The following is a 57,671-nucleotide window of genomic DNA, read 5'->3' as shown; positions in this document are numbered from 1 at the left end:
AGATCCACGACACCAGAATGTCGGTCCCACCCGCATTCGACCCGACAACCGCCGGCCCGCCGTTGTTAAACAGATAGATAATGTTGAAGTTATTGAAGTTGAAGGTGTATTGCGTGATAAGGATCGGCGCAATCGAGTACAGCACCAGCGGCAGCGTAATGGTGCGCAGCTTGGTCGCACTGCTGGCGCCGTCCATGGTGGCCGCTTCATACAGATCTTCAGGGATCGCCTGCAACACACCGGTGGTCATGGCGAACACGAACGGGAAACCGAGCCAGGTCTGCATCATAATCAGCGCCGTTTTGGTCCAGAACGGGTCGGTCATCCAGGCTTTCGGCGCAATGCCAAAGAAGGCCAGAATCGCATTGTTAATCACCCCGAAGGAGTCGTTGAACATCCCGGCAAATACCAGAATGGTGACAAAGCCCGGCACCGCCCACGGCAGAATAAAGATGGTGCGGATAAGCGGCTTAAAGCGCAGATCTTTCTGGTTCACCAGGATGGCCAGCAGCACGCCCACCGAGCATTGCAGCGTGGTTGCGAGCAACGTCCAGACCACCGTCCACTGGAGGACGTCAAAGAAGGTCGAGCGCCAGATGGAGAGCGTGAAAATATTGATAAAGTTCTTAAAACCAACCCAGTCCACCAGCTTCGCCGGCGGCGTGTGGTAGAGGTTGTAGTTGGTAAAGGCGATGGCAAAGCCGAACAGAATGGGGAAAACCACCACAAACACCAGCAGGATAAAACCCGGGGTGATCATCAGATACGGGAAGCCGTCGCTCAGCAACATCTGGTACTGTTTGCGCACGCTGTTAAGCGGCAGGCCTTCATCGCGTTTACGGCCGTTAACCCACGCATCACGCATCGACAAATACCAGACCATCACGCCAAACGCGGCGATTAAGACGCTGATGATCCCTTCGGCCAGCAGGAAGATGGAGTTGTCACGCGGCACTTCTTCGCCCAGCGTCACCAGCCCCCACAGCCCTTCACGCAGAAAATCAGCAAATACGCCAATAAAGCTGGCAAGCAGCACCAGGAAGATAACCCCTTTCAGCCACTGGCGATGATAGAACTGACCGAAGCCGGGTACGACAGCCATCAGCAGGCCGGTCCAGGCGTGACGCCCGGCAGCGCGCGGTTTGGCAAAATTTTCCGGGATGATACTCACAGACAACTCCTTTCAAAAAGAACGGGAGCCTGTACTCCCGTTCTGCGACAACAGAAAATTACTGGTTGCTGGCCTGCATGGCTTCGATCTGCATCTGAACCTGTTTTTCTGCGCTATCCAGCGCGGCTTTTGGATCTTGTTTACCGGTCAGGCTCAGCTCCAGCGCGGCGTTGGCCGGCCCCCAGACTTCGCCCATTTCAGGAATGCCCGGCATGGCGGTGGCGCGCGCAGCCTGCACCGCCACGGCGCTGGCTTTCTCGTCATTCTTGATAACCGGATCGTCAATCATCGCCGTCAGCGGTGGGATCTCACGCGTCGCGATGTAGCGCGTTTTCACGTACTGAGGCTGATTGATAAATTCGATGAATTTCTGCGCCAGCGCTTTGTCTTTGCTCCAGGTCGAGACGACATAGCCTTTCACCCCGAGGAACGAACTCATAGGCTTACCGTCCGGCAGCGTTGGCAGCGGCGCCACGCCGTAGTTGATCCCTGCCGCTTCATACGGCTGGAACGCCCACGGGCCGTTGATCACGGCGGCCGCTTTTTTCTCGGTAAACAGGGAGTCGATGGCATTCAGGCCGTTATCGCCGACGATCCCCGCCGGGAAGACATCGTCTGCATAGAATTTTTTCAGGTACGTGACGGCCTCTACCGCGCCCGGTTTGTTCAGGCCCACGTCGCTGGCGTTATAGCCGCCTTTGTCGTTTTGCCCAAAGATGTAGCCGCCCATCGGGGAGATCGCTCCCCAGCTGTAATAAATCTGGTCAAATTTGGCGAGCAGCCCGTACTGGTTTTTCGCGCGCTGCTGTTTGGAAAAGTCATACCAGTCCTGAAGCGAGTTCAGCGGTTTATCAATCAAATCCTTGTTGTAGATAAGCACCAGCGTTTCGACCGCTTTTGGCACACCGTACAGGGCGTTATCCATTTTGAAGGCGTTGATGGAGGCCGGGGTGTACTGTTCGGTCTGCTTAGCCTCCAGATTTAGGGGGGTCAATAACCCTTGCACAACGGCGCCGCCTAGCTGATCGTTAGGGATGACCAGCACATCCGGGCCAATCCCTGCCGGGCCGTCCAGACGCAGCTTTTCCAGCTGCTGAGCGTAAGGTGTTTCCTGAACGTTAACCTTCACGTCGTACTGTTTTTCAAAATCGGCGACCGCATCTTTAATACCGGACGACTTCTTGATGTCTTCCCAGACGTTAAGCTGCGTGGTGGCGTGGACCTGCACCGCGAGCGTAGAGAGGATCAGAGCAGCGAGTATGTTCTTTTTCATTATCAACCTCATGTGAAGGTATAACAATTTATGGTTTTTATCGCATTCAAACATCACTCACCTTCGCCGGACAACCTGTAAAAACCGATGGTGTACGTATGACGTCAAATGCATTTGGTTTGTTATACGCTACCCTTCACATCATGATAACTCTACAAAAAACTGTAAGTTGTGTGATCGTCATAACATTAATGGAATATCTATATAGGGCGCGTGAATACTGGAAGTTATAGTCAGTGCAGACAAATTGCGCCGTCCAGCCATGTTAAACATAATTGTTATACGTAAAACATAACTGGCGACTTACTCGGGGAACACTGATGTCGAACATACAATTGAGGAATGTCACCAAACGCTTTGGCGACACCGTTACCTTGCACAACGTGAATCTTGACATTGAGGACGGCGAGTTCGCCGTTTTTGTTGGCCCTTCCGGCTGCGGTAAATCGACCATGCTGCGTATGATTGCCGGTCTGGAGGAGATCAGCGACGGGGAAGTATTAATTGGTAACGAAGTGATGAATGATGTCGCCCCGTCGCACCGCGGCGTGGCGATGGTGTTCCAGTCCTATGCGCTTTATCCGCACATGACGGTAGCGGAAAACATGGGCTACGGGCTGAAAGTGAATAAGGTGCCGAAGGATCAGATCCGCCATCAGGTGGAGATGGTGGCTAAAACGCTACAACTTTCCCACTTGCTGGACCGTAAACCGAAGCAGCTCTCCGGCGGCCAGCGGCAGCGTGTGGCGATCGGCCGGGCCATCGTGCGCAACCCGCGCGTGTTTATGTTCGATGAACCGCTCTCAAACCTGGATGCTGAACTGCGCGTTGAGATGCGCCTGCATCTGGCCCGCCTGCACCAGGAACTCAAAACCACCATGGTGTATGTCACCCACGATCAGATTGAAGCCATGACCCTGGCCGATAAAATCGTGGTGATGAACTACGGCAAGGTTGAGCAGATGGGTGCGCCAATGGATCTCTACTACAAGCCGGTTAACAAGTTTGTGGCCGGGTTTATTGGCTCACCGAAGATGAACTTCCTGCCCGCCACGGTAGAGGCCTGGCAACCGGGCAAGCTGACCGTGCGGCTGTCGCAGCAGAAATCGCTGACGCTGGCCCTGACCACCACCCCGCTGACGCCAGGAAGCCAGGTGACGCTGGGCATTCGCCCGGAACATTTGACCACCGACACTCGCCAGGGTACGGGGCTGGAATTTAACTGTGAAGTGGTGGAGCGCCTCGGGAACAACACCTACCTGTTTGGTCAGTGCTACGGCCACGACAACGTTAAAATCTTGCTGCCAGGAGACGTGAAGTTCGCCCCGTGGCAGAAGATTGATGTGGCCTTCGACGATCGTCACTGCATGGTCTTTGACGAACAGGATGTCCGCGTCAGTGCCGATATCGAAGATGCGGTGCGTTCGGTGGCCTAACCCGCCAGCCTCTCAACCGCCCTCTTAAACCCCTCAAACGCCAGCGCGACATCTTCAGCCATCACCGACTCCGCCGGATGATGGCTGACACCGCCTTTACAGCGTACAAACAACATACCCACGGGCCAGCGCTCCGCCATGGCGATGGCGTCATGCCCGGCACCGCTGGGCAGTGACAGCGTGCGCCCCTGGACCGATTCAACGGCCTCTCCCAGCAACGCCTGTAAACGGGCATCGCACGGCGTAGCGGCGATGCGGTAAAACTCCTCGGCGCTGAAATCCAGCCCACGACGGGTCGCGATTGATTGCGCCTGCGCCAGTAATTCGTTGAGCAGCATATCCAGCGGAGCATCCTGCGGGCCACGAATATCCAGAGACAGCGCGACCTCACCGGGGATCACATTCACCGCGCCGGGCAAGCAGCGCAACTCCCCAACCGTCGCTACCAGATTACCGCCGTGGCGCTGCGTGGTGCCTTCGGTCATGACCATCCATTCGGCGGCGGCGGCCAGAGCGTCTTTACGATGGCTCATGGGTACGGTACCGGCGTGCCCTGCCTCACCGGTAAAGCGGCAGTTCAGGCGGCGCGCGCCGTTAATGGCTTCCACCACGCCCAGCGCCAGCTGTGCCTGCTCCAGACACGGCCCCTGCTCAATATGCAGCTCCAGATAGGCGCTGAAATCGTCTTGATTTCTGGCGGCAAGGGCTACACGGGCGGGATCAAGCCCCACCTGCACCATTGCCTGCGCCACGCTGATACCGCTGGCATCGCATTTTTCGAGCCAGCTCTCAGGCCAGGTGCCCGTCAGGCCACGGCTGCCCAGCAGAGTAATGCCGAAACGGGTGCCTTCTTCATCGCAAAAGCCGACAATCTCAATGGCCTGCGCCAGGTGCCGTCCCTGCTGATGCAGGCTATCCACCACTTCAATGGCGGTGAGCACGCCGAGCATCCCGTCGTATCGCCCGGCGTTGCGCACGGTATCCAGATGCGAGCCAAGTAATACCGCCGGTGCGCCTTCCTGTATGCCCTCATAGCGCCCGCAAATATTGCCCACGCTGTCCTGCCAGACGGTCATGCCCGCCTGGCTCATCCACTGCCCGACCAGCTGGTTGGCCTGTAAATGCTGCGTGGAGAGATACACCCGTGTCAGGGCATCCGGGGTTTCGCTGACGGCGGCCAGCGCATCGGCGCGCGCCATCACACGGTCTGCCGCCTGCTGGCGTGTCGCTTGACTCATAGCGCCGTCTCGCTGCGGTAGTGATCCCACGCAGCCTGCATCGCCGCCCCCTGAGTGGTGATAAATTTCAGGTAATTCAGTACCGACTCCAGCGCGCTCAGGGTCGTCATCACGCAGTCTTTGCGGGCGTTGTAGCCCATAGTGCCAATGCGCCACACCTTACCGTGCAGCGGGCCAAACGAAGTGCCAATTTCGATACCGAAATCTTCCAGCATCAGCTTACGCACCTGATCGCCGTTCACGCCCTGCGGGATCACCACGCCCAGCACGTTGTTCATCTTGTGTTTCAGGTCGCCGAAGGTTTCCAGCCCCATCGCCTGAATGCCTTTCAGCAGTGCATCGCCGTGCAGTTTGTGGCGGGCAATGCCGTTATCCAGCCCTTCCTGGAGGATAAGCCGGGCGCATTCGCGCGCGCCGAACAGCGCGGTGGTCGCTTCCGTGTGGTGGTTCAGGCGCTCCGGGCCCCAGTAGTCCATCACCATGCCAAGATCGAAATAGTTGGAGTAGACCATCTCATCCACGCCGTGCTGATGGGCATCGGTACGGATGCCCTCTTCCACGCATTTACGGCGGCGGATCGCCTCTTCCATCCGTGCGCTCAGGGTAATGGGCGATGTACCGGACGGGCCACCGAGACACTTCTGCATCCCTGCCGATACCGCATCCAGCTCCCAGGCATCGGTTTCCAGCGGGTTACCGCCAAGCGATGCGGTGGCATCAGTGTAAAACAGCACGTCGTAACGGCGGCAAATAGCACCGAGTTCCGCGAGCGGTTGCAGCATGGTGGTTGAGGTATCGCCCTGCACGGTCAGCAGCAGACGTGGGCGTACGCGTTTGATGGCATCTTCAACCTGATCCGGCGTGAACACCTCCCCCCACGGCACCTCGATGGTGTGCACTTCGGCGCGGCAACGACGGGCAATTTCACACAGCAGATGGCCAAAGCGGCCAAACACCGGCACCAGCACTTTGTCCCCCGGACGGATCGCCGACACCAGAATCGCTTCAATCCCCGCGCGGGAGGTGCCATCCACCAGCATCGTCCAGCGGTTTTCGGTGCGGAACACTCCGCGATAAAGCGCCATCACCTCATTCATGTAGTGGGTCATGGCCGGATCGTACTGGCCAATCAGCTGGCTCGACATGGCACGCAGCACGCGCGGATCGGCGTTGATCGGCCCCGGCCCCATCAGCAGACGCTGGGGTGGATTGATTTGCGGAAATTGGGCGATGTCCATCTTTGTGTCCTTAGGTTAATTGAGGCCGCGCACGGAGGAGATAAACTGTTTCAGTTCAGTGGTCTGCGGGTTAGCAAACAGTGTTTTGCTGTCGCCCTGCTCCCACACTTTCCCCTGATGCATAAACACCACGCGGTCGCCCACTTCGCGGGCAAAATTCATTTCATGGGTGACGAGGATCAGCGTCATCCCCTCTGCCGCCAGCTGCTCCAGCACCCTGAGCACTTCGCCCACCAGTTCCGGATCAAGTGCCGAGGTTATCTCGTCACAGAGTAAAACTTTTGGCGTCATCGCCAGGGCGCGGGCAATGGCCACGCGCTGCTGCTGGCCGCCGGAGAGGCTCGACGGGTAATAGTCCAGCCGATCGCCTAATCCGACTTTCTCCAGCATCTGCTGCGCCAGCGCCCGACATTCGGCGGCGCTTTTCTTCAGCACCCGGCGCGGCGCGAGCATCACATTTTCCAGTGCGGTCATGTGCGGGAACAGGTTGAAGTTCTGGAACACCATCCCGACCGAACGGCTGATTTCACGCGCCTGGGAATCCCGGTCGGTAATGGTCATGCCACCAAGCTTAATGCTGCCGTCCTGATACCCTTCCAGACCGTTGATGCAGCGCAGCAGCGTACTTTTGCCGGACCCGCTGCGCCCGATAATCGAAATCACCTGGCCCATGTCAATATCCAGATCCACACCCTTGAGCACGTGGTTATCGCCGTAAAACTTCTGCACCTGATTAATGGTGATGAGAGGCATTGAATTTAGTCTCCAGATAACGGCTGTAGCGCGACAGCGGGTAACACAGAATGAAATAGCCCAGCGCCACCAGCGCAAAGACTTTAAACGGCTGATACGTGACGTTGGTCAGCATCGTCCCGGCTTTGGTCAGCTCGATAAAACCGATAATCGACGCCAGCGCTGTGCCTTTAATCACCTGCACGGCAAAACCCACCGTGGGGGCAATTGCAATGCGTAACGCCTGCGGGGCGACCACGCGAAACAGGGTCTGACCAAAGCTTAATCCCAGGCAGCGCGAGGCTTCCCACTGCCCTTTTGGCAGCGCACAAATACTGCCAAACCAGATATCGAGCAAAAAGGCGCTGGTGTAGAACGTCAGCGCCAGCGACGCCGCAGTCCAGGGTGAAACGTCGATACCAAACAACGCCACGCCAAAAAAGGCCAGGAACAGCTGCATCAGCAGCGGCGTGCCCTGGAACAGCTCAATATAGCCGCGGATCAGGTGTTTTACCGTGCGACCGCCCGTCATGCGCAGCAGTAACAGCGGCAGTGTCACCACCGCTCCGCCGACAAACGCCACCAGCGACAGCAATACCGTCCAGCGCCCGGCGAGCAGCAAATTGCGAATAATGTCCCAGTCGGTAAAGGTGGTCATCATGCCTGTACCCCCAGCCATTTCCGCCCTGCTGCCATCATCAACTGGCGCAGGGTAATCGACAGCACTAAGTAAATTCCGGTTGTCACCAGATAGACCTCGAAGCTCAGAAAGGTTCTGGACTGGATCAGGTTGGCGGCAAAGGTCAGCTCTTCATAAGAAACCTGTGACACCACCGACGAGCCCAGCATCACGATGATGCACTGGCTCACCAGCGCCGGATAAATACGTTGCAGCGAGGGCGGTAACACCACCCGGATAAAGGTCTGCAAACGCGTTAGCCCCAGCACCCGCCCGGCTTCCCACTGCCCTTTTGGCGTCACCTGAATACCTGCGCGGATGATCTCGGTGCTGTACGCCCCCAGATTCACCACCATCGCCAGCAGCGCCGCTTCCCCGGCGGTCATTTTCAGCCCCATATTCGGCAGGCCGAAAACGATAAAAAACAGCTGAACCACAAACGGCGTATTACGGATAATTTCCACGTACCCGCCCCAGATCCGGCTATACCATGTCGCCCGCCCGCTGCGAATGGCCGCCCCGAAAATACCGATTGCCAGGCCGCCGAGGGTCGCCATCACGGTCAGTTGAATGGTGACCCACAGCCCTGCCAGCAGCTCCGGCCAGTGCGGCCAGAGCTCAGAAAAATGCAGTTGCTCAGACATGCCTTATACGCCAAGGCTTGCCGGCAGCGGAGCTTTCAGCCATTGCTCAGACAGCCCATTCAGCGTGCCGTCTTTGATCCCTTGCTCAATCAGGGCGTCCACTTTTGCTTTCAGGGCCGGTTCGTTTTTCTTCAGGCCGATAAAGCACGGTGAGTCTTTCAGCATAAAGCTCGGCACCGGCGCTTTATCCGCGTTCTGGCGTGAAATCGCCGCCACCACGAGGTTGCCGGTTGCCACATATTGCACCTGGCCGGAAAGGTAGGCCGACAGCGTAGTGTTGTTGTCTTCATAGCGTTTCACCTCGGCATCTTTCGGTGCCAGGCTGGTCAGCACCATGTCTTCCACCGCACCACGCGTCACGCCGATGGTTTTTCCGCTCAGCGCGGCGGCATCTTTCAGCTCAGCCCCTTTCGGGCCAAATACGCCGAGGAAGAAAGGCGCATAGGCACGGCTAAAGTCGATCACCTTTTCACGTTCGGCGTTTTTGCCCAGGCTTGAGATAACCAGATCGACCTTATCGGTTTGCAGGTATGGCACGCGGTTGGCGCTGGTTACTGGCACCAGTTGCAGCTTGAGCTTCATCTGTTTTGCCAGATAGCGCGCCATATCAATGTCGTAACCCTGCGGCTGGAGGTCGGTTCCAACCGAGCCGAACGGTGGGAAGTCCTGCGGGACGGCGATGCGCAGCGTACCGCGCTTTTCAATATCCTGAAGCTGGTCAGCTTTTGCTGGCAGTTGTGTGAACAGACAAGCGGCCCCGGCCAGTGCAATCAACAGTTTTTTCATGGTGTTTACCCGTTACGTTAGCATGAAACAAAAGATTCTTTGAATTAACTTTTGCAACTAATGTGCCAGACAAGGTGAAACGGGAAATTTTGTTAGAAATTCATAAACCATGCGGAATAAATGAAAACAGGGCGGAAAAACATGTCTTTTCCGCCCTGCCAAATTGCACCAAATTAATGCAAAGCACCAGCCTGATGCCCCATTATCGTTGCTCCAGCTCGTCCAGCTGATGATAAAGGGAGGCTATTTCGTGAATACGCGGGCGGCCTTTGTCGAGGATCTCATGCAGGAAGGCGTTAGCCAGCAGGTTAATCAGGCTGTTCACCGAAGCGTAACTGTCATAAGCCGATACGCTGTCCAGCGGGGCGCAGAGCTGCCAGCTCGCCAGCGGGAACAGGCTGTGGGCCTGCGGTTCGCACATCAGCAACACCGGAACCCCGCGGGTCTGTAGCTGCTGCATCAGCGGGCGGATAATGCGCGGGCGGCGGCGAAACGCCATCATCACCACCAGATCGTCGGCGGTGAGATCCACCAGCTCTTCACTCAGGCTCTGCCCAGGCTGGGGCAAAACCAGCACCTGCCCGCGCGCCTGTAACAGCTGCTGGCGCAGGTGCAACGCCGCCGGATAGGCATTGCGCATCCCGATAATCACCACCCGCCGCGCCTTCACCATGCAGGCCATGGCCTCGGCAAACTGTTGGGCATCGAGCGCATTTACCCACTGGGTCAGGTTCGCCATCTCCTGCTTATAATGACGTGCCAGCAGCGTGTTGCCCTGCACCGCATCACGGTTGTCGGTTAACGGCATCCCGCTCTGGCGCAGCGTGCGCAGTTCATCGCGCATGTCTTTATATTTCTCATAGCCCAGGCGCTTAAACAGCCGACTCACCGTGGCTTTCGACACCCCGCTAAGCTGCGCCAGCTCGGCGCTGTTATAGCTAATCAGGTCGTCAAAGTGATCGAAGATAAAATCCGCCACCCGCTGCTCCTGCGGCGACAATGACGGGTATTGTGCTTTCAGACGTTCATCCAACTGTTCCATAGCGCCCCTGTAACTTTTGTTTCATCACATTTTGCCTTTTATTATACGTTTCATTATCCGTGCCAGTTTACTGAAACTTTTCTTTCAGAACTGGAACAGCTTTTGCAGCACCTTGTGACTTTCAGGGTCATGAGGACTCCCCATGCACAGTAATGTCTCCACACACGGAATGGCCGTCGCCCCCCATCATCTTGCCAGCCAGAGCGCGCTGGCAATTCTGCGCGACGGCGGCAGCGCCATTGAAGCGATGGTGGCCGCCGCAGCCACCATCGCGGTGGTTTACCCCCATATGAATGGCCTCGGCGGCGATGGTTTCTGGCTTATCGTCCCGCCCGGCGGTGAGCCCATTGCCATTGATGCCAGCGGCGCGGCAGGTTCGCTGGCGACACTTACGGCCTATGATGGCCTGATGCAAATCCCCCATCGCGGCCCGCGTGCGGCGCTGACCGTGGCCGGAACGGTCAGCGGATGGGACGAAGCCCTTAAGGTGTCGCACGAAATGCGTGGCACTGCGCTGCCGCTGGCTCGCCTGCTGGCAGATGCCATTGACTACGCACAAAACGGTACGCCGGTCACCGCATCGCAGGCCAGCGCCACGGCCAGTAAATTCGACGAGCTTAAAGACCTGCCCGGTTTTGCGGAAACCTGGCTTATCGACGGTAAACCGCCCCGGGTCGGGAGCCGTTTTTACCAACCGGCGATGGCCGCCACCCTGAAACGCCTGGCGGACGACGGTCTGGACAGCTTTTATCGTGGCCCGCTGGCGGAATGTCTGGCGCGTGGAATGGAGAAACTTGGCCTGCCCGTGACCCTTGCAGACCTGAATGCACACGTCGCCCGACGTACCACGCCGCTCAAATTGCAGCACCAGCAGGGTGAGGTCTGGAATCTGGCGCCGCCGACGCAGGGACTGGTGTCGCTGGCGATACTCGGGATCACCGACCGCCTCGGAATGGCCGATGCCGACGAAGCCACCACCATTCACCGCATCGTCGAAGCCACCAAACTGGCCTTTGGGCTGCGGGATACGCACATTACCGATCCACGGGAACTGAAAACCGATATCCAGCGCCTGCTGGCACCCGCCAAACTGGACGCGCTCGCTGACCGGGTTAACGACAGCCAGGCCGCCCACTGGGGCACCGGCAAAGGCCCAGGCGATACGGTCTGGATGGGGGTGATGGATAACAGCGGGCTTGCCGTCTCGTTTATCCAGAGTATTTATCACGAGTTCGGCAGCGGCGTGGTCCTGCCGGATACCGGGATCGTCTGGCAAAACCGCGGGGCGTCCTTTAGCCTCAACCCGGATCATCTTCTGGCGCTGGCTCCGGGAAAGCAGCCTTTCCATACCCTGAACCCGGCGGCCGCACGCCTGCACGATGGGCGCGTGATGGTCTATGGCTCGATGGGGGGCGACGGGCAGCCGCAAACTCAGGCGGCGCTGTTCACCCGCTATGTGGTACAGGGCGTGCCGCTTCAGGAGAGCATCAGCCTGCCGCGCTGGCTGCTGGGGCGCACCTGGGGACAAACCTCTGACACCTTAAAACTGGAAGGGCGCGTCTCACCGCAGACGCTCGCCCGCTTACAGGCGCTGGGTCACGAAACAGAAGTGTTCCCGGACTTTAGCGAAGCCATGGGGCATGCAGGGGCGATTGTTCGCCATCCCAACGGCCTGTTTGAAGGGGCATTCGACCCACGCAGCAACGGCTCCGCCGCCGGATACTAAGGAGATAGCCATGAACACCACATCACCCGACTGGAGCGCATACCTTGCGCAGATGGAATCCGTACTGGGCGTTGAACTGGATGATGCCCGCCGGGCCGAGCTTCAGTTGCAGTTCAGCCGCATAGCCAGCATGGCCGCACCGCTGATGGCGTTACCGCTCGATGACCGCCAGGAGATCGCAGGAGTGTACAAAGCATGACGCTACACGAGATGAGTATCAGCGCTATCCAGAAGGCCCTGGGCACCGGCGAACTGAGCGCTGGTGAAATCGCCCGTCAGACGCTGGATGCCATTACCCGCATCAACCCGCAGCTCAACGCGTGGACGGCGATCACCGCCGAGCGAATGCTGGCCGAAGCCGAGAATATCGACACCCTGCGCCGGGAAAAACGCCCTCTGCCGCCGCTGGCGGGCATTCCTTATGCAGTCAAAAACCTGTTTGATGTCGCCGGGCACACTACCCTTGCCGGGGCTGAGCTGTTCAGCCAGCGCCCCGCCGCCGACAGTTTTGCGGTGCGCCAGCTGCGTAGTGCGGGCGGGCTGCTTTCCGGGATGGTCAATATGGATGCTTACGCCTACGGGTTTACCACCGAAAACAGTCACTACGGCGCAACGCACAACCCACACGATCTGAAGCGTATTGCGGGGGGCTCCTCCGGGGGATCAGCTGCGGCCGTCGCCGCAGGGCTGGTCCATTTTTCGCTCGGCACTGACACCAACGGCTCGATTCGCGTACCGGCCTCCTTGTGCGGGATATATGGCCTGAAACCGACCTTTGGTCGCTTGTCACGTTCCGGCAGCCATCCGTTTGTTGCAAGCCTGGATCATATCGGGCCGTTTGCCCGCCGCGTCAGCGATCTGGCATCGGTATATGATGCGCTGCAAGGGCGCGACAGCAGCGACAGTTTCCAGGCCGACAGTTCGAGAGAGCAAACCCGCCCGCTGCTGGATCGCGGGCTGGATGGCCTGCGCTGCGCGGTACTGGGCGGTTATTTCAGTACCTGGTGTGACGCCGATGCCCGGGCCGCCGTTGCGCGGGTGGCGAAAGCACTGGATGCTCACGATGAACTGCTGTTCCCCGATGCAGAGCTTGCCCGCTCAGCGGCGTTTATCATCAGCGCATCTGAAGGGGGAAATCAGTACCTGCCTGCGCTTCGAAGTCAGCCCGCGCGATTTGAGCCTCATTCTCGCGAACGACTGTTGGCAGGGGCGATGATCCCCTCCGCCTGGTATATTCAGGCCCAGCGTTTCCGCGCCCACGCCCGGCAGGCGTTCAAAACGTTATTCTCCCAGGCCGATGTGTTAATTGCCCCGGCGACACCCCGCAGCGCCACGCTGATTGGCGAGCAGACCATGGAAATTAACGGCCAGTCGCTGCCGGTTCGCGCCAGTATGGGCATGTTGACTCAGCCGATTTCGTTTTTGGGTTTACCCGTCACCACGGTGCCACTGCGCACGGCGCACGGTGCCCCCATTGGCCTGCAACTGATTGCGGCGCCTTTTAATGAACAGGCCTGCCTGCGTGTGGCGCGGGTACTGGAAGCGTGCGGGATAACCGATGCCCGCCCTGCGGAGATAGCACAATGATGAATCACGATGACGTAAACCTCCCGTGGGTGGTTGCTGAGGTCACGGCCGCGTTTTACCGCTACGAAGATGCGCTGGTGAGCAACAACATTGCGGTGCTGGATGAACTGTTCTGGCACGATAAAAACACGGTGCGGCTGGGCGCGGGTGAAAACCTGTACGGGATCGATGAAATCCGCGCCTTTCGTGCGGCGCGCCCTTCCGCCGGGTTGCAGCGAACCCTGCGCCATACGGTTATCACCACCTTCGGGGACGATCATGCGGTGTGCAGCACCGAATTTACCCGCGAAGGGACTGAGCGGATTGGTCGTCAGCAACAAACGTGGGTGCGTTTTCCGTACGGCTGGCGCATCGTGGCGGCGCAGGTGAGTTTGATGGCGTGATGTGTTGAGTTGTAGGCCGGGTAAGGCACAGCCGCCACCCGGCAAAACATGGCACAATTACTTCTGAAACGGATGCACTTCCCGCCAGTGGTCGGCAATTTGCTGGCGGGTACAGACCCATACCTTGTCGTGCTGCTGGATATAATCGAGGAACCGTTGCAGCGCGCGAAAACGTCCCGGACGACCCAGCAGGCGGCAGTGCATTCCGATGGACATCATCTTCGGCGCACTTTCCCCCTCTTCATACAGCACATCAAAACTGTCTTTCAGGTAGGTATAAAACTGCTCGGCGGTATTAAATCCCTGCGCGGTCGCAAAGCGCATGTCGTTGGTATCCAGCGTATAAGGCACAATCAGGTGCGGTTTGCGGGTGCCATCGCTGCACGCCACTTCGGTCCAGAAGGGTAAATCGTCGCCATAGTAGTCGCTGTCGTAGTCAAAGCCACCGTGCTCCGCCACCAGTTGACGGGTATTGGGGCTGTCCCGCCCGGTATACCAGCCCGTAGGCGGCTTGCCGAACAGATCGGTCATCACATGCACCGCCTTTTGCAAATGCTCCCGCTCCTGGTTGATGTCCATATTCTGATAGTGGATCCAGCGCCAGCCGTGGCTGACCACGTCGTAATTTGCCGCTTTAATGGCGTCGACAATATCGGGATGACGCGCCAGCGCCATCGCCACGCCAAAGACCGTCAGCGGCAGGCCGCGCTGGCTGAAGGCATTGTGGATCCGCCAGAACCCGGCACGGCTGCCGTATTCGTAGAGGGAGTCCATCGACATATGTTTGTCCGGGTAGCTGGCTGCGCCGATGATATCTGACAGGAACTGTTCCGATCCGGCGTCACCGTGTAATACGTGGTTTTCGGCTCCTTCTTCGTAATTAAGCACAAACTGCACGGCGATACGCGCCTGCTGCGGCCACTGCGCGTGCGGCGGCTTGCCTGCGTAGCCACGCAGATCCCGCGGGTAATCCTGTTCAAAAAGCGCCATTGCGACCCCCTCAAAATTAAAATGGATTCAGTGCCTGAAATTTACCGCTTAACGCTTTGTTTTCCGGGAACGCCAGATCGCCGTGTTTACTGGTGGATAGCCCAAGTGCTACCAGCGATTCGACCATCTTCACCGCCGCGCTCACGCCGTCGATCACCGGAACATGCAGCTCACGCGTGAGCTCCTGGGCAAGCGTTGCCATGCCGCCACACCCCAGCACAATTGCGCCGCAACCATCCTCTTTCAGCGCCTGAATACAGCGTGCGCGGACCTTTTCCTGTGCCAGACCGCTGCCGTCTTCCAGTGCCAGCACCGGGAGATCGATCGCGTGCAGGGCTGCGCAGTGATCATGAAAGCCATACTGGTGCAGCAGGTGCCGGGCGATGATCAGCGTGCGCGGCAGCGTGGTAACAATCGAAAATCGTGTCGCCACCAGCGTCGCCATATGCATGGCGGCTTCTGCGATACCAATCACCGGCCCCTGCGCCAGCTCACGCGCAGCCAGCAACCCCGGATCGCCAAAGCAGGCGATAACGTGGCCATCCACGCCCTGCTGCCTGCCTTTCTTGATTTGTTCGAGCACCCCTACGGCCGCAATGGCTTCATCAAAGTGTCCTTCAATCGACGGCACGCCTTCATCCGGGCACACCGCGAGGATCTCCGTGCCCGGCGCTGCCACCGCGCGTGCTGCCGCGCCGATGGTTTCCGTCATTCCACGGCTGGTGTTGGGATTGATCACTTGTATACAAACAGACGACATTACGACTCCTTGTGGCCGGCAAACAGCCGGGCAAAATCAGGAAGGCACTCGCCCGCCCGTTCAAAACAGAGGCTGGCGACGATATGTTCAAAATGGTGCATTAAGGCATCGCTGAGCGGCTGGAGCGCTTTCTGGCGCAGTAGCTCAACAAGCTGTTCGTGATCGTTGCAACGGCAACCCTGGCGCCACGGCGCACCCCATGTGGCTATCACCAGTGAGGAACGCTGGCTAAGGCTTGTCACCATCTCCGTCAGTACCTGGTTGCCGGAAATGGCCTGAAGCTGGATATGGAAATTGGCAGAGTGGCGGATCGCCGCCGGGCCGTCGTAAGCCTCGTGTGCCTGCTGCTCCTGGCCAATAATAGCTTCCAGCGCAGCAAGGTGCGGCGGCTGGCAGTGGGCCAGCACGTCCGGCAGATTGGTGACCTCCAGCAGAGCGCGCGTACGAAAGATGTGCTGTGCCTCTTCCACCGTCGGGCTGGCGACATGTGCACCACGTTTGGGCGTTAACGTGACCATTTGCACAGTCGCGAGTCGTTGCAGCACCTTGCGGATACCCGTACGGCTCACGCCGAAGACCTCGGCCAGCGCCTCTTCCGGCAATTTACTTCCAGGCAGCAACTGATGTTCGACAATCGCGGTCATCAGCGCCTGAAAGATGGATTCGTCTTTGTCTTGCAGGTCTGGCGCGGCGTGCAGACTGTTTACGTTGTTCATTACCCACTCCACTTTTTACTTTTCGCTATCGAATCGTATACATAAAAATAAAATATTGCATACAAGATTTATTATTTTGGCCTGGATCCTGCAACACCGTTTGCACTCCCACTTAACGGGTTTTCATTCACAGGAGCAGGTTTCATGCCAAATACACAAAACGCGCAGCAAGGTTCGGCCGCTGATTCCGGTGCGGTATACAGCCCACGGCTTTGCAATGAGGATCTGGCACCAACGCGTGACCAGAACTGGAGCTGGTACAACATCTTTTCTTTCTGGATGTCCGACGTGCACAGCATGGGGGGGTATGTGGTTGCCGCGAGCTTCTTTACGCTCGGGCTGGCAAGCTGGCAGGTACTGCTTTGCCTGCTGGTGGGGATTTGTATTGTGCAGTTGTGCGCCAACCTGGTGGCTAAACCGAGCCAGATGGCCGGCGTGCCTTACGCGGTGATCAGCCGTCAGGCATTTGGCGTTTTTGGGGCGAACATTCCGGCGGTGATCCGCGGGCTAATCGCCTTTGCGTGGTACGGCATTCAGACCTACCTGGCCGCCAACGCCCTGATGCTGGTGGCGCTGAAATTCTGGCCTTCTCTGGCGGCACTGACCACCGGTTCGTTCCTTGGCCTGTCGCATCTTGGCTGGATCTGCTTTTCCATTATGTGGGTGTTGCAGGCGATGGTCTTCTGGCACGGTATGAGCGCCATTAAGCGTTTTATCGATATTGCCGGCCCGGCGGTCTATGTGGTGATGCTGGCGCTTGCAGGCTGGATTGTATACAAGACCGGCTTTGACGGGATCTCCTTTACCCTCGCCAGCAAATCCCTGAGCGCGGGCGAGCAAACCTGGCAGATGATCACCGCCACGGCGCTGGTGGTGTCCTATTTCTCCGGGCCGTTGCTCAACTTTGGTGACTTCTCGCGCTACGGCAAAAGCATGGGCGAAATTCGCCGTGGAAACCGCTGGGGCCTGCCGTTTAACTTCCTGCTGTTCTCCATCGTTACCGTGGTGATTGTCTCCGGCACGCAGTCGCTGTTTGGCCGCATGATCACCGATCCGATTGAAACCGTCAGCCGCGTGGGCAACGATCTGGCCGTGGCCATTGGCCTGCTGACCATGATCACCGCCACCATCGGGATCAACATCGTGGCGAACTTTGTCTCCCCGGCATTCGACTTCTCTAACTGCTCGCCGCAGAAGATCAGCTTCCGCACCGGGGGGATGATTGCGGCTGTCGGCTCGATCCTGTTAACCCCGTGGAACCTGTTCAACTCGCCTGAGCTTATCCACTACACCCTGGACGTGCTCGGCGCCTTTATCGGCCCGCTGTTCGGCATCCTGATTGCCGACTTCTACCTGATTAAGCGCGGGAAAGTCTCTGTAGATGACCTGTTCGATGACACGCCAAAAGGGAAATACTGGTATCGCAACGGCTTTAACCCGAAAGCCATCGGCGCGCTGGTTCCGTCCGTTGCCGTAGGCCTGGTGATTAGCTTTATCCCGGCCCTGCATGAAGTGGCGAACTTTAGCTGGTTTATCGGCGTCTTCCTGGGCGGTGTGACCTACCGCTGGCTGGCGCGTGAAGACCGCGAAGCGGCTACCGCCCCGCAATTTAACTCCCGCGTGGCGACGCAAAAAGAGTAATCCTTTCACCTGGCCGCAGACCTTCTGCGGCCTTTCTCAAGCTGGCACCCTTTTTGCTCGTACTCATGACCCCGCTACGCAAACAATAAGGCAGGAACCATGATGGATTACCAGACAGCGATCCGCGGTGCATTTTTCGATGTTTCCCAGGTCTGTGACAGCGCAGAGGCTATCCCCCGCCACGCCCGCTATCTTGACGATGGGCTGCTGTTTATTCACAACGGTAAAATTCTGGCGCAGATGAGCTGGCAGGAGGGCGAGCAATTCCTTGCCCCGTACAAAGGTTACACTGACCTGCGAGGCAAGCTGCTGCTGCCCGGCTTTATCGATACCCACGTCCATTATCCCCAGACGGAGATGATTGGCGCATTTGGCGAGCAGCTGCTGGAGTGGCTGACGACCTACACCTTCCCGGTGGAGAGCCTGTTTGCCGATGAGGCTTACGCGAAGGAGATCGCGGAATTTTTTATTAACCAGCTGATAAGCCACGGCACAACCACGGCGCTGGTGTTTTGCACCCTGCATCCCGAATCTGTCGATGCACTGTTTACCGAGGCATTGCGCCTCAACATGCGGCTGATTGCCGGGAAAGTGATGATGGACAGGCACGCGCCTGACTACCTGACTGAAACCGCCAAACAGAGCTACCGGCAAACGCGGGAGCTTATCCAGCGCTGGCACCACCGCGGACGCTTAGGCTATGCCATTACGCCACGCTTTGCGCCAACCTCTTCCCCGGAACTGCTCGCGGCGGTGAGCCTGCTCAGAGAGGAGTTTCCCGATACGTGGATGCAGACCCATCTGAGCGAAAACCCCAACGAAGTAGCGTGGGTGAGCGATCTGTGGCCGGAGCACGAACGTTATCTGGATGTGTATCACCACTACGGCCTGACCGGCGAGCGCAGCGTGTTTGCTCACGGCATTCACCTGCACCACAGCGAGTGGCAGTGCCTGCACGACACCGGTTCCGCCGTGGCGTTTTGCCCAACCTCCAACCTGTTTCTTGGCAGCGGGCTGTTTCGTTTACCCGCCTGCTGGCAGCACAAGGTGCGGATGGGCATTGGCACCGACGTCGGGGCCGGCACCACTTTCAGCATGTTGCGTACGCTGGGTGAAGCCTACAAAGTGGGCCAGTTGCAGAGCTACCGCCTGCAAGCCTGCGAAGCGTTTTATCACGCCACCCTGGGGGGCGCGCACGCCCTGCGACTGGACGATAAAATTGGCAATTTTGCGCCGGGCAAAGAGGCCGACTTTATCGTTATCGACCCGGCCGTGACGCCGCTTCAGCGCCTGCGCAACGGCCGCTGCAAAGATATTTACGAGCAGCTCTTTGTGCTGATGACGCTCGGCGATGAGCGCAATATCAGCGAAACCTGGGTCAACGGCGAGCAGGTGTGGTCAACTGCCGCGGTAGGTTGACCACCCGCCTGGCGCAATCACAAACGGCAGATGATAGTGCTCATCTGCCGCCTCTTTAGTCACAAAATCAATCTGCGCACAGGGGTAAATCGTCTCGCGCCCGGTCTGAGTAAACCAGGCACCAATGTCGGCCACCAGCCGGTAACGGCCTGCAGGCAGGTGCGCCATGAATTCCGTAATGCGCCCGGCGCTATTGGTCGTCCCGGTGGCAATCACCAGCCCGTCCCGTTCCAGACGCACCGTCACGCCCTGGGCGGGTTTTCCTGTCGAAATATCCAGAATATGGGTGCTTAAGGTGCTCATTCGCCAATCACTCCTTCCAGCCGTAATAAGGTAATTTCCCGCAGTTGTTCCAGTGCGGCCTGCACTTCCTGCGCGTTGGTGTTTTTCAGCCGCCCTTCCAGCGCCTGTAAAATGTCTTCACCGCTGCGCCCCTTCGCGCGGATCAGAAACACGCGCCCAAAGCGCGCCTCGTAGCGGGCATTGCCTTCCCGCAATGCCCGGGCGAGCGCCGCGTCGTTCTCATTAACGGCCCCCTGCTCCTGGCGCGAAAGCGCTGCCTCAGCTTGCGTACCCGCGGGTTTCTCGCCGATACGCGGATGCGCGCTCAGGGCAAGCGTCAGGGCATTTTCATCCCACTGCTGTGCTAATGCACTGGCGGCATCGAACAGCGCATCCCGGCTGGGGTAAGGACGCCCGCGCACCAGTGCCTCGGCCCAGGCGGGGATCGCCACGCAGGGAAGTAGGTGTGCCAGCGCGTCTTCATACCGCTGTTGATTAAAGTCATGCAGTGCCGTCATGGTCGCTCCGTTGAAATTATCCTTTCGCCATGTTGCACAAAACACGCCACTCTTATGCCGGGTGTGAAACAGTTGATTCCGTAGCGCAAAACTGGAAATTATTGATTCATAAACAGGCACTCTCACCATCGTAACGCACCTTAACAGTGCATAACGGCCCGTCACAACGCCCTTTTCTCCACTCTGCATCCTGGTACGCAAATTGCTCACTCTCATGACACCCTGCAAAAGGAGATAAGCATGAAAGCGATTGTCATTGGGGCGGGAATTGGTGGTCTGAGCGCGGCCGTGGCGTTAAAGAAAGCCGGGATTGACTGTACCGTCTTTGAGGCCGTGAAAGAGATCAAACCCGTTGGCGCGGCCATCTCCATCTGGCCCAATGGGGTGAAATGTATGAAGCATCTTGGTATGGGGGAGATGATCGAAACCTACGGCGGGCCAATGCGTTTTATGGCGTATAAGGATCACCTGCGCGGCGATACCCTGACCCGTTTCAGCCTTGCTCCGCTGGTGGCACGCACCGGCGGTCGCCCTTGCCCTGTCTCGCGGGCTGAATTGCAGCGCGAAATGCTCAATTTCTGGGGGCGAGACGCGGTGCAGTTTGGTAAGCGTGTTGAACGCGTCCGCGAAGATGACGCGGGCGTGACCGTCACCTTTACCGATGGCACCACGGCAACGGGTGATTTTCTGATTGCCGCTGACGGTAGCCACTCGGCGGTGCGCCCGTATGTGCTGGGGTATACCCCGGAACGCCGCTACGCCGGATACGTTAACTGGAATGGTCTGGTGAAGATCGACGAGGACATTGCTCCTGCTCATCAGTGGACCACGTTTGTCGGAGAAGGCAAGCGCGTCTCGCTGATGCCGGTCTCTGGCGGGCGTTTCTATTTCTTTTTCGATGTCCCGCTCCCCGCGGGTCTGGCGGAAGATCGTCTTACCCTTAAAGCCGATCTCAGCGGCTATTTCCGCGGCTGGGCACCGCCGGTGCAGAAGCTTATCGCCGCGCTGGATCCTGAGACGACCAACCGCATCGAAATCCACGATATTGAACCATTCGACAGCCTGGTGCGCGGCAACGTGGCGCTGCTGGGCGATGCGGGACACAGCACCACGCCGGATATCGGCCAGGGCGGTTGTGCCGCCATGGAGGATGCCGTGGTGCTGGGCGACTGCGTGCGCGACAACCACAACATTGCCCTGGCGCTGCGCCAGTACGAAGCGTTGCGCTGCGACCGGGTTCGCGACCTGGTGCTGAAAGCCCGCAAACGTTGCGATATCACCCACGGTAAAGATATGGCGCTGACCCGGGCCTGGTATCAGGAGCTTCGCGAGGAGACCGGCGAGCGCATTATTAACGGTCTGTGCGACACCATTCAGGGCGGCCCATTAGGCTGAACACAGGAGTGACAACCATGATAAAACACCCAACGCCACCAGCCCATTGCACGTTTGAGCCAGAGGACTGGCTGCGTCTGGCAAAATGCTGGCACCCGGTTGCCCGGGCGTGCGACATCGGCCCGGCTCCGGTTAAAGCCACTCTGCTGGATGAACAGCTGGTTATCTACCGGATTAACGACCAGGTGGTGGTCGCCCGGGACGTTTGTCCCCACCGCGGCGTGCCGCTGACGCTGGGCTTTCACGATGAACACGGGATTATCTGCCCCTATCATGGCTTACGCTTTGGGGAAGATGGCCGCTGTAACCGTATACCCTCCAGCCCCGACCAGCCCGTACCGGCGAAACTAAATCTGATTAACTACGCCGTTGAAGAGCGCTTTGGCCTGATCTGGACCTGTCTGGCGTTTGACCCGGAAAACCCGGTGCCGCTGCCTACCATGCCGCACTGGGATGACGACGGTTTTCAGCAGATCAACTGCCCGGCGTTTGAGGTAAACGGCTTTGCCGGTCGCCAGGTCGAGGGGTTTCTCGATGTCGCCCATTTCGCGTGGATCCACACCTCCACCTTTGCCGACCCGGATAACCAGCAGGTGCCCGCCTATCAGCCGCAGGAGACCGGCTTTGGCTTTGTCGCCGATTACTGGAGTTCGGTGAGTAACTACCCCGCCAGTTCGGATGTGCAGGCACCAGAAGGTTTCGAATGGCTGCGTCATTTTGAGATGCATCTGCCATTTACCGCCACGCTGACCATCCATTTTCCCGGCGATGCCCGACTGGTGATCATGAATGCCGCCTCGCCCGTGTCATCACGCGTAACGCGGATGTTCGCTCCTATTGCGCGTAACTTTGACCTGCATATTCCGGTGGAAGATGTTCATGCCTTTAATCTGCGCATCTTTGAGGAAGATCGCCTGATGGTGGAAACCCAGCGCCCGGAAAGCCTGCCGCTGGATTTAACCCTCGAAGCCCATATTCCTGCGGACAGAAGCTCTATCGCCTACCGCCGTGGGTTGAAAAAGATGGGCTTTGGCGAATTTTTCCTGGTATGACGGAGGGACAAGATGAGCGAGATGCTGAGCGTTATTGTTGACGGGCTGTGGCGCCAGGGCGACAAGAGCCTGGCCGTCAGGCTGGTGGCAGACAACGGCGGAACCCTGCCTGGCTGGCAGCCCGGGGCGCACATTGACGTGCATCTGCCCTGCGGGATTATTCGCCAGTATTCTCTGACCGGGGCGTGTGGGGATGAAAGCTATCTTATCTGCGTCGGGCGAGAAACGGCGTCACGCGGGGGTTCGCGTTATATCCACGAGACGCTGCGACCGGGGCAGAAGCTCGTTATCTCCTCTCCGCGCAATCTGTTTCCGCTTCATCAGGCAGACCGGGTTGTGCTGCTGGCGGCGGGGATTGGCATTACGCCGCTGTATGCAATGGCCCTTCAGCTTGAGGCTTCTGGCACGCCATTTACCCTGCACTATTACGTTAAAAAACGTGAAAACGCGGCGTTTGTCCGTGAAGTGTCGGATGGGTGGCGTAACGGCGAGTGCATCATTCACGCCTCCTGCGAGGGAGAAAGCCCACGCGCGCGGCTTAGCCAGGATCTGCCCGCAGCGCATGACGGGTTACATGTATACACCTGCGGCCCACTCGAATTTATGGCCAAAGTCCGTGACGTAGCGGCCGGGAAAGGCTGGGCAGCAACGCATATCCACAGTGAGGCATTCCAGCCCGTAGCCCCCACTGCTAACGCACACACTGGCGATGTGTTTACCGTCACCCTGGCATCAACCGGAGAACGCTGGCCCGTGCCTGCGGATAAAACGATTGCTCAGGTTTTGCTGGAAAATGGCGTGGCGGTCCCGCTGTCCTGCGAGATGGGGATTTGTGGCGCATGTCTGACGCCGGTTATCGACGGCGTGGTGGACCATCGGGATACCGTGCAATCGGCAGAGGAGAAAAGCGCACGGGATCAGCAGGTGGCGCTGTGCTGCTCGCGGAGCCATTCGGGGGAGCTGGTGATTGGATTGTGAGGTGTTGGCGGGAGCAAAGGTTGATATAAATGACTTGCTCCCCCGTTGATTAATACACCCTGATGTTAGTAGCGTCTGGTACGAAGCGGACAATCTTCTGGAACTGAAGGTCTGCTTTGAGCGAAAAGCGGACATTAAAAATCTGGTAGATGAGGGACAGTTTAATAACTTGACCTGAAGTGTACTTAAGGTTTTAGAGTAAAAGCTATTGGCTCCGGATAGGTAAATCATAAATATGAAAGAGATAGATGTTGGTTTTACGCACGTCGCTTTTGTCGTAAGAGAATTAGATAAAAGTATTGCGTTTTATGAGCGCTATGCCGGTATGTCTGTTGTCCACCGGCGCGAACCTGATGTTCCGGATGCACGTAAAGTGGCATGGCTAAGCGATCACACTCGCCCATTTGCGCTTGTTTTAGTTCAGGCGGACAACGTGACTGACACCCCGTTGGGTCATTTCGGCCATCTGGGCATTGCCTGTGCCGACCGCGAAGAAATTGACAGGAAAATAGGTATGGCTCGAGTTGAGGGCGTGTTACGAAAAGAGCCTGAAGATGCTGGAGAACCTGTGGGTTATTACGTTTTCTTCGCGGACCCTGACGGTAATACTCTGGAGCTTTCTTATGGACAACAAGTTGGGCTCGAAGTAATTCGAGATCTTACATCTTACTAATCAGTATGTTAGAAGATTATTTATACTCTGAATTCTTTTCCAGGTAGGGAGTAACCTGTATGGAAGAATGGTTAATACCCGACATGAGCGAAGAACGGAAGTTCTGAATGCTACTAACATTGAGATGCCTTGAGTCATAACAAGCAAGTCACTATAGTTGGCTTAAGGATAATGACCAATTTCAGTTGATAACTAATAATTAGCTACTAAGTTACACCATAACGAATAATGGAAATGTTTTACTATAATAAAAATGTGGTTTTGAGGGGTTAGGGATTAAACTTATATGAAATTTTATAGCATAGATTATCTACAAATGCAGTCTAATATCAATGACTATTTAAAATACATAGTTATATTTAGTACTTTATTTATCTTGATCGTTGTTTTTAGCCTGTATATGCGTCATCGCCTGCAAACCAAATATCGTGACTTAACAATCATAGTTTTCTTGTTTTTGCTCTTCATTTCGGGTGTTCAATATGCTGATTATACTGATAGTCAAAATATACATTCCCAATCCTCACAAATGGTTAATTTTGTTAGGCTCCTATCACAAAAAAAAGATGTGAATGTAAATGCTATATTTTCCAGTTCCGTACAACTCTCTGATGGCATTATCGTTAAAATTAGTGATGTTTTTTATCGCGTCAATTTGAGCCCAGATCAAAAAACATACAATTTAGTAGAGGTTTCGTTAGTAAACCCAGAAATAGAAATCATAACAAACTGAGGTGTGGAAATGATAATTTATTTACCTATCATTATCAAGTTGGGACTGGGGATATTGTGTTTAATTGTTCAAATAAATCTTATGGGGAAAGGAAATCTGGCCCCCTCATCTGCAATGGACCAGGTTCAAAACTATGTGCTGGGGGGAATTATAGGAGGCGTAATTTACAACGAATCTATAACGGTCCTTCAATTCATTCTGGTCCTAATCATATGGACCCTCTTGGTCTTTGCTCTTAAATTCCTAAAGGAAAACAACCGATTAATTAAAAGGATAATTGATGGCAAACCGATTACCTTAGTACACAATGGCAGTGTTAATGTTAAGGAGTGTTTACGGAATGGCGTTTCTGCAAATGACCTGATGTTCAAATTAAGAGCAAATGGAATTTATGAGATAGAACAACTAAAACGCGTCGTTCTCGAACAAAATGGGCAATTAACCATCATACAAAGTGGCGATGAAAATATACGCTACCCAATTATAGTGGACGGTTTGGCCAACCATGACCTGTTAGAAATCCTTAATAAAGACAGCGAATGGTTAGAAACTGAAGTTACAAAGAAAGGCTTCAGTAAAATCAGTGAAGTATATTTAGGCGAGTACTTGTCGGGTAGGATTAATTTATACGGATATGAAAAATAACATCCAAAAATCAACACCATTTTATCAGGAGGCAGCCATTTCTGGTGTGCCTCTGCCTGAGAACACTGACATTAACGTCCGCTCCTGGCACAAAGCTGACATTTGAGTTTTGCCCACCCCGGATGTCTAAACTTAGTTTTGGCACTCATAGTAGCAGTTTGATCCAGAGGTCGAATTTTAGATTGGGTCATATTTGGGTTATTGCCTTATCATTATGACCACTGACAGATTCGCCACCGCAAGTTCTCTTCGGGCTTTTTAGCTCCGTGCAATAACCATCTTCCAGATACAAAACCCGGTCCGCAGATGCAATAGTTTCCGGGCGATGGGCAATGAGCAGGACAGGTAGTCCCAGCTTTCGTAGCGTCTGACTTATTTGAATTTCACTCTCAACATCAAGGTGGCTGGTTGCTTCATCGAGCAACAAGAACCCCGGTGTCTTATACAGTGCTCTCGCCAGAAGAATACGTTGCTTTTGTCCTCCGGAAAGACCTCCACCGGTTTCCCCGATTAATGTCTGATACCCCATCGGCATTGCCATTATATCTCTGTCAATAAGTGCAAGACGGGCACACTGATTCATGCGTTCGGGATCGCGGTCATCACTGAAAAAGATGATGTTATCTGCTATCGAACCCCGGAACAGATGGTCATCCTGCAAAACAGTACCAATGCGTCGGCGTACCCGGAAATAATCAGGGTGGGTATGCGGGATGCCAAATGTTGTGATCGTTCCTTCATCCGGGATATGAATCCCCAGAATGAGTTTAACCAGCGTCGATTTACCGCATCCGGATTTACCCGTAATAGCGACCACTTCGCCTGGCTTCAACGTCAGCGATACGCCGCGGAGAATTGGCTTATTGCTACCCTTATGGCTGAAAATTATATCTGCCAGCGATAACGAAACATCGGTATTTACGGACTCTTTTCCCCGGAATACAAAGGGTAAGGTAGATACCCTGCCATCCTCCTGAACAGGTTGCTGCTGGCCTTCTGTCGGGGTGAGCACAATGTCAGCCAGACGCTCGTTATAAACATCAAGCATACGCCAGGCAAAAAACTTATCCGTCAGGCTGCTGATACTCGAAGAAAAACGCATCTGGTAAGACAAATAAGCCACCAGCATCCCAACGGTAAAGGTACCGTTCAGTACCTCGTCAGCACCTATCCATAAAATAGCCGCCGATACCATACTGCCGGTCAAGGTATGCGCAATGTCATAACACATCAGCAGGCGACTCTGGCGTAAATGTGTATTTCTGCGGGTTACGTTTAAATTTAGCCATGCGGCTTCGCGGTGGGCGGTCACACCGTTTATTCTCAGGCTCAGTATCCCGTTGAGTGTTTCAAGGAAATGCCCGGACTCTCTTGCACCAGCATCCCAGGCATCTTCCGCCGACTGCCGCAGGGAAGGATACCAAAGCGCTCTGAGTACACCGTAAATGATGGCTGCCAGTACCGCGATCAGCGTCATTTCAGGGCTGTATAGCAACATCATGCAGAGGGCTGTCACGACAAGCAGTACATCAAGAATACCTTCCAGTACCTGTGAGGTCAGCGCCTGCTGGATAGTATTTACCGCATCAAACCGGGCATTAATACTTCCCTTACTACGCGCATCGAACCAGGACAGAGGGAGGCGCACCAGATGATGAAACACCCTGGCCGTCCACTGCATATTAAAATTCACGGAGAGGGTGATACTTGCCCACTGACGGGCCAGTGACAGCAGCATCTGAGTCAGCGACAACAGCACCAGGGCAATGATAATGACGGTTAATAGGCCTCGATCGGCGGCCACAAGGACCTCATCGATTACCAATTGGTTGAGAAGAGGACTTCCCAGCGTCAGGAGCTCCAGTGCCAGGGCAAAAATGATAATTCGCGACATTGCAGGGAGCAGACCGGTCGTCTTACCTATCAACTGGCGGAGACGTATTTTTTTTCTTTCATCCCTGACGGTGAAATCGCTGGCTGGCATCAACTCCAGCGCAACGCCGGTGAAGTGCTTACCAGCCTCCTGAAGAGAGAGGGTAACTTTCCCTTTGTCGGGATCATATATAATCAACTGGCTCCCGCGAACCTTATGAAGCACGACAAAATGATTCATATTCCAGTGGAGAATACACGGCAGTGATAAGGATTTCAGATCTTCCGGTTCTAACCTGACCGCACGGGAGGACATTCGGATACCGGCTGCACACTCAATCAACCTTTGAAGGGTCATCCCATGAGTACTGATGCTGAAGCGTTCACGGAGTGTAGGTAAATCCGTCTGCAGGCCATGCCAGCAGGCCATCATTGCCAGGCACGCCAGACCACACTCCGCTGACTCTGTCTGACGAATCAGGTGAAACCGTTTTTTCCCTGTCCAGTTTAGTGATTCCATTACAGTTTTCCTTTCAGGCTCCAGAGCGGTTCTGTCAGCCACTCCCATAAATGACGTGTATCCAGACTGACATCACCCTCAAGCGTCATACCGGGGCGCAGGGTTTCTTTTTTTCCATAAGCCAGGATAAAGGACTTATCCGGTACGACTATGACGCGGTAATGCCCTTCATTCTCCTTCCATGTAACAGGGGATACAGAGAGTAAGTCCGATGGAGTCAGCGTTGTACGGCTGATTTCACGTATAGTGCCGTATTGAACGCCAAACTTCTGATAAGGAAAAGCAGCGAACCGCAGAGCCACACGCTGCCCCGGCTGAATGAACCCGGCATGTTGACTGGTGGCGTAGAGTTCAATCTGCAGGCGTGCGTTGTCAGGCACTACGGTCATTACAGGCTCCGAGGCTCTGACAGACTGCCCCTGTCTGACCAGCACTGCTGCAACGGTACCGGATACGGGCGACGTCAGGGTGAAATTCTCCTGTCCTGCCAGTTCGTCCTGCTGTTGTCTGATCCCCTGAAGCTGTCTGTCCAGTTCGGCTCTACGGCTTTCCCCCTGGACGATGAGGTGATTAAGATCGTCTTCAGCGGCTGTTCTTGTGGTGCTCAACTGAAGAAGTCCCTGACGCTGGTCCTCAACGTTTTGCTGTGTCGCAGAGACATCAATTTGTTTCTGCTGGAACTCTATATCCGAAACGTAATGTGTGCCGGCCAGTATTTTATAGCGCTCCATGACGGAGGTGGCTAGCTGGACCTGACGTTCAGCCAGCATCAGCCGTTGCTCAGCACTTTTAATCTGTGGTTGCAGGGAGGCAATTCGCTGTCGCACTGCTTCCTGCTGCTGACGGTTATCCCGTGATTCCAGGGTCTGCTGAGAGGCCAGCATAGTATATTGTGTCTTCAGGGATTGGCTCATAGCCGCCAGTGTACCGTCCCCCTGTCCGTTGTAATGCTCGCCGCTAATGTGGTAGAGAGATTCCCCGGCGGCGACATGCTGGCCTTCACATGCCGCCAGCCTTGTGACGTACCCGGCATACTGCGGGATTATTTTTATTAATCCGGATGAGGGCATTACAATGCCAGAGAGATGTGCCTTGCGGCTATAGCTCCCATAATAAACAAACGATGCAACACTCAAGGATAAAAAAAATGTTGCAACTGCTATGAAGGACGTACCTGAAGATGATGGAATGATTATATCGCCGTGTGAGGTTTCATTCTGATATTCTAAAGATTCCTTTCTGAACACAACCATATTTGTAATAACCTGCGCATTAAAAAATAAACATCCTCATTTCTGAATACTGGAGGATAGTGAAAGACAAAACCTTTTTAGTTCTGCTGTAAATAATAAAATAGCGAATAGAACTACCTTATATAAAAAACATTGCGCATGCATTATAAAAAATATCAGCAAAGTAATAACCTAGGGAAGTAGTAAGTATTTCTTATACACTATACAGATAAAACCATACATGCACCCCTAATGCCAGATATGTTTTTATCGCTGTAACTCCCACCAGTCCATCATTTGAAGAACTCTCCTCTCTTAGCCTCGCTCCCCAAAGAGGAGCGAGTTATCTTAATATGGACGAAACCAGGCAGAGAGTCTGTAGCGTCCCAAATGAGTAACTATCTTTTCCTAAGCCAGAAATAAACGCCAGAAACCAAAGCAACTATAATTGCCTGGAGTGAGTACAGATAAATATCACTAATATTTAAAGAATTTAATATCAATCTAGATGAGAATAAAATTATAAACAATAAAAAACAAAATACGATTGGTGCCATAATAATTCTGACTACATCAGTAAAATTGGCTTTACTCATCATTTTCTCATTAACTTTATATCATCAATTATTATTGATGATGTTATATAAGGAAAAAATCAATAACTACAACTATTATTACCAGCGATTGCAAGTTCCGATACCGACAGGGGTGTGAGATACACTTGGTGCATCATGAACACGATCTGCGATATTTCCGCCAATATTTGCGCCAATGCCTGAACCAATAGCCGCACACATAGGTCCTCCAACTTCGGTCCCAATAGCAGCACCTAGAGCCCCTCCGATAGCAGAACCAATGTCGTGCCCTATTCCACTAGACCCCTTAGAGGAACCACTGGAGGATCTTCCTGAGTTAGAGCAGTCGTGATCACCTGCATTACCACCACCACTGACCTGAGCTATTTCATCAAAACTTAATTCTCTTATGCCTGACATAAAATCCCTCTTTTATCTTGTTTTACATTTCGTGCGAGATGACTATTGCACGCACAAAAAGTGTGTGAAAAGTGAATACTTGTAAAAATATGTAAAATTATAATTTTTTCACAACATATTTGGCTTAAGGTGTAGAGAGGTCAATTCAAGTGTTTTTACAACTACTTATCTTTGTAGGCGGACAACTCAATGTATACCTACATTACTTTTCCTGTCATATTTCGGAGAGTCAACAGAGCCTAAACTCAATAGTCCCAAGGCTAATCAACGGGGAGCAGGTCATCGCGAGTTGTATCGCCGAAATTTGATAAACAATCATCTGCTAGATGATTGTTTATTTAAAATGTGGAGGAAATGCTTTGTTTACATTGGATAATCACCAACGACACTCTCCTGCCATACCACCAGGATCAGTATCATGCCAGCCACCACCTCGTTCACTACCTCCAGGTTTCAGACAGTTTTGCATGTAAGACTTGATACCATCGACAGCCGCACCTCTTATTGCCCCACGTACAAAACCAGTTGTGGCTCCTCCGACAATACCTGGAACTCCCCAGCTATCCCTGAGATACCCCCAGCTATCAAACCGGCGTAACCAGAAGCTATGGCACCATGCATTGCATCGTTCTTAACAGAATTCCAGCAGTGGTCATGGTCACCCGAATTACCACCACCACTTACCATTAAAATATCATCAGCGCTTAACTCTATAATATTATTCATTTTTTCTTTCCCTTTGAGATAAAATCTACAGCTACTATAGATATCCCTACATATAATAAAATGATTTCTGTAGAGTACTCTTCCAGGCTACTGAATCTATCTATGAGAAAAGCTAGCGGTATACAAAGTAAAACTGCTATCGCCTCTAGAATTATAAATAGCTTTATGTTTCGCTTACGTTCTTTCGCGGGCATCAAGGATGACATTTTTCACCTTTAATCTTCGAGAAGTATTAACTTCAGACTTCCATGCTCTTTGATAAAAATACAATCAATGATTGAGCCACCTGTATTTCGCAACCCATATTGGACTAATACACCAACATAATAACAATGCGTATATAAAAAAGAATGTTTTCCTTCCAGGAAAATATTGCACCCCGGTCAAAAGGTGCAATATTTTTAATTAAATGGCTTTGTGTTTGATTGGCCTTTCAATATCAGACCAATAAATACTTTCACCACAGAAAACACTCTCAGCAATGAGTAAGGAATTACCTTCCCGCATGTATATATAATACTGAAAATAATAAATACCTTCAGTATCTTTTGAATTGAAGTGGTGACATCAATCTGATTTAACATTATGACAGCATAGTAAGTGATAAAAATAATGATAATAACACTCAGAGCTGTGCTAATACATTTCTCTATAGACATATATATACCATTAGCGAAATGGAGGGCCACTTTTTGAGTCAGAATCTGAAGATGGACGACAGCCAGCAATCATGCCTGTGATAGATGAGATTGCGCCAGTTATGCTTCTGCTGGCTACAGCGCCAGCAAGTCCAGCTGTACCACCAAGTAGTGCAAGCCCACAATTACTAGTTACGTCATTGACCAAGTTGGCACCAGCCATACCGGCTGCTATGTTCGGTTGGAAGCCATTAGCTTATCCGCCATAGTTGGTGCTGGCAGCACGGCCAGAATTACGCTCGTGATCTCCAGCATTGCCACCACCACTGACCTGAGCTATTTCATCAAAACTTAATTCTCTTATGCTTGACATAAAATCCCTTTATTATCTTGTTTTACATTTCGTGCGAGATGACTATTGCACGCACAAAAAGTGTGTGAAAAGTGAATACTTGTAAAAATATGTAAACTTATGATTTTTTCACAACATATTTGGCTTAGAGCAAAGAGAGGTCAATTCAAGTGTTTTTACAACTACTTATCTTTGTAGGTGGACGACTCAATGTGTACCTACATTACTTTTCCTGATCATATCTCGGAGAGTCAACAGAGCCTGAAACTCATTAGTCTCAAGGCTGTTCAGAACAACGACAGTATAGTCATGATGATTTTCTAAATGGATATGATATGAAATGCAGGTGTAATTCAGTTAGCTACGCCTCACTGGCACTAAGTTAAACTGAGTCAGCGTATGAGACGCTGACTCAAGAGTAATTAAGATATTTTATCTAGACTTACCTGAAATTATATACAAATTCCATAGAGCGATAACTGAAACTGCAATATATAGCAGAGTATTAAGCTGATTACTTTGTTTGAACGGTTCTGGCACGATGCTCATCATCCTGAATGCACCAATGTTAGCAATATAAGTGAGGATTGTCAGACATATCGGGTATTTTATCCCCAGATCCCTCATTCTTTTCGTCATAATCAACATGCAACAGTATACCGATATCAGAAGAAATACAGCCAGTAACAGAAGTATACTTAATACCAACCAGGCTGGTATTACCTCTGTAACAGAGGTACTAGTTATTTTCACCGTTAAGGCCGTAACGACCAACTGAAATAAAACAATCAGAAACTGATAACAAAGAGCACTAACACGGGAAAGCTTTTCTGTTTTCCAACCAGAGAAAAAAGCCGTCCGTATAGACCTTAACATTATTCTTCCTCTTCTCTTTTAAATGAACACTTATCCCTTATAAGAGCATATACATTTCAGAGGTCTTACGCATCTATTTAGCGGATGCGAGTGCTATTATTATAAAGATGACTCTGTGCATAGAAGCATCAATTCACCACCTTGTTATCGCTTTGCTACAAGGCGCGGACCAGGTCAGCTTATCGTTTAAACAACAGAAACGAAAAAACCCTGCGATATTGCTATCGCAGGGTTTTCGAATTTGGCGGAAGCGTAGAGATTCGAACTCTAGAACCCTTTCGGGTCGCCGGTTTTCAAGACCGGTGCCTTCAACCGCTCGGCCACGCTTCCAAAGTGAGGCGCACTATAAACATCTCTGCACGCTATGTAAAGCGGGAATTGAAGATTTTGAAAGTGTTCCTGTTTTTCTTGTCCCGGACATTTTTGCACATATGTGCAAAAAATTAGCAAAACTGTAACATTGCCCCGATATATTCCCGACTGTCTTTCACAGTCAGGGGTAAACGCGTGTCTTACCAATCCGATATCAACCCACGCCACAGCACGTGGCGCAAGGTCCGCCATACGCTGTCAATTGTCAGCCATGAGCCCGCCAATCTTCTGGGTGCGCTGCTGCTGATGCTGTTCAGCTGGATAATCCTCGCACCGGTGATGTCGGTGTTGCTGAATGCCGTTCTGGTACAGAGCGGTGATGAAGGCCGCACCGGGGCAACAGAAGGAACATTTACCGCCTGGTATCTGCTGCGTACGTTAACATCACGCATGTCAGAGCTGCTGCTCTGGACGCCACTTCTCAATACCCTGGCGGTGGCGCTGAGCACTGTCGCCATGGCGTTAATCGTCGGTGTCGCGCTGGCGTGGCTGATTAATCGTACCGATATCGCTGGCCGAAAATGGTTTGCCACCCTGCTTATCGTGCCGTTTATGCTGCCTTCGTGGACCTTTGCGCTGGCGTGGAGCACCATTTTCAAAAACCACGCCATCGGCGGCCAGCCGGGCTGGCTGGAGGCCATGGGCATCCAGACCCCGAACTGGATGGCCTACGGCTATTTTCCAATAGTCACCATTATGGTGCTGCACTACGCGCCGCTGGTGATCCTGATTGTCGGCAACGCCCTGAAGCGCATGGACAGCCAGATGGAAGAGTGCGCCCGGGTACTCGGCGCCTCTCGCGGGATAATCGCCTTTAAAATTATTATCCCGCTGGTACGCCCGGCGCTGCTTTCAAGCGCACTGCTGATTTTCGCGGACTGTATCGGCGAATTCGCCCTGCCCTACATTCTTGGCCTGCCGGTGCATTTCGATACCCTCTCCACAGGGCTGTACCGGGCGATAAGTACGCGCCAGTCTGGCGTGGCAGCGGTAATTGCAACGGTCATTATGCTGATGGGGATGTTGACCCTGATGCTGGACATGAAAATGCTGCGCGAAGCGAAACGCTTTGTGACCCTGGGCGGTAAAGGCGTGATGGAACGCCGCCGCACTCTGGGTCGCTGGCGTACCGCCGCTGCCGCACTGCCGCTGCTGTTCGTGCTGCTGGGTGTGGCAATCCCCCTGCTGACCCTGTTCCTGTCGACGGTGATGATCCTGCCCGGCCGATTTACTGCCGAAAACTTTACCTTCGATTACTGGATTGGCCACAACCTCGATACCGTGGCCCTGCACAACGGCATTCTGCTGACGCCGGAATTCTGGCACATGGTGTGGAACACGCTGGTGATTGTCGGCTCGGCCTCCATCGCCTGTGGCGTGCTGGGCCTGCTGGTGGGTTACGCGGTGATGCGCTGTCACTTCCGCTGGGTTGCCGCTTTTCTGCGTCAGCTGACCTTCCTGCCGTATCTGGTGCCCGGCATTGCCTTTGCCACCGCCTTTCTTTCGCTGTTTGCCGTGGCCCGTGGGCCGGTTCCGGCGCTGTACGGTACACCGCTTATCCTGATACTGGCGCTGATTGCCGAAAAAATGCCTTACGCCAGCCGCTCGGGGATCGCGGCGATGACCCAGCTCGGGAAAGAGGCCGAAGAGGCGGCGCGGATCGCCGGAGCTGGCTGGTTCGCCCGCATCCGCCGCATCCTTATCCCGATTCAGGCGGCGCCGCTGGCCACCGGGATCCTGCTGCCGTTTATCTCAGGAATTAAAGGGGTCAGCCTGTTTGTGATCCTTGCCACCCCGGCAACGGATGTGATGACCACCTGGTCCCTGCGACTGATTGACTACAACTACCAGCAAGCGGCCAACGCCGTGGTGCTGATGATTGCGCTGATTTCATGGGCTGGCACGGTGATTATTCAGAAAATCACCGGCACCGGTCTGGCTGATGGACTGGAGAAATAAGATGCCTGATATCCAATTAACGAACCTCACCAAAACCTACCCCGGCAGCGATACCCCGGCGGTAAACGGTATCAACCTGACGGTGAAAGACGGTGAGTTTATGTGCCTGCTGGGGCCGTCCGGCTGCGGGAAAACCACGATCCTGCGGATGATTGCCGGCATCGAACACGCCAGCGGTGGCGAGATCCGTATCGGCGACAAGGTGGTCGATTCCGTGGCCCGGGGTACGTACGTTCCACCGGAAAAACGCGGGATTGGCCTGGTGTTCCAGAGCTACGCGCTGTGGCCGCACATGACCGTGGAACAGAACGTGGATTTTGGTCTGCGTTTACAAAAAGTGCCTGCCAAAGAGCGTATCGCCCGCTGCCAGGACGTGATGGAAAAATTGCGCATTGCTGATTACGCCAAACGTTTTCCGGCGCAGCTTTCCGGTGGACAGCAGCAGCGCGTGGCCCTGGCGCGAATGCTGGCGGTGAATCCCGGCGTACTACTGCTGGACGAACCGCTCTCTAACCTCGACGCCACGCTGCGTCTGGAAATGCGCGCCGAACTGCGCCGTCTGCATGAAACCTTTGGCACCACAATTGTTTTCGTCAGCCACGATCAGTGGGAAGCCATGACCTTAGCCACCACCATTGCCGTGATGAGCGCCGGGCATATGCAGCAGGTGGGCACGCCGGATGAAATTTACGCGACCCCGGCCAATCGCTTTGTGGCGGAATTTATTGGCACGCCGCGCCTGAACATGATCATGCTGCATCAGCCTTTGAGCAGCCTTGCACAACATCTGCAACAACGCTTCACCCTGCACGACCAGACCCGGCTCTGCGGCATCCGCCCGGAGGAGATCGTGCTGAGTGACGAATCGAGTCTCAACGCCATTCCGATGACCATCGATAACATTATGCCCACCGGCGGAAGCTGGGTGATTGAACTGGTTGCCGGAGAAGACAGGCTGTTCCATTCCACACAGTTAAGGCCGCGCTGGCAGGCGCGCCAGCAGGTGCATTGTCAGCTTCCGACATCCTCCCTGCACTTTTTCAACAGCAACGGACTGCGTCACGACGTTACCGCGAATTAACTCCCATTGACTCTTAAGGAACCACAATGAAGCGCAATTTGTCCGCCGTACTTATCGCCAGTGCCCTGCTGAGCAGCACCGTCGCACAGGCTGAGACGTTCGACCTGCAAAAATTGATTGCGGCTGCAAAGCAGGAGCAGCCGATCACCGTTTACGCCTCTACCGGAAAAATCGTGCAGCAGGCGAAAGCCTTCAGCGAGCAGTACGGTTTGCAGGCGGTGGGCGTAAAGGCCGATGCACCGCAGATTATTGAAATCATGAGCCGGGAAGCTCAGGCCAAAAATGTGCGTGCCGATGTGGCGATTGTTGAGGATGCCCCTGCCGGGATGACGCAGCTGCTGGATAAAGGTTATGTGCAGAGCTGGGTTCCGGACGACCTGAAAGGTAATATTGCCGCCCGCTATCAGACCCCGTTAACCGTCGTGCTGGCGCCAAACGTGTTTGCCTACAATACCGATCACCACACCACCTGCCCGGTGACGAATCTCTGGCAACTGACCGAGCCAAAATGGCGTGGCCGCGTCGCGATGCAGGACCCCACCAGCAAACCGGCCTATACCGACTGGTTCAGCCAGATGGAAACGCACTACGACCAGCAGGTGCGGGATGCCTATCGGCAGGAATTTGGCAAGCCGCTGCAAACCGACGAGAAATCCGCCACCGCAGCCTTTGTGAAGGCGCTGGCGGGGAACGGCGTGCTGCTGACCCACTCCGATAATGATGCCGCGTCCGCCATCGGCGCGCCGGACAGCAAAACTGACTTTGTGGGGCTGGTGTCTACCGCAAAATTCCGCGACAACAAGCAGGGCATGAAGCTGGGCCTGTGCAGCGGCCTGAAGCCGTTTATTGGCTGGAATTACCCGAGCCTGGGCGTCGTGGCTACGGGGAGCAAAAGCCCTAACACCGCGAAGCTGTTTATTCACTATCTGCTGAGCGCCGAAGGTATTGCACCGCAGGGTGTTGACGGCAAAATGTCCACCAACCAGACGGTGAAACTGCCCACCGATGAAGCCTCCGGTATTGAGCAGCATCGCAGCGAACTGATGGAATATCTGACCGCCACCGTACAGGGCGACTGGGCAAGCCGACAGGACTGGCAGGATATCTGGAGCCTGAACTACAAAAAGTAGTTTTCAGCAAAAATTGTTTAATCTGAACAGGCAGCACACTTTGATGACTCACGATATTGAACAACGTGAAACGGCGCTCAGGCGCATTATCGTCGATGCGGGCGATACCGCCCTGCGCTTCTTCCGCTCGCGTAAAGCAGGCGAATATGAACTCAAGGGGCATCAGGATATCCTGACCGAGGCCGATACCTTCGTTGAGAAGCTGGTGTCAGAAGCTATTTCAGCCGCCTTCCCAGACGATCTGATCCTCGGTGAGGAAACCGCCAGTCAGCCCGCCAGTGCGCAGAGCCTGTGGGTGGTGGATCCGATTGATGGCACCGCCAACTTCGCCCGCGGTATTCCTCATTTTTGTGTGTGCATGGCCTGGGTTTGCCACGGCGTCACCGAACTGGGGGCGATTTATAACCCGGTCAGCCAGGAGCTTTATCTGGCGCGCCGCGGCCATTATGCGCTGAAAAACGACCAGCCCCTGCGCTGTACCGCCATTACCGATACCCGGCGGGCGGCCGTGGAGCTGGGCTGGTCTTCACGTCACAGCCAGCACCACTATCTTCAGGTCATGGCGTCCTTGCTCGGTCTGGGCGCCAGCGTGCGTCGGGGTGGCTCCGGCGCCCTGGCGCTGGCCTGGGTGGCGGAAGGCCGTACCGACGGGTATATCGAAATCCATATGAATGCCTGGGACTGCCTGGCAGGACTGCTGCTGGTGCGTGAGGCGGGCGGCAAGACGGGGAGCATTCCTGACAGTGCCGAAGGGATCTTCAATGGCCTGCCGGTGCTGGCCGTTGCGCCCGGTATTGCGGATGAGCTTGCCCGCGCCGCAGGTATTCCGCTGGCAGGGTCACTGCCAGTGATACCAGAAACCGTGCGCTACCCGCGCCCGCCGATGAGCCTGATTGTGGAAGATTTCCCCGGCTGGGGGATGGATATTTACATTGGCGGTTCAGGCGGGGTGAGCGACGTTACCCTGCTGGCGGAACATGATATCGGCGTGGTCATCAATTGTGCGGTCAACCTGGATATCGACTGGGTATCCACGCCTGAAACGGGCGCCGCGCCACATCTGCTGTCTCATGGCGCAGGCCCGGTACGCTATTACAAGCTGGGGCTGATCGACGGCGAAGGGAACGCCCCGGAGATGCTGCACGCCGGGTATCAGCTGATGCGCTCGGCACTGTTACAGCAGATCCCGGATAAAGCCTCTTACCGCAACCGCAAGCGCGGCAACATCCTCGTCAACTGCCGCGGCGGGCGCAGCCGCTCTGTGGCGCTGGTGGCGTTGTTTATGCATCTGGAATGCCCTGAACGCTTCCCTACTCTGGATGACGCGATCGCCCTGATCCGCGACCGGCGTGAGCTTCACCCGGATGAGTGGTTTGAAACGCCGAAGCCGTCGCTGATCCGCCTGGCTGAACATGCCATTATCCGTGAACGGGCAATTGCCGCAGTGGAAACTTGTCATGAGCAGTAACAGCCAGAAAAAAAATCCCGGTTTTGCCAGCGCCACGGAGGTGGCGCGCCTTGCCGGCGTGTCCCGCTCTGCGGTGTCACGTACTTTTACACCCGGCCGCAGCGTGTCTGACGATACCCGGCGTAAGGTGCTGGCCGCCGCCGGGGCGCTGAATTATCACGTCAACCATCTGGCGCGGGGGCTTTCCCGGGAGGAGAGCCGCCCGGTCTGTATTCTGGGCGGTAATCTTGCGTTTCCCTGGCAGTCCAGCCTGCTGGAACATCTGACCCGCCGCCTGCATCAGGCCGGACGTGCGGTAATGGTGATTAACACCGACGACGACGAGGCGAGCGCCAGAGAAGCCGTGCAGCAAACGCTGAATTACCGTTCAACGGCCACCATTGTGTTGTCTGGCAAGCCGCCAGGTTCACTGATTGAACTGTGCCTGCAAAGCGGGCAACAGGTGATTTTGATTAACCGCATGGGCCAGTTCCCCAGCGCAGACAATATAGACATTGATTACAGTTCGACGATGAAAGAGGCATTTGACCACCTGATTGCCGCAAAATGTCAGCGTCTGGCGATTGTTTCGTCCTCGTCCCGCTCCCCGAGCATGGTGACCCGTGAAACGCGTTTTCTGGAGGCGGCGGCTGAAACCGGAACCGACGTGGCGATCACCCGCCCAGGCAGCACCTGCTACCATACGGGAGTCCTTGCTGCACGTGAATTGCTCAGCCAGGCGACGCGCCCGGATGGGGTGTTCTGCGTGACGGATCTTATCGCCTGCGGTTTTATTGATGCCGCGCGCCACGAGTTTGGCCTGCGCGTACCAGAAGATATCAGTGTCATAGGTTTTGATGATATCGAGCAGGCCAGCTGGCTTGGCTATCAGTTGACGACATTCTCGCAGCCGCTGGCAGAAATGGCGCAGGCGGTCTGTGAAATGTTGCAGGCCCCGGAGGACAGTCAACCCACCAGCCGATTGTTTACTGCGCGTCTGGTGAAGCGGAAAACGCTCGGTTCGGCGGATTAGCCAACCTTGCCTACTGCGGGCAAGTTTTTGCGTCAGAAATGAAAAAACCCTGCGATATTGCTATCGCAGGGTTTTCGAATTTGGCGGAAGCGTAGAGATTCGAACTCTAGAACCCTTTCGGGTCGCCGGTTTTCAAGACCGGTGCCTTCAACCGCTCGGCCACGCTTCCTAAGTGAGGCGAACTATAAACACCTCACTGCACTCTGTAAAGTGTGATTGCTTCCGTTCGCTTCAAAAATAGCCAAAACGTGTTTAATCGGTTGAATTGACAACGCATTGACCATTTTATCAGCACAACGTGTCCGCTCACGCTTAGTGTTTTTTGATGTACATATCTTTGGTGTAGTAATAGCCCAGCTTGTCTGGCGTAAATCCACCCACCCACGGCTTGACCAGGTGCGTGCGCACATAGTGATAAACCGGGATCGCCGGTACATCACGGCCTAACAGATCTTCCGCCTGCTGGTAGAACTGTCCGCGCTCTTGCGTGGTTTTCGCTTTCGCCGCGTTCACCAGCGCCTGATCGTAATCCGGATTGCTGTACTGGCTGGTGTTTTCGCTGTCGCCGGTACGGAAGTTATTCAGGAAGGTTGCAGCATCGTCGTAATCGGCAATCCATGCGTAGCGCACCGCATCAAAGTTGTGGGTGTGCATGGTATCCAGCATGGTTTTCCACTCCTGGTTTTGCAGCTTCGCTTCCACGCCGAGGTTTTTCTTCCACATGGAACTGGCAGCAATCGCAATACGCTGGTGCGATTCAGAGGTGTTATAGAGCAGGTTAAAGCTCAGCGGGTGGCTGGCATTGAACCCGGCCTCTTCCAGCAGTTTTTTCGCTTCGGCAATACGTTTGTCCATTGGCCAGCTGGCGTAATCCGGGGTTTTCAGCGTGACGCCGCCGATATCTGGCTGGCTGATCAGCCACGCCGGGCGTTGCCCCTGCCCTAACACTTTGTCGGCAATGATGTCTTTATCCAGCGCCATGTTCAGCGCTTTACGCACGCGCACATCGTTAAACGGCGGCCGGGTGGTGTTGAATTCGTAGTAATAGGTTGCCAGCTGCGGAGAGACATCCAGCTGCGTACCCATGGTCTTTTTCAGCTGGGCAAACTGGTTGATTGGCACCGTGTACACGATGTCGATCTCACCGGCTTTATAACGGTTCACATCGGCAGCTTCAGAGGTGATTGGCAGGTAGGTGACCTTATTGATAACGGTATGCGCGTTATCCCAATAGCGCGGGTTACGCTCGGCCACAATCCGCTCATTGACCACCCACTGAGACAACTTGTAGGCCCCGCTGGTGACCAGGTGCTCTGGCTTGGTCCATTTCTCGCCAAAGCGATTAATCAGAACCTTATCCACCGGTACCATCGACGGGTGCGCCAGCATCGCCAGGAAGGCGGCGTTCGGCTGGGTGAGCGTCACTTCCAGAGTGGTATCGTTAAGGGCTTTCACCCCAAGCGTGTCGGGCGCCTGTTTGCCCTGGGCGATGGCAGCACCATTTACGATATGCATGTTGCCCGGGTAGCTGGCGTACGGTGAGGCAGTCTTGGGATCAACCAGACGCTGCCAGCTCCATACCACATCCTGCGCGGTAATGGCGGTGCCATCGCTCCACGTAATGCCCGGGCGCAAGTGGAATGTCCAGACGGTATTGTCTTTGTTTTCCCACTTTTCTGCCAGCCGCGGCTGGATTTCACCCGTCGGGGAGACATTCACCAGCCCTTCGAATAAATCGCTGAGAATATTGAATTCGACATCGCTTTCGACTTTGTGCGGATCGAGTGATGCCGGTTCGTTACCATTGTTCCTGACCAGTTCCTGTTTCTCTGCCAGTTGAGTTCCTGCCGGCACGTTAGCCGCCTGGCTCGCTGCACTTGCGCACAGGATGCCTGCGGTTAACAAAGAAAGTGTAAAGTTAGTGCGTGATTGTGATTTCATGTCCTTCGCCTTATTGTCTGTTTTATGACGATCCGGGAATAACTCTTAGCGCTCAGGCTGTAATAACGCAATATTTTTCAGTAACCTATAAGAGGTTGATCTGAATAAATTCGCCATACCGTTCTTCATGCTGAAGAAACGAATTTTTGCGGTATAAACAACCGGCACTGACGCTAACGCGTTGAGTAAAGATGGGTAAAACCACTTTGTAACTGGCGTCCTGTTTCCTATTCTTGCCGTTAATTACATCTGTCATAAGAGAGTGACTCATGGATCGTATCATTAGTTCTTCACGCGACCGCACATCGCTACTCAGCACCCACAAGGTGCTGCGCAATACCTATTTCATGCTCAGCCTGACGCTGGCGTTTTCTGCGATCACCGCTACGGCCAGCACGGTTCTGATGCTGCCGTCTCCGGGCCTGATCCTGACGCTGGTCGGGATGTATGGTCTGATGTTCCTGACCTACAAAACCGCGGATAAACCGGTAGGTATTCTGTCTGCGTTCGCCTTTACCGGCTTCCTGGGCTACATCCTGGGGCCAATGCTGAATGCCTATCTGTCTGCGGGCATGGGTGACCTTATCGGTCTGGCGCTGGGCGGTACTGCGCTGGTGTTCTTCTGCTGCTCGGCTTACGTTCTGACCACGCGCAAGGACATGTCCTTCCTCGGCGGGATGTTAATGGCGGGTATCGTGGTAGTACTGGTGGGTATGGTAGCTAACATCTTCCTGCAACTGCCTGCCCTGCACCTGGCTATCAGCGCGGTGTTTATCCTGATTTCCTCTGGCGCGATCCTGATGGAAACCAGCAACATCATTCGCGGCGGTGAGACGAACTACATCCGCGCCACCGTGAGCCTGTATGTGTCGCTGTACAACATCTTCGTCAGCCTGTTGAGCATCCTGGGCTTCGCCAGCCGCGATTAACCCACAGTGCGTTGAACCGAGCCCCGCTTATGCGGGGCTTTGCTTTTTTTGGTACACTGCACAGGTTTTTGACTGACGTGTGAATGACTATGTTGAGCTTTGAAGGTAAAGAGATAGAAACCGACGCCGACGGTTATCTGAAAGAGAGCAGCCAGTGGAGTGAAGCGCTGGCAGAAGTGATTGCGGAGAAAGAAGCCATCACTCTGTCGCCAGAACACTGGGAAGTGGTGCGTTTTGTGCGCGAATTCTACCTTGAATTCAACACCTCTCCGGCTATCCGGATGCTGGTTAAGGCGATGGCCAACAAATTCGGCGAAGAGAAAGGCAACAGCCGTTACCTGTATCGTCTCTTCCCGAAAGGCCCGGCAAAACAGGCGACAAAAATCGCCGGTCTGCCCAAACCCGTGAAATGTATTTAATAGCGAATACCAAAATTAACGTATTCCCGGCCGGGTTGATGCGGCTCCGACAACACCTTATCAACCCGTGCACTGCGTGGCCCGCCTGCTTTTAACCACGCCACCAGTCGCTCTACCTGTTCCGCCTCGCCGCAGGCCACCACCTCGACGCTGCCGTCATCCATATTGCGTGCATATCCGGTAAGCCCTAACTGGACTGCCTCCCGCTGGGTGCTGTAGCGGAAGCCCACGCCCTGAACGATGCCGTGAACCCAGGCAATAGTGCAGACTTTTGACATCTTCCTTCCCCTTATCCGTCTGGCGCGTTGCATTTCCTCACTGAACTCGGGAAAATGGCGGCCATTTCATTGGAATCGACAGAATAGCAAATTATGAGTGTACGTTTAGTGTTAGCCAAAGGGCGCGAGAAGTCATTACTGCGCCGCCATCCCTGGGTCTTTTCTGGCGCAGTTACCCGCCTGGAAGGCAAAGCCAGCCTCGGTGAAACCATCGATATCGTTGATCATCAGGGGAAATGGTTAGCGCGTGGCGCATACTCGCCTGCATCACAGATCCGCGCGCGCGTCTGGACCTTTGATAAAGACGAAACCATCGACATTGCGTTCTTCACCCGCCGCCTGCAACAGGCGCAACAGTGGCGCGAGTGGCTGGCAAAACGCGACGGGCTGGACAGCTATCGTCTGATTGCCGGCGAATCTGACGGGCTGCCGGGCATCACCATCGACCGTTTTGGTGATTTCCTGGTACTGCAATTGCTGAGCGCGGGCGCTGAATATCAGCGTGCGGCGTTAATTAGCGCGCTGCAAAACCTGTTCCCTGAATGCGCAATTTACGACCGCAGCGATGTTGCCGTGCGTAAAAAAGAGGGTCTGGAGCTGACGCAAGGCCCGGTGACGGGTGAATTGCCTCCTGCCCTGCTGCCTATTGAAGAACACGGTATGAAACTGCTGGTTGATATTCAGGGTGGACACAAAACCGGGTATTACCTCGACCAGCGCGATAGCCGCCTGGCCACGCGCCAGTACGTTGAGAACAAACGCGTGCTGAACTGTTTCTCCTACACCGGTGGTTTCGCGGTTTCTGCGCTGATGGGCGGCTGTGCTCAGGTAGTGAGCGTGGATACCTCGCAGGAAGCGCTGGATGTGGCAAAACAAAACGTCGAGCTGAATAAGCTGGATCTGAGCAAAGCGGAGTTCGTGCGCGATGACGTGTTCAAACTGCTGCGTAAATATCGCGATCAGGGTGAGAAGTTTGACGTTATCGTGATGGACCCACCGAAATTCGTTGAGAACAAAAGCCAACTGATGGGCGCCTGCCGCGGCTATAAAGACATCAACATGCTGGCTATCCAGCTGTTGAACCCGGGTGGCGTTCTGCTTACATTCTCCTGTTCAGGCCTGATGACGACAGATTTATTTCAGAAAATCATCGCCGATGCCGCTATAGATGCTGGCCGTGATGTACAATTTATAGAGCAGTTCCGTCAGGCGGCCGATCATCCGGTGATCGCTACCTACCCGGAAGGGCTGTATCTGAAAGGGTTTGCCTGTCGCGTCATGTAACTTGAAAAGAGAAATATTGCCCACACCTTAAGTGTATGTAATGTTTCCCGGGAGGTGACTATGATTGCCAGCAAATTCGGTATCGGCCAGCAGGTCCGCCACACCTTACTGGGCTATTTGGGTGTGGTCGTGGATATCGACCCGGAGTATTCCCTTGATGAACCGTCGGCAGATGAGCTGGCGGTCGACGCAGAGCTTCGCGCCGCACCCTGGTATCATGTGGTGATGGAAGATGATGATGGGCAACCCGTCCATACCTATCTTGCCGAAGCGCAGCTTAGCGGCGAACTTCAGGATGAACATCCCGAGCAACCCACAATGGATGAGCTTGCCCGGACCATTCGTAAACAGTTACAGGCCCCTCGCCTGCGCAACTAAGCGTGAAAAAAAGCCCGATATCGGGCTTTTTTATTACTTCGCCAGCCCCAGTCGGGGAATTTCTATTGCCGGACATCTGTCCATGACCACCGCCAGACCAGCTTCACGCGCCAGCACCGCCGCCTGTTCATTAATGACGCCAAGCTGCATCCACAGCGTTTTCGCGCCGATAGCAATGGCTTCCTGAGCAACGCCCCATGCCGCTTCTGAGTTGCGGAACACATCCACCATATCCACTTTTTCCGGCACGTCGGCCAGGGTGGCGTACCCCTGCTGCCCCAGCAGTGATTTTCCCGCGACTTTTGGCGATACCGGAATAACGTGGTAGCCCTGGTCCAGGAGATACTTCATCACCCGATAGCTTGGCCGGTCGGGTTTATCACTCGCCCCCACCAGCGCAATGGTTCGGGTCGATGTCAGAATGTCAGCAATATCGTTCTCTTTCATGGTCTTCCTCCTGGCTTTTTTCAAAGTGTACGTCAAAGCGGACATCGCAACCATCTATCCCATACAGATGTATGAGGGCAAAACCGCGGAATATGTCTATATGTTAGTAAACATGATTCTCGAAAAATTTAGATACATTATTAAGAAATAGCATTTACCACAGGAGCACCCTATGAAAACCGGCATTGCCTCTGCTGTGATTGCATTAGTTATGCCGGTTTGCGTCTTTGCAACAACGCTACGGCTCTCCACCGACATTGACCTGCTGGTGCTGGACGGCAAAAAAGTCTCCAGCTCGCTGCTTCGCGGTGCGGACAGTATTGAACTGGATAACGGGCAACACCAGGTGGTGTTTCGGGTAGAAAAGACGATCCGCGTGGCGAATCATGAACAGCGTATGTATATCTCACCGCCGCTGGTTGTCAGTTTTAACACCCAGCGGATTAGCCAGGTCAACTTTAACTTACCCCGTCTGGAGACCGAAAAAGAGGCCCAGGCTTTTGAGTCTGGGCCGCGTCTTGAGTTGCTGGATGGCGATGCCATGCCTATCCCCGTGAAACTGGACATTCTCGCGCTCACCAAAACGCCGAAAGGTATTGATTATGAGGCGGATACAGAGGTCTATAACAAAGCGGGCAAACGTGCTTCGCTGCCTCAGTTTGCCACCATGATGGCGGACGACAGTACGCTTTTGTCGGGCGTATCCGAACTGGATGTGATCCCGCCTCAGTCTCAGACGCTCACTGAACAACGCCTGAAATTCTGGTTCCAGCAGGCCGATCCCGATACGCGAGCCCGTTTTCTGCAATGGGCGAAACAACAACCTTCGTCGTAACCCACATTTTTTTGCCCTTTCTCTTGCAGCATCAGGCGCTTCCCGTCATCTTGTAGCCAGTTAACCCTGACGGAAAAGATTATGGAACTGACAACACGCACGCTTCCTGCCCGCAAACACATTGCACTGGTGGCGCACGATCACTGCAAACAAATGCTGCTGAACTGGGTACGCCGCCATCAGCCGATGCTGGAAAACCATACCCTCTCAGCAACGGGTACGACCGGCAACCTTATCCACCGTGAAACCGGGTTAGAGGTTCATGCCATGCTGAGCGGCCCAATGGGCGGCGACCAGCAGGTTGGAGCGCAAATTTCGGAAGGTAAAATTGATGTGCTGATTTTCTTCTGGGATCCGCTGAATGCCGTTCCGCACGACCCGGATGTTAAAGCGCTGCTGCGTCTTGCGACGGTCTGGAATATTCCCGTTGCGACTAACCTGTCTACCGCAGACTTTATTATTGAGTCACCGCAGTTTAGCGCCCCTGTTGATATTCTGATCCCGGATTATCAGCGTTATCTTGCCGAAAGACTGAAGTAAGTATTATGCCGGGTGGCGACTGCGCCTTACCCGGCCTGCAAAACCCTGCCCTTATTACGGCTTCCTCGCCACCGGTACATCAATACTCTTCAGAATATCGACAAACGTTGAAGGTTCATCTTTATTGAACAGCAGCCATACGCGGTGGCGGGCGCGGGTTAACGCGACATACAGCAGGCGACGCTCTTCAGCGTCCGGGAAATCTTCCGGTACTGGCAACAGGGCCTGCTCCATCACCGATTCGCGCGCCGGAGCCGGGAAACCATCGTTGCCCTCTTTTAAACCCACCACAATCACGTAATCGGCCTGCTGCCCTTTACTGGCATGGATGGTCATAAAATCGAGCTGGAGCTTAGGCCAGCGGGTAGCGGCTTTTTCCAGTGCGGCCGGTTTGAGGTGATGATAACGCGCCAGCACCAGAATGCGCTCTTCGGGTTTCGCATAGCCGCTCAGTTTATCCAGCAAGGGCTCCAGCTGATCGTCCGCCAGCAAGGTGACGGCTTTTTTATCCCCCGGCGTCAGGCTGTTAAGCGGTTTGGCCAGCTGATGCGGGTTTTGCTGGATGAATCGATTGGCGATTTCACCGATGCGTGAGTTGAAACGATAGGTGGTGTCCAGGTCGCTGCGATCGCCCTCACCGAAATAGTGATGGAACGCGGTCGTCAGTGACAACTGTGCCCCACTGAAACGATAGATCGCCTGCCAGTCATCGCCAACGGCAAACAGTGATGTATGTTTATTTTGCGCCCGAAGCGCTGAAAGAAGCGCGGCACGCTGGGGTGAGATGTCCTGGAATTCATCGACGAGGATATGTTTCCACGGACTCACAAAGCGGCCTTTTTCCAGAATGATAATGGCCTGATGGATAAGCCCTGAAAAATCGACCGCATTTTCGTCTTTCAGCGCCGTTTTCCAGGCTTTCAGCAGCGGAGCCATCAGCTTGACCCGTTTGGTGAAGATCGCGCGGACCTCTTCCGGGGCGCTTTCAATCATTTCCGCCTGAGAGCCGCCGTGCATCCGTAAAAGGCTCACCCAGCGGTCGAGGCGCGAACCCAGGCGACGCGCCAGTTTTTCATCCTGCCAGAAACTGCCTTCCGGTACGTCCCAGTTAAGTTCTTCTTCCAGCCACTGACGCCAGCCTTTTGCCTGCGCTTTTTTCTCGCTGCACTGCTGCTGCCAGGTCTTAATAAACAGCGACTGGCGGGCCTGGGTGTCGTTCTCAAGCTTGCTGATTGAAGGAACTTTTTTGCTCCCCTGCTGGATAATGTGTAACGCGAGGGCATGGAAGGTTCTGGCGGTAATATCCTGCGTGTGCAGACGCTCCTGGATGCGCTCATCCATCTCCTGCGCAGCTTTGCGACCAAACGCCAGCAGCAAAATCTGGTCGGCCACCGCTTCGCCTGTGGTCATGAGCCAGCCCGCTCGCGCCACCAGCACTGACGTTTTACCGCTCCCTGCTCCGGCAAGCACCAGCAGAGAGTGTTCGCCATTGACTACCGCGCGCGCCTGGGCCGGGTTTAGCGGCGAGGATTCTATATTGCTGAAGAAATCGGCGTACTGCGCGAGCATGGTATCCGTCCATGCCTGGTTATGGGCAAGGCGACTTTTATCGATATCGGTAAGCCATGCCTGACACTGCCGCCAGGCATCGCGGCAATTCTCAAACTCATCCAGACGGGAAACCGGCAACGGCAGTGCTGTAAGTGCGACTTTGATTTTTTGCTGCAAACCGGCGGTTTGCTGGCGCGTAAGCCATTTTTGTTGCGCATTGCTTTGCGCAATATCATCAAGAACCTGCTGCAACACCTGCGCTGCAACGGTGCTCATCTCATCGCTCCACTGGCGCCACAGGCTACTCAGATGATGGTGGAAGCGTTGCGTTTCCGCCCATTCCGTGCCGTGGAGGCGCACCACCTTTTCGGCAGGCAACACAAACTCCAGCTCGCCCCAGACCAGCCCGCGTTTGCAGTGAATCGCTAAAAGCTGATTAAACGGAATGAGATATTCGTGGCGTTCGCCAGAGACTTTTACCCCTGCATTCAGAAGGACAACCTTGTCGTAAGGATGTTGAGCCAGGCGCTTGCCCAGTGAAGTTGCTTTCAGTTCCATGTCCTGCCTGATCCACGAAGAGATAATTTACCTGACAGTTTAACTGCCAGTTTTAAGGTGCTCCAGCCTAAAAAAACGTTACAATCACTTAGCGTTAATCATATCGAAAGGAACTGAGGGTTTATGCGTACCGTTCTGAATATTCTTAATTTTGTCCTTGGCGGTTTTGCCACCACTCTTTCCTGGCTTGTTGCCACACTGGTGAGCATCGTGCTCATCTTTACCCTTCCGCTGACGCGCTCCTGCTGGGAAATCACCCGGCTGTCGCTTTTTCCTTATGGTAACGAGGCCGTACACGTCGACGAGCTCAACCCGGAAAGTAAAAACGTGCTGATGAACACCGGCGGGACGGTGCTGAACATCCTGTGGCTGATTTTCTTTGGCTGGTGGCTGTGTCTGATGCACATCTTCGCCGGTATTGCGCAGTGCATCACGATTATTGGCATTCCTGTCGGGATCGCGAATTTCAAAATCGCTGCCATCGCGCTGTGGCCAGTTGGGCGCAGGGTTGTTCCGGTTGAAGTGGCGCAAGCCGCGCGTGAAGCCAATGCCCGTCGTCGTTTTCAGTAATTAAGGACTGGCCGCGCTCATGCTAAGCCCATTGATTCGCCGCTACACATGGAACAGTACCTGGCTGTATAACGTCAGGATTTTTATCGCACTTTGCGGGACGGTCGCGCTGCCGTGGTGGTTAAACGACGTTAAGCTCACTATCCCGCTGACCCTGGGCGTGGTCGCAGGGGCACTGGCAGACCTCGACGATCGCCTGGCCGGGCGACTGCGTAATCTGGTTATCACCCTTATCTGTTTTTTCATTGCCTCCGCATCCGTTGAGCTGCTGTTCCCGTGGCCATGGCTTTTTGCGTTAGGCCTGACGCTTTCAACCAGCGGATTTATTCTTCTGGGCGGGCTTGGCCAGCGCTATGCCACTATTGCGTTTGGCGCGTTGCTGATTGCTATCTACACCATGCTGGGCGTATCGCTCTACGACCAATGGTATCAGCAACCCGTCCTGCTGTTGCTTGGCGCTATCTGGTATAACCTGCTGACGCTTACCGGACATCTCATTTTCCCGGTTCGTGCCTTGCAGGATAACCTCGCCCGCAGCTATGAACAGCTGGCGCATTATCTGGAACTGAAATCCCGCTTATTTGACCCGGATATAGAAGAAGAAAGCCAGGCACCGCTTTACGATCTGGCGCTGGCAAACGGTCAGCTGGTCGCAACCTTAAACCAGACAAAAGCCAGCCTTCTCACACGCTTACGCGGCGATCGTGGTCAGCGCGGAACGCGTCGAACCTTACACTACTATTTTGCCGCCCAGGACATTCACGAGCGCGCCAGTTCGTCACACGTGCAATATGCTGCCCTGAGGGAAAAATTCCGCTACAGCGATGTGATGTTCCGTTTTCAGCGGCTGCTCTCAATGCAATCCCAGGCATGTCAGCAACTGGCTCGCTCCATTTTGCTGCGCACGCCGTATCAGCATGACCCACGCTTTGAACGCGTGTTCAGCCATCTCGATGCCGCCCTTGATCGCGTGCAGGCCAGCGGTACATCTCCGGATCAGATAAAAGCCCTGGGTTTCTTACTCAATAACCTGCGAGCGATAGACGCTCAGCTGGCCACCATTGAGTCTGAACAAGCGATGGCGATGCCGAATAATGACGCAGATAACCAGCTTGCTGATGACAGTGTCCACGGCTTTAGCGATATGTGGTTACGGCTGAGCCGGAACTTTACGCCTGAATCGGCTCTGTTCCGCCACGCCGTGCGGATGTCGCTGGTGTTGTGCGTCGGTTACGCGTTTATCCAGATAACCGGGTTACATCATGGCTACTGGATCTTGCTGACCAGCCTGTTTGTTTGCCAGCCGAACTATAACGCCACTCGCCACCGGCTCGCGCTGCGTATTATCGGCACGCTGGTGGGTGTCGCCGTCGGTCTTCCGGTACTTTACTTTGTCCCGTCTATTGAAGGGCAGCTTGTCCTTATCGTGATTACCGGCGTGTTGTTCTTTGCATTTCGTAATGTGCAGTATGCGCACGCCACGATGTTTATCACCTTACTGGTCTTGCTGTGCTTTAACCTGCTTGGTGAAGGATTTGAGGTCGCCCTCCCCCGCGTTATTGATACGCTTATCGGCTGTGCTATTGCCTGGGCTGCGGTCAGTTTTATCTGGCCGGACTGGCGTTTTCGCAATCTGCCGCGCGTGCTGGACAGGGCAATGAATGCCAACTGCCGATACCTGGATGCCATTCTTGAGCAATATCACCAGGGTCGTGATAACCGTCTGGCTTATCGCATCGCCCGCCGTGATGCGCATAACAGCGATGCGGAGCTGGCGTCGGTGGTATCGAACATGTCAACGGAACCGGGTGCCACGGCGGAAATCCGTGAAACCGCCTTTCGTCTGCTGTGCCTGAACCATACGTTCACCAGCTATATATCTACGTTGGGCGCTCACCGCGAAAAGTTAACCAACCCGGGTATTCTGGCGTTGCTGGATGATGCCGTTTGCTATGTCGACGATGCACTTCACCACCGACCAGCCGATGAACCCCGTGTTCGCCAGGCTCTGGATGAACTCGCCCAGCGTATTGCCCATCTTGATCCTGGTACCGACAGCAAAGCACCGCTGGTTCTTCAGCAAGTTGGCCTGCTTATCGCCCTGCTGCCGGAAATTTGTCGCCTGCAACAACTGATTGCTACATGGCGGAACGATTCTCCGCAGACTCTGGCAACGCGTTAAACCATTCCGTAAGCTCCTGGCGAATTTCCGCCGGGAGCGCCGCTTCATGCAACCCTTCTATTGCCCCCTCAAGCGCAAAGAGCACTTTAATCCCGAGTTGTTTGTTTTGCGCCCTGATTTTCAGCCAGCTCGCTTTTGCCCCCAGCTCCCGTAACATTTCTTCGTTAGTGATCCCGACTTCAAAAAGCAGAACCTCAATCTGGAAGGTGAGATTGGGCAGGTCTTTAAGCCGGTTGCGCTGATACCGCTGATATCGCTCCCGCCTGGCGGCCTCAAGCGCAAAAGAAGAAAGCTGGAGTAATGTCCCCCTGTCCTGCCACAGTCCGTCATCAACCCGGAAGTAGTTAAGCAGCACAGGCCGACCCCGCTTCAGAAGGGTCAAGAAAGAGGAGGCGTGTTTCACATAGTAGGTCGCGCTTTGCTCACAGGCACGCAGATAAAGCTCCCCATCAGACACCATGGCAAAAACGGCGTTATCCACCGCCAGGGTATAACCACCAAATAGCGCGCGGTGATGAATATCACCCAGTTCCGAAAGGTATTCTTGAGATTGATAAATCCGTTCATAAGATATCTTTTTCATGATATTTCCCTTAAAAATCATACTGTAAAGAGGCTATTTCTTACTAACGGATCCGTTAGCAGGAAAATAGGCAACTTATTGCCAGTGAGCAAGATGAATTTTCTTTAGGGGCCGATCATGAGCAAAATTTGCGAGTCGCTTTCCGAAAATGAGGTTGATCTTTATGCATACAGGGGTTACTGTATATTCATACAGTAACTACAGGGCTGGAATGAATATGTACACTTCAGGCTACGCAAATCGCTCAACATCTCTCTCTTCTACCGCAGGCAATGTCGCGCAGAAATCCGTCGGGAGCGTATCGACAGGTCTTATCAGTGAAGTGGTTTATCGTGAAGACCAGCCCCTGTTGACGCAACTCTTATTACTGCCTTTATTACAGCAGCTTGGCCAGCAGTCACGCTGGCAGCTCTGGCTGACGCCGCAACAAAAACTGAGCCGTGAATGGGTTCAGTCCGCAGGATTGCCGCTGACCAAGGTTATGCAGATTAACCAGCTCTCGCCTTGCGATACGGTCGAGTCGATGATCCGTGCATTACGTACCGGAAATTACAGCGTAGTGATCGGATGGTTGCCAGACGAACTGACAGAAGAAGAACATTTCCGACTGACTGAAGCAGCCGAGGAAGGTAACGCTATCGGTTTCATTATGCGTCCGGTTAGTCCAGATTCTTACCGCAGAGGACAACTTTCTGGGCTAAAAATTCACTCAAATTTGTATCACTGAGTAAATTTAAGACTTTTCCTGGAATTTTTTTTGACCACAAGATGCGGAAATAGTTCCACGGTCTAAATCTGCGGCAAGGCTTGTCTGGTGCGGTTCCCGTTAATTTTACTGCATAAATTCCGTACAAAAAATGTTAAATAATAGGTATACGGAACTTTTTTTTTCATATGCCTGACGGAGTTCACACTTGTAAGTTTCTAGCTACGTTGTAGACTTTACATCGCCAGGGGTGCTCGGCCTAAGCCGAAGATATCGGTAGATTTATATTTGACCACGCCCCCCGGTGAAGGATTTAACCGTGATTTCTCGTCGGAGATCTTCATGGCAAATTTTGGATGATAACGAGGCGCAAAAAATGAAAAAGACAGCTATCGCGATTGCAGTGGCACTGGCTGGCTTCGCTACCGTAGCGCAGGCCGCTCCGAAAGATAATACCTGGTATGCAGGTGGTAAACTGGGCTGGTCTCAGTTCCATGACACCGGCTGGTACAACAGCAAACTGAACAACGATGGCCCTACTCATGAGAGCCAGCTTGGTGCAGGTGCGTTCGGTGGCTATCAGGTTAACCCGTATGTTGGTTTTGAAATGGGTTACGACTGGTTAGGTCGTATGCCATACAAAGGCGACACCGTAAATGGCGCTTTCAAAGCTCAGGGCGTACAGCTGACTGCTAAACTGGGTTACCCAGTAACTGACGATCTGGACGTGTACACCCGTCTGGGCGGCATGGTATGGCGTGCTGATTCCAGCAACAACCAGGTTGGCAGCGATCACGACACTGGCGTTTCTCCAGTATTCGCAGGTGGTGTTGAGTGGGCTATGACCCGTGACATCGCTACCCGTCTGGAATACCAGTGGGTTAACAACATCGGCGACGGCAACACCGTTGGTGTTCGTCCAGACAATGGCATGCTGAGCGTAGGTGTTTCCTACCGTTTCGGTCAGCAGGAAGAAGCTGCGCCAATCGTAGCTCCAGCTCCGGCTCCAGCTCCAGAAGTACAGACCAAACACTTCACTCTGAAGTCTGACGTTCTGTTCAACTTCAACAAAGCGACCCTGAAACCAGAAGGTCAGCAGGCACTGGATCAGCTGTACACCCAGCTGAGCAACCTGGATCCTAAAGACGGTTCAGTAGTGGTTCTGGGCTTCACCGACCGTATCGGTTCTGACGCTTACAACCAGCAGCTGTCTGAAAAACGTGCTCAGTCTGTTGTTGATTACCTGGTATCTAAAGGTATCCCAGCTAACAAGATCTCTCCACGTGGTATGGGCGAATCTAACCCAGTTACCGGTTCTACCTGTGACAACGTGAAAGCTCGCGCTGCACTGATCGACTGCCTGGCACCAGATCGTCGCGTTGAGATCGAAGTTAAAGGCATCAAAGACGTTGTAACTCAGCCAGCGGCATAAGTTATCGTCTTAAGAAAAAACCCCGCAATGCGGGGTTTTTTTATTGTCTGAAGAAATACAGAATCTTATTTTTTACCCAGAAGCGCCTGTAGATCGTTTTTCAGCGTCGACATCTGGTTCGCGTACTTCTCTTTGTGCTCAGCATCTTCAATCAGCTGCACTACCGTTTCCGATAACGTCTTTCCACGCCGTTGTGCAAGGCCTGCCAGGCGCTGCCAGACGATAAATTCCAGATCGATAGATTTCTTGCGGGTATGCTGATGCTCGGCATTAAAATGCCGCTTGCGACGCGCACGAATAGTTTGCTTCATCCGGTTTAACAGCGCTGGATTGATGTGTTTCGCTATCCAGTTATTAACCTGTACCGGTTCGTTTTCGAGGGTCAGCAACATATCTACGGCTTCTTGCGCCGCGCTGGCTTCGAGGTAGCAGGTGATCAACTCGCCTTCACGATGTTTTTTGACCAGGTACTTCCATTTCCAGCCGCTTTCGAGATTTTCCAGTTGTTGATATTTCATTGCGATCTCAGTGTTACCACGTAACTCTGTTCAGAATATCAGTTTTTTGGCAATCTGCTGAAAAGAAATCATATCCTGTGCATCATTACAGGAGATTCCGCCGCGGAAATCCCCAATCCTGCTTGGGCAGAGCCTTCTGCTTACGGTATACTCCACGGTTTTACATCTGACTAAAAAACATCAACTTTGACCATTACGAAACTTGCATGGCGTGACCTTGTTCCCGATACAGAAAGCTATCAGGAGCTCTTTGCACAGCCAGAACTCGCAAAAGAACACGAATTTATACTTAGCGATACACAACCGCGTTTGCATTATGCGCTGGAGCAGGTGTTAAGCCCGTGGGCAACATCTCCTTTCATGCTGCTCAAAGCCCCGGAAGAAGCCGAGTATTTGACGCTTCTGGGTGATGCCATGCGCCAGTTGCAGCCAGAAACAGATGCTGTTTTTGGCGGCCAGTATCGTATCGCGGGTCATAACATTACTTTTGAACCGGCACAGCAGGCTGACGAACGTTTTGCCGCAAAAGGCGACGTGATCACCGCCAACTGGGTCGAAGCGGAACAGCTTTTTGGCTGCCTTCGTCAGTTTAATGGCGAGCTGTCGCTTCAACCGGGGCTTGTCCATCGCGCTAATGGCGGTGTCCTGATCATCGCCCTGAGAACCCTGCTCTCCCAGCCGCTGCTGTGGATGCGCCTGAAAACAATTGTGAACCAGCAACGCTTTGACTGGGTGAGCTACGACGAATCCCGTCCTCTCCCTGTCGCAGTGCCGTCAATGCCATTGTCATTGACCGTGGTGCTGACCGGCGACCGTGAATCGCTGGCAGACTTCCAGGAGATGGAGCCAGAGCTGGCAAGCCTGGCCGTTTATAGTGAGTACGAAGACAATATCCAGATTGCCGATGCCGATGATATGGCACAGTGGTGTCAGTGGGTAATGGCGGTTGCTGAGCGCTATGAATTGCCTGTCCCGGCGGCTGACGCCTGGCCTGGTCTGATCCGCGAAGCAGTACGCTATACCGGCGATCAGGAAACCTTACCGCTCTGTCCACTCTGGATCAGCAAACAGCTGCGTGAAGTGGGTGTGATCAGCGGTGACGGCGCGTTTTCCGGTGAACAGCTCACCCAGATGCTTGCGCAGCGTGAATGGCGTGAAGGTTATCTCGCTGACCGGATGCAGGATGAAATTCTGCTGGAACAGATCCTGGTGGAAACCGAGGGCGAGCGTATTGGGCAAATCAACGCCTTGTCCGTTATCGAGTTCCCGGGGCATCCACGTGCATTTGGCGAACCTTCTCGTATCAGCTGCGTCGTGCACATTGGCGACGGTGAATTTACTGACATTGAACGTAAAGCTGAGCTCGGCGGCAACATCCATGCTAAAGGCATGATGATCATGCAGGCATTTTTGATGTCTGAGTTGCAGCTGGAGCAGCAAATCCCCTTCTCCGCCTCACTCACGTTTGAGCAATCCTACAGTGAAGTCGATGGCGATAGCGCCTCGATGGCAGAGCTGTGTGCCTTAATCAGCGCCCTGGCAGAAGTTCCGATTAATCAGAACATCGCCATTACCGGTTCCGTTGATCAGTTTGGGCGCGCTCAGCCAGTAGGCGGGCTGAATGAGAAAATCGAAGGCTTCTTCTCTATTTGCCAGCAGCGCGGTTTGAATGGCAAACAGGGTGTTATTATCCCGGCGCCTAACGCACGCCATCTGAGCCTGAGCCAGGCGCTTCTGGACGCGGTGGAACAGGAACAATTTACGCTCTGGGCCATCGAAGGAATTGAGGATGCGCTACCCTTACTGACAAATCTGGTATGGGATGGCGAAGGTCAAACAACCCTGATGCAAACTATCCAGGAACGTATTGCTCAGGCGACACAGCAGGATGCTCGTCACCGTTATCCGTGGCCGTTACGCTGGCTGAGTTGGTTTAGTCCGAACTGATCGGACTTGTTCAGCGTACACGTGTTAGCTATCCTGCGTGCTTCACTAAAATAAGGCTTACTGAGAACATGGTAGATAAACGCGAATCCTATACAAAAGAAGACCTTCTTGCCTCTGGTCGCGGTGAACTGTTTGGCGCTAAAGGCCCACAGTTACCGGCCCCGAACATGCTGATGATGGACCGTGTCGTGAAAATGACCGAAACCGGCGGCAACTTCGATAAGGGTTACGTAGAAGCAGAACTCGATATCAACCCAGATCTGTGGTTCTTCGGTTGCCACTTTATTGGCGATCCGGTAATGCCTGGCTGCCTGGGCCTTGATGCTATGTGGCAGCTGGTTGGGTTCTACCTGGGCTGGCTCGGCGGCGAAGGCAAAGGCCGCGCGCTGGGCGTTGGCGAAGTGAAATTCACCGGTCAGGTTCTGCCTTCTGCGAAGAAAGTGACCTACCGCATTCACTTCAAGCGCATTGTTAACCGTCGTCTGATTATGGGCCTGGCGGATGGCGAAGTGCTGGTAGATGGTCGTCTGATCTATACCGCAAACGATCTGAAAGTAGGCCTGTTCCAGGACACTTCAGCGTTCTGATTGCTGATTTAAGCAA

Annotated in this window: 54 protein-coding genes and 2 tRNA genes (1 of these 56 cut by a window edge); 30 read left to right on the top strand and 26 right to left on the bottom strand. The window is 54.2% G+C overall.

Annotated elements, in window-relative coordinates:
- On the bottom strand, positions 1-1,102 hold the 5' portion of the coding sequence (locus M987_RS13600; protein WP_245551573.1) for a carbohydrate ABC transporter permease. 134 nt of this gene lie to the left of the window's left edge; only the first 1,102 of its 1,236 coding nucleotides appear in the window; its start codon is at positions 1,100-1,102; the stop codon falls past the left edge of the window.
- Between the two features lie 127 nt (positions 1,103-1,229).
- Positions 1,230-2,444 carry an extracellular solute-binding protein gene (locus tag M987_RS13595; RefSeq protein ID WP_014069677.1) on the bottom strand — a complete coding sequence of 405 codons (1,215 nt, stop codon included), beginning with the start codon at positions 2,442-2,444 and terminating at the stop codon, positions 1,230-1,232.
- Between the two features lie 320 nt (positions 2,445-2,764).
- On the opposite strand from M987_RS13595, the gene M987_RS13590 reads away from it, so the two are divergent.
- Entirely contained in the window at positions 2,765-3,880 is a 1,116-nt protein-coding gene (locus tag M987_RS13590; protein WP_014069676.1) for an ABC transporter ATP-binding protein, read from the top strand.
- On the opposite strand, the gene hpxK is transcribed toward M987_RS13590, so the two are convergent.
- From hpxK to hpxU, 7 genes are all read right to left on the bottom strand, one after another.
- Positions 3,877-5,118 (bottom strand): allantoate amidohydrolase, encoded by a 1,242-nt coding sequence (gene hpxK, locus M987_RS13585; protein ID WP_014069675.1) that lies wholly within the window; start codon positions 5,116-5,118, stop codon positions 3,877-3,879. The genes M987_RS13590 and hpxK overlap by 4 nt on opposite strands.
- Complete coding sequence (locus M987_RS13580; RefSeq protein WP_014069674.1) at positions 5,115-6,356, bottom strand: pyridoxal-phosphate-dependent aminotransferase family protein; 1,242 nt, start codon at positions 6,354-6,356, stop codon at positions 5,115-5,117. Before M987_RS13580 ends, hpxK begins: the two co-directional genes overlap by 4 nt.
- Before the next feature lie 15 nt (positions 6,357-6,371).
- A complete protein-coding gene (locus M987_RS13575; RefSeq protein ID WP_014069673.1) occupies positions 6,372-7,109 on the bottom strand; it encodes an amino acid ABC transporter ATP-binding protein in 738 nt (245 codons plus the stop codon).
- Positions 7,090-7,746 carry an amino acid ABC transporter permease gene (locus M987_RS13570; protein WP_041162207.1) on the bottom strand — a complete coding sequence of 219 codons (657 nt, stop codon included), beginning with the start codon at positions 7,744-7,746 and terminating at the stop codon, positions 7,090-7,092. The genes M987_RS13575 and M987_RS13570 overlap by 20 nt, the downstream gene beginning before the upstream one ends.
- Positions 7,746-8,411 (bottom strand): amino acid ABC transporter permease, encoded by a 666-nt coding sequence (locus tag M987_RS13565; RefSeq protein WP_014069671.1) that lies wholly within the window; start codon positions 8,409-8,411, stop codon positions 7,746-7,748. The genes M987_RS13570 and M987_RS13565 overlap by 1 nt, the downstream gene beginning before the upstream one ends.
- Before the next feature lie 3 nt (positions 8,412-8,414).
- Positions 8,415-9,197, bottom strand: coding sequence for a transporter substrate-binding domain-containing protein (locus tag M987_RS13560; protein WP_014069670.1), 783 nt, complete (start codon positions 9,195-9,197; stop codon positions 8,415-8,417).
- Between the two features lie 202 nt (positions 9,198-9,399).
- Complete coding sequence (gene hpxU, locus M987_RS13555) at positions 9,400-10,239, bottom strand: MurR/RpiR family transcriptional regulator HpxU (RefSeq protein ID WP_014069669.1); 840 nt, start codon at positions 10,237-10,239, stop codon at positions 9,400-9,402.
- Positions 10,240-10,381: 142 nt separating this feature from the next.
- Between hpxU and hpxW the strand changes: the two genes are divergently transcribed.
- Genes hpxW through hpxZ form a run of 4 tightly spaced genes read left to right on the top strand, consistent with a single transcriptional unit; the run spans position 10,382 to position 13,935 of the window.
- Entirely contained in the window at positions 10,382-11,965 is a 1,584-nt protein-coding gene (hpxW, locus tag M987_RS13550; protein ID WP_014069668.1) for an oxamate amidohydrolase, read from the top strand.
- A gap of 10 nt (positions 11,966-11,975) precedes the next feature.
- Positions 11,976-12,164 carry an oxalurate catabolism protein HpxX gene (gene hpxX / locus M987_RS13545; protein ID WP_014069667.1) on the top strand — a complete coding sequence of 63 codons (189 nt, stop codon included), beginning with the start codon at positions 11,976-11,978 and terminating at the stop codon, positions 12,162-12,164.
- On the top strand, positions 12,161-13,552 hold the full coding sequence (locus M987_RS13540) for an AtzE family amidohydrolase (protein ID WP_014069666.1): 1,392 nt from the start codon (positions 12,161-12,163) through the stop codon (positions 13,550-13,552). Before hpxX ends, M987_RS13540 begins: the two co-directional genes overlap by 4 nt.
- Complete coding sequence (hpxZ, locus tag M987_RS13535) at positions 13,549-13,935, top strand: oxalurate catabolism protein HpxZ (protein WP_014069665.1); 387 nt, start codon at positions 13,549-13,551, stop codon at positions 13,933-13,935. The genes M987_RS13540 and hpxZ overlap by 4 nt, the downstream gene beginning before the upstream one ends.
- 57 nt (positions 13,936-13,992) lie before the next feature.
- Here hpxZ and puuE read toward each other — a convergent pair whose 3' ends face one another.
- From puuE to M987_RS13520, 3 genes are read right to left on the bottom strand one after another with little or no spacing between them, the layout of a single operon-like run.
- A complete protein-coding gene (gene puuE / locus M987_RS13530; protein ID WP_014069664.1) occupies positions 13,993-14,925 on the bottom strand; it encodes an allantoinase PuuE in 933 nt (310 codons plus the stop codon).
- Positions 14,926-14,941: 16 nt separating this feature from the next.
- Complete coding sequence (gene hpxA, locus M987_RS13525) at positions 14,942-15,685, bottom strand: allantoin racemase (RefSeq protein ID WP_014069663.1); 744 nt, start codon at positions 15,683-15,685, stop codon at positions 14,942-14,944.
- Complete coding sequence (locus tag M987_RS13520; RefSeq protein WP_014069662.1) at positions 15,685-16,401, bottom strand: GntR family transcriptional regulator; 717 nt, start codon at positions 16,399-16,401, stop codon at positions 15,685-15,687. The genes hpxA and M987_RS13520 overlap by 1 nt, the downstream gene beginning before the upstream one ends.
- A gap of 144 nt (positions 16,402-16,545) precedes the next feature.
- On the opposite strand from M987_RS13520, the gene M987_RS13515 reads away from it, so the two are divergent.
- Complete coding sequence (locus tag M987_RS13515) at positions 16,546-18,042, top strand: NCS1 family nucleobase:cation symporter-1 (protein ID WP_014069661.1); 1,497 nt, start codon at positions 16,546-16,548, stop codon at positions 18,040-18,042.
- Positions 18,043-18,144: 102 nt separating this feature from the next.
- Entirely contained in the window at positions 18,145-19,461 is a 1,317-nt protein-coding gene (gene guaD, locus M987_RS13510; RefSeq protein ID WP_014069660.1) for a guanine deaminase, read from the top strand.
- Here guaD and uraH read toward each other — a convergent pair.
- Positions 19,441-19,764, bottom strand: coding sequence for a hydroxyisourate hydrolase (gene uraH, locus M987_RS13505; protein ID WP_014069659.1), 324 nt, complete (start codon positions 19,762-19,764; stop codon positions 19,441-19,443). The genes guaD and uraH overlap by 21 nt on opposite strands.
- Positions 19,761-20,261: a 2-oxo-4-hydroxy-4-carboxy-5-ureidoimidazoline decarboxylase gene (gene uraD, locus M987_RS13500; protein WP_064555868.1), complete on the bottom strand. Its 501-nt coding sequence runs from the start codon at positions 20,259-20,261 to the stop codon at positions 19,761-19,763. Before uraD ends, uraH begins: the two co-directional genes overlap by 4 nt.
- A gap of 240 nt (positions 20,262-20,501) precedes the next feature.
- On the opposite strand from uraD, the gene hpxO reads away from it, so the two are divergent.
- From hpxO to M987_RS13470, 6 genes are all read left to right on the top strand, one after another.
- Positions 20,502-21,656: an FAD-dependent urate hydroxylase HpxO gene (gene hpxO / locus M987_RS13495; protein ID WP_014069658.1), complete on the top strand. Its 1,155-nt coding sequence runs from the start codon at positions 20,502-20,504 to the stop codon at positions 21,654-21,656.
- Between the two features lie 17 nt (positions 21,657-21,673).
- Complete coding sequence (gene hpxD / locus M987_RS13490; protein ID WP_014069657.1) at positions 21,674-22,708, top strand: molybdenum cofactor-independent xanthine hydroxylase subunit HpxD; 1,035 nt, start codon at positions 21,674-21,676, stop codon at positions 22,706-22,708.
- Positions 22,709-22,720: 12 nt separating this feature from the next.
- Entirely contained in the window at positions 22,721-23,686 is a 966-nt protein-coding gene (locus tag M987_RS13485; RefSeq protein WP_014069656.1) for a PDR/VanB family oxidoreductase, read from the top strand.
- A gap of 235 nt (positions 23,687-23,921) precedes the next feature.
- Complete coding sequence (locus M987_RS13480; RefSeq protein WP_014069655.1) at positions 23,922-24,359, top strand: VOC family protein; 438 nt, start codon at positions 23,922-23,924, stop codon at positions 24,357-24,359.
- Positions 24,360-24,645: 286 nt separating this feature from the next.
- Positions 24,646-25,092: a DUF3290 domain-containing protein gene (locus M987_RS13475; RefSeq protein ID WP_014069654.1), complete on the top strand. Its 447-nt coding sequence runs from the start codon at positions 24,646-24,648 to the stop codon at positions 25,090-25,092.
- 9 nt (positions 25,093-25,101) lie between these two features.
- Complete coding sequence (locus tag M987_RS13470; RefSeq protein ID WP_014069653.1) at positions 25,102-25,737, top strand: DUF421 domain-containing protein; 636 nt, start codon at positions 25,102-25,104, stop codon at positions 25,735-25,737.
- A 187-nt stretch (positions 25,738-25,924) separates the two neighbouring features.
- On the opposite strand, the gene M987_RS13465 is transcribed toward M987_RS13470, so the two are convergent.
- The 5 genes from M987_RS13465 to M987_RS13435 form a co-directional block, all read right to left on the bottom strand.
- Positions 25,925-28,129 carry a peptidase domain-containing ABC transporter gene (locus tag M987_RS13465; protein WP_014069652.1) on the bottom strand — a complete coding sequence of 735 codons (2,205 nt, stop codon included), beginning with the start codon at positions 28,127-28,129 and terminating at the stop codon, positions 25,925-25,927.
- Positions 28,129-29,382 carry an HlyD family secretion protein gene (locus M987_RS13460; RefSeq protein ID WP_014069651.1) on the bottom strand — a complete coding sequence of 418 codons (1,254 nt, stop codon included), beginning with the start codon at positions 29,380-29,382 and terminating at the stop codon, positions 28,129-28,131. The genes M987_RS13465 and M987_RS13460 overlap by 1 nt, the downstream gene beginning before the upstream one ends.
- Before the next feature lie 653 nt (positions 29,383-30,035).
- On the bottom strand, positions 30,036-30,356 hold the full coding sequence (locus tag M987_RS25275; protein ID WP_014069650.1) for a glycine zipper domain-containing protein: 321 nt from the start codon (positions 30,354-30,356) through the stop codon (positions 30,036-30,038).
- 501 nt (positions 30,357-30,857) lie between these two features.
- Positions 30,858-31,082, bottom strand: coding sequence for a hypothetical protein (locus M987_RS13455; protein ID WP_041162032.1), 225 nt, complete (start codon positions 31,080-31,082; stop codon positions 30,858-30,860).
- A 2,108-nt stretch (positions 31,083-33,190) separates the two neighbouring features.
- Positions 33,191-33,278 (bottom strand) — tRNA-Ser (locus M987_RS13435).
- A 177-nt stretch (positions 33,279-33,455) separates the two neighbouring features.
- On the opposite strand from M987_RS13435, the gene M987_RS13430 reads away from it, so the two are divergent.
- The 5 genes from M987_RS13430 to M987_RS13410 are packed head-to-tail and all read left to right on the top strand — an operon-like array spanning position 33,456 to position 39,970.
- Complete coding sequence (locus M987_RS13430; protein ID WP_014069646.1) at positions 33,456-35,279, top strand: ABC transporter permease; 1,824 nt, start codon at positions 33,456-33,458, stop codon at positions 35,277-35,279.
- A 1-nt stretch (position 35,280) separates the two neighbouring features.
- The gene (locus M987_RS13425; protein WP_014069645.1) at positions 35,281-36,360 is read left to right on the top strand and encodes an ABC transporter ATP-binding protein; all 1,080 of its coding nucleotides are present in this window, start codon (positions 35,281-35,283) and stop codon (positions 36,358-36,360) included.
- A gap of 26 nt (positions 36,361-36,386) precedes the next feature.
- The gene (locus M987_RS13420; RefSeq protein WP_014069644.1) at positions 36,387-37,490 is read left to right on the top strand and encodes an ABC transporter substrate-binding protein; all 1,104 of its coding nucleotides are present in this window, start codon (positions 36,387-36,389) and stop codon (positions 37,488-37,490) included.
- Between the two features lie 43 nt (positions 37,491-37,533).
- Positions 37,534-38,958 (top strand): inositol monophosphatase family protein, encoded by a 1,425-nt coding sequence (locus M987_RS13415; RefSeq protein WP_014069643.1) that lies wholly within the window; start codon positions 37,534-37,536, stop codon positions 38,956-38,958.
- Positions 38,948-39,970 carry a LacI family DNA-binding transcriptional regulator gene (locus M987_RS13410; RefSeq protein ID WP_014069642.1) on the top strand — a complete coding sequence of 341 codons (1,023 nt, stop codon included), beginning with the start codon at positions 38,948-38,950 and terminating at the stop codon, positions 39,968-39,970. The genes M987_RS13415 and M987_RS13410 overlap by 11 nt, the downstream gene beginning before the upstream one ends.
- 81 nt (positions 39,971-40,051) lie before the next feature.
- On the opposite strand, the gene M987_RS13405 is transcribed toward M987_RS13410, so the two are convergent.
- Positions 40,052-40,139, bottom strand: a tRNA-Ser gene (locus tag M987_RS13405).
- Between the two features lie 143 nt (positions 40,140-40,282).
- Positions 40,283-41,911 carry an ABC transporter substrate-binding protein gene (locus M987_RS13400; RefSeq protein ID WP_014069641.1) on the bottom strand — a complete coding sequence of 543 codons (1,629 nt, stop codon included), beginning with the start codon at positions 41,909-41,911 and terminating at the stop codon, positions 40,283-40,285.
- A 269-nt stretch (positions 41,912-42,180) separates the two neighbouring features.
- Here M987_RS13400 and yccA point away from each other — a divergent pair, with 269 nt between their 5' ends.
- Both yccA and tusE read left to right on the top strand, forming a co-directional pair.
- Positions 42,181-42,840 (top strand): FtsH protease modulator YccA, encoded by a 660-nt coding sequence (yccA, locus tag M987_RS13395; protein ID WP_014069639.1) that lies wholly within the window; start codon positions 42,181-42,183, stop codon positions 42,838-42,840.
- An 89-nt stretch (positions 42,841-42,929) separates the two neighbouring features.
- On the top strand, positions 42,930-43,259 hold the full coding sequence (tusE, locus tag M987_RS13390; protein WP_041162029.1) for a sulfurtransferase TusE: 330 nt from the start codon (positions 42,930-42,932) through the stop codon (positions 43,257-43,259).
- On the opposite strand, the gene yccX is transcribed toward tusE, so the two are convergent.
- A complete protein-coding gene (gene yccX, locus M987_RS13385; RefSeq protein ID WP_014069637.1) occupies positions 43,256-43,537 on the bottom strand; it encodes an acylphosphatase in 282 nt (93 codons plus the stop codon). The two genes, tusE and yccX, sit on opposite strands and share 4 nt — an antisense overlap.
- 93 nt (positions 43,538-43,630) lie before the next feature.
- Between yccX and rlmI the strand changes: the two genes are divergently transcribed.
- A complete protein-coding gene (gene rlmI, locus M987_RS13380) occupies positions 43,631-44,821 on the top strand; it encodes a 23S rRNA (cytosine(1962)-C(5))-methyltransferase RlmI (protein ID WP_014069636.1) in 1,191 nt (396 codons plus the stop codon).
- Positions 44,822-44,881: 60 nt separating this feature from the next.
- The gene (gene hspQ, locus M987_RS13375) at positions 44,882-45,199 is read left to right on the top strand and encodes a heat shock protein HspQ (RefSeq protein WP_014069635.1); all 318 of its coding nucleotides are present in this window, start codon (positions 44,882-44,884) and stop codon (positions 45,197-45,199) included.
- A gap of 33 nt (positions 45,200-45,232) precedes the next feature.
- Here hspQ and M987_RS13370 read toward each other — a convergent pair whose 3' ends face one another.
- A complete protein-coding gene (locus tag M987_RS13370) occupies positions 45,233-45,646 on the bottom strand; it encodes a CoA-binding protein (protein ID WP_014069634.1) in 414 nt (137 codons plus the stop codon).
- A 172-nt stretch (positions 45,647-45,818) separates the two neighbouring features.
- Here M987_RS13370 and csgI point away from each other — a divergent pair, with 172 nt between their 5' ends.
- Together csgI and mgsA are read left to right on the top strand one after the other, a co-directional pair.
- Positions 45,819-46,481 carry a curli synthesis inhibitor gene (gene csgI, locus M987_RS13365; protein ID WP_014069633.1) on the top strand — a complete coding sequence of 221 codons (663 nt, stop codon included), beginning with the start codon at positions 45,819-45,821 and terminating at the stop codon, positions 46,479-46,481.
- Between the two features lie 81 nt (positions 46,482-46,562).
- Positions 46,563-47,021 carry a methylglyoxal synthase gene (gene mgsA, locus M987_RS13360; RefSeq protein ID WP_014069632.1) on the top strand — a complete coding sequence of 153 codons (459 nt, stop codon included), beginning with the start codon at positions 46,563-46,565 and terminating at the stop codon, positions 47,019-47,021.
- A gap of 54 nt (positions 47,022-47,075) precedes the next feature.
- On the opposite strand, the gene helD is transcribed toward mgsA, so the two are convergent.
- Positions 47,076-49,130, bottom strand: coding sequence for a DNA helicase IV (helD, locus tag M987_RS13355; protein ID WP_014069631.1), 2,055 nt, complete (start codon positions 49,128-49,130; stop codon positions 47,076-47,078).
- A gap of 123 nt (positions 49,131-49,253) precedes the next feature.
- On the opposite strand from helD, the gene M987_RS13350 reads away from it, so the two are divergent.
- Both M987_RS13350 and yccS read left to right on the top strand, forming a co-directional pair.
- The gene (locus tag M987_RS13350; protein WP_014069630.1) at positions 49,254-49,700 is read left to right on the top strand and encodes a YccF domain-containing protein; all 447 of its coding nucleotides are present in this window, start codon (positions 49,254-49,256) and stop codon (positions 49,698-49,700) included.
- Between the two features lie 19 nt (positions 49,701-49,719).
- Positions 49,720-51,882, top strand: a complete 2,163-nt coding sequence (gene yccS, locus M987_RS13345; RefSeq protein ID WP_014069629.1) for a YccS family putative transporter — start codon at positions 49,720-49,722, stop codon at positions 51,880-51,882.
- On the opposite strand, the gene M987_RS13340 is transcribed toward yccS, so the two are convergent.
- Positions 51,839-52,465 (bottom strand): TfoX/Sxy family DNA transformation protein, encoded by a 627-nt coding sequence (locus tag M987_RS13340; protein WP_014069628.1) that lies wholly within the window; start codon positions 52,463-52,465, stop codon positions 51,839-51,841. The genes yccS and M987_RS13340 overlap by 44 nt on opposite strands.
- 217 nt (positions 52,466-52,682) lie before the next feature.
- Between M987_RS13340 and sulA the strand changes: the two genes are divergently transcribed.
- On the top strand, positions 52,683-53,192 hold the full coding sequence (sulA, locus tag M987_RS13335) for an SOS-induced cell division inhibitor SulA (protein ID WP_041162028.1): 510 nt from the start codon (positions 52,683-52,685) through the stop codon (positions 53,190-53,192).
- 355 nt (positions 53,193-53,547) lie between these two features.
- Positions 53,548-54,603, top strand: a complete 1,056-nt coding sequence (gene ompA, locus M987_RS13330) for a porin OmpA (RefSeq protein ID WP_014069626.1) — start codon at positions 53,548-53,550, stop codon at positions 54,601-54,603.
- A gap of 65 nt (positions 54,604-54,668) precedes the next feature.
- On the opposite strand, the gene matP is transcribed toward ompA, so the two are convergent.
- Positions 54,669-55,121, bottom strand: coding sequence for a macrodomain Ter protein MatP (matP, locus tag M987_RS13325; protein WP_014069625.1), 453 nt, complete (start codon positions 55,119-55,121; stop codon positions 54,669-54,671).
- Between the two features lie 186 nt (positions 55,122-55,307).
- On the opposite strand from matP, the gene M987_RS13320 reads away from it, so the two are divergent.
- Positions 55,308-57,068: an AAA family ATPase gene (locus M987_RS13320; RefSeq protein WP_014069624.1), complete on the top strand. Its 1,761-nt coding sequence runs from the start codon at positions 55,308-55,310 to the stop codon at positions 57,066-57,068.
- A gap of 68 nt (positions 57,069-57,136) precedes the next feature.
- Positions 57,137-57,655, top strand: coding sequence for a bifunctional 3-hydroxydecanoyl-ACP dehydratase/trans-2-decenoyl-ACP isomerase (gene fabA, locus M987_RS13315; protein ID WP_013097260.1), 519 nt, complete (start codon positions 57,137-57,139; stop codon positions 57,653-57,655).
- The last annotated feature ends 16 nt before the right edge of the window (positions 57,656-57,671 follow it).

The sequence above is a fragment of the Enterobacter soli ATCC BAA-2102 genome, from assembly GCF_001654845.1.
GTDB classification, from domain to species: domain Bacteria; phylum Pseudomonadota; class Gammaproteobacteria; order Enterobacterales; family Enterobacteriaceae; genus Enterobacter; species Enterobacter soli.
The sequence above is the reverse complement of the archived record's forward strand: the minus strand, read 5'-3'. Positions and strand labels throughout refer to the sequence as shown.

Coding starts and splice junctions, on each gene's coding strand:
- M987_RS13455 (WP_041162032.1), bottom strand. CDS start 31,082: ATGAATAATATTATAGAGTTAAGCGCTGATGATATTTTAATGGTAAGT.
- M987_RS13410 (WP_014069642.1), top strand. CDS start 38,948: ATGAGCAGTAACAGCCAGAAAAAAAATCCCGGTTTTGCCAGCGCCACG.
- M987_RS13470 (WP_014069653.1), top strand. CDS start 25,102: ATGATAATTTATTTACCTATCATTATCAAGTTGGGACTGGGGATATTG.
- M987_RS13415 (WP_014069643.1), top strand. CDS start 37,534: ATGACTCACGATATTGAACAACGTGAAACGGCGCTCAGGCGCATTATC.
- yccA (WP_014069639.1), top strand. CDS start 42,181: ATGGATCGTATCATTAGTTCTTCACGCGACCGCACATCGCTACTCAGC.
- M987_RS13580 (WP_014069674.1), bottom strand. CDS start 6,356: ATGGACATCGCCCAATTTCCGCAAATCAATCCACCCCAGCGTCTGCTG.
- ompA (WP_014069626.1), top strand. CDS start 53,548: ATGAAAAAGACAGCTATCGCGATTGCAGTGGCACTGGCTGGCTTCGCT.
- M987_RS13350 (WP_014069630.1), top strand. CDS start 49,254: ATGCGTACCGTTCTGAATATTCTTAATTTTGTCCTTGGCGGTTTTGCC.
- yccX (WP_014069637.1), bottom strand. CDS start 43,537: ATGTCAAAAGTCTGCACTATTGCCTGGGTTCACGGCATCGTTCAGGGC.
- M987_RS13370 (WP_014069634.1), bottom strand. CDS start 45,646: ATGAAAGAGAACGATATTGCTGACATTCTGACATCGACCCGAACCATT.
- hpxU (WP_014069669.1), bottom strand. CDS start 10,239: ATGGAACAGTTGGATGAACGTCTGAAAGCACAATACCCGTCATTGTCG.
- hpxW (WP_014069668.1), top strand. CDS start 10,382: ATGCACAGTAATGTCTCCACACACGGAATGGCCGTCGCCCCCCATCAT.
- M987_RS13425 (WP_014069645.1), top strand. CDS start 35,281: ATGCCTGATATCCAATTAACGAACCTCACCAAAACCTACCCCGGCAGC.
- hspQ (WP_014069635.1), top strand. CDS start 44,882: ATGATTGCCAGCAAATTCGGTATCGGCCAGCAGGTCCGCCACACCTTA.
- M987_RS13575 (WP_014069673.1), bottom strand. CDS start 7,109: ATGCCTCTCATCACCATTAATCAGGTGCAGAAGTTTTACGGCGATAAC.
- uraD (WP_064555868.1), bottom strand. CDS start 20,261: ATGACGGCACTGCATGACTTTAATCAACAGCGGTATGAAGACGCGCTG.
- rlmI (WP_014069636.1), top strand. CDS start 43,631: ATGAGTGTACGTTTAGTGTTAGCCAAAGGGCGCGAGAAGTCATTACTG.
- guaD (WP_014069660.1), top strand. CDS start 18,145: ATGGATTACCAGACAGCGATCCGCGGTGCATTTTTCGATGTTTCCCAG.
- csgI (WP_014069633.1), top strand. CDS start 45,819: ATGAAAACCGGCATTGCCTCTGCTGTGATTGCATTAGTTATGCCGGTT.
- M987_RS13595 (WP_014069677.1), bottom strand. CDS start 2,444: ATGAAAAAGAACATACTCGCTGCTCTGATCCTCTCTACGCTCGCGGTG.
- hpxA (WP_014069663.1), bottom strand. CDS start 15,685: ATGTCGTCTGTTTGTATACAAGTGATCAATCCCAACACCAGCCGTGGA.
- M987_RS13485 (WP_014069656.1), top strand. CDS start 22,721: ATGAGCGAGATGCTGAGCGTTATTGTTGACGGGCTGTGGCGCCAGGGC.
- puuE (WP_014069664.1), bottom strand. CDS start 14,925: ATGGCGCTTTTTGAACAGGATTACCCGCGGGATCTGCGTGGCTACGCA.
- M987_RS13590 (WP_014069676.1), top strand. CDS start 2,765: ATGTCGAACATACAATTGAGGAATGTCACCAAACGCTTTGGCGACACC.
- fabA (WP_013097260.1), top strand. CDS start 57,137: ATGGTAGATAAACGCGAATCCTATACAAAAGAAGACCTTCTTGCCTCT.
- M987_RS13540 (WP_014069666.1), top strand. CDS start 12,161: ATGACGCTACACGAGATGAGTATCAGCGCTATCCAGAAGGCCCTGGGC.
- mgsA (WP_014069632.1), top strand. CDS start 46,563: ATGGAACTGACAACACGCACGCTTCCTGCCCGCAAACACATTGCACTG.
- M987_RS13520 (WP_014069662.1), bottom strand. CDS start 16,401: ATGAACAACGTAAACAGTCTGCACGCCGCGCCAGACCTGCAAGACAAA.
- hpxZ (WP_014069665.1), top strand. CDS start 13,549: ATGATGAATCACGATGACGTAAACCTCCCGTGGGTGGTTGCTGAGGTC.
- M987_RS13560 (WP_014069670.1), bottom strand. CDS start 9,197: ATGAAAAAACTGTTGATTGCACTGGCCGGGGCCGCTTGTCTGTTCACA.
- hpxO (WP_014069658.1), top strand. CDS start 20,502: ATGAAAGCGATTGTCATTGGGGCGGGAATTGGTGGTCTGAGCGCGGCC.
- matP (WP_014069625.1), bottom strand. CDS start 55,121: ATGAAATATCAACAACTGGAAAATCTCGAAAGCGGCTGGAAATGGAAG.
- M987_RS13465 (WP_014069652.1), bottom strand. CDS start 28,129: ATGGAATCACTAAACTGGACAGGGAAAAAACGGTTTCACCTGATTCGT.
- M987_RS13400 (WP_014069641.1), bottom strand. CDS start 41,911: ATGAAATCACAATCACGCACTAACTTTACACTTTCTTTGTTAACCGCA.
- M987_RS13515 (WP_014069661.1), top strand. CDS start 16,546: ATGCCAAATACACAAAACGCGCAGCAAGGTTCGGCCGCTGATTCCGGT.
- yccS (WP_014069629.1), top strand. CDS start 49,720: ATGCTAAGCCCATTGATTCGCCGCTACACATGGAACAGTACCTGGCTG.
- uraH (WP_014069659.1), bottom strand. CDS start 19,764: ATGAGCACCTTAAGCACCCATATTCTGGATATTTCGACAGGAAAACCC.
- hpxX (WP_014069667.1), top strand. CDS start 11,976: ATGAACACCACATCACCCGACTGGAGCGCATACCTTGCGCAGATGGAA.
- sulA (WP_041162028.1), top strand. CDS start 52,683: ATGTACACTTCAGGCTACGCAAATCGCTCAACATCTCTCTCTTCTACC.
- M987_RS13420 (WP_014069644.1), top strand. CDS start 36,387: ATGAAGCGCAATTTGTCCGCCGTACTTATCGCCAGTGCCCTGCTGAGC.
- helD (WP_014069631.1), bottom strand. CDS start 49,130: ATGGAACTGAAAGCAACTTCACTGGGCAAGCGCCTGGCTCAACATCCT.
- hpxK (WP_014069675.1), bottom strand. CDS start 5,118: ATGAGTCAAGCGACACGCCAGCAGGCGGCAGACCGTGTGATGGCGCGC.
- M987_RS25275 (WP_014069650.1), bottom strand. CDS start 30,356: ATGTCAGGCATAAGAGAATTAAGTTTTGATGAAATAGCTCAGGTCAGT.
- M987_RS13565 (WP_014069671.1), bottom strand. CDS start 8,411: ATGTCTGAGCAACTGCATTTTTCTGAGCTCTGGCCGCACTGGCCGGAG.
- M987_RS13475 (WP_014069654.1), top strand. CDS start 24,646: ATGAAATTTTATAGCATAGATTATCTACAAATGCAGTCTAATATCAAT.
- hpxD (WP_014069657.1), top strand. CDS start 21,674: ATGATAAAACACCCAACGCCACCAGCCCATTGCACGTTTGAGCCAGAG.
- tusE (WP_041162029.1), top strand. CDS start 42,930: ATGTTGAGCTTTGAAGGTAAAGAGATAGAAACCGACGCCGACGGTTAT.
- M987_RS13570 (WP_041162207.1), bottom strand. CDS start 7,746: ATGACCACCTTTACCGACTGGGACATTATTCGCAATTTGCTGCTCGCC.
- M987_RS13340 (WP_014069628.1), bottom strand. CDS start 52,465: ATGAAAAAGATATCTTATGAACGGATTTATCAATCTCAAGAATACCTT.
- M987_RS13480 (WP_014069655.1), top strand. CDS start 23,922: ATGAAAGAGATAGATGTTGGTTTTACGCACGTCGCTTTTGTCGTAAGA.
- M987_RS13460 (WP_014069651.1), bottom strand. CDS start 29,382: ATGGTTGTGTTCAGAAAGGAATCTTTAGAATATCAGAATGAAACCTCA.